66 protein-coding genes, 2 tRNA genes, 1 other RNA gene, 1 pseudogene and 1 other annotated feature (1 of these 71 running past the window's edge) are annotated in these 56237 nt (G+C 52.2%); of the genes and pseudogenes, 13 read left to right on the top strand and 57 right to left on the bottom strand.

What is annotated here, in order from left to right; genetic code table 11:
• Positions 1 to 273 precede the first annotated feature (273 nt).
• The 10 genes from ACE99V_RS11070 to metG all read right to left on the bottom strand — a co-directional run bounded on the left by ACE99V_RS11070 (position 274) and on the right by metG (position 9266).
• Entirely contained in the window at positions 274 to 660 is a 387-nt protein-coding gene (locus ACE99V_RS11070; protein ID WP_400491145.1) for a RidA family protein, read from the bottom strand.
• Positions 661 to 664: 4 nt separating this feature from the next.
• Complete coding sequence (purR, locus tag ACE99V_RS11075) at positions 665 to 1495, bottom strand: pur operon repressor (RefSeq protein ID WP_400491146.1); 831 nt, start codon at positions 1493 to 1495, stop codon at positions 665 to 667.
• Between the two features lie 56 nt (positions 1496 to 1551).
• Positions 1552 to 2430 carry a 4-(cytidine 5'-diphospho)-2-C-methyl-D-erythritol kinase gene (ispE, locus tag ACE99V_RS11080; protein ID WP_400491217.1) on the bottom strand — a complete coding sequence of 293 codons (879 nt, stop codon included), beginning with the start codon at positions 2428 to 2430 and terminating at the stop codon, positions 1552 to 1554.
• A 160-nt stretch (positions 2431 to 2590) separates the two neighbouring features.
• Positions 2591 to 2773 carry a small, acid-soluble spore protein, alpha/beta type gene (locus ACE99V_RS11085; RefSeq protein ID WP_400491147.1) on the bottom strand — a complete coding sequence of 61 codons (183 nt, stop codon included), beginning with the start codon at positions 2771 to 2773 and terminating at the stop codon, positions 2591 to 2593.
• A 111-nt stretch (positions 2774 to 2884) separates the two neighbouring features.
• Positions 2885 to 3157, bottom strand: a complete 273-nt coding sequence (veg, locus tag ACE99V_RS11090; protein WP_400491148.1) for a biofilm formation stimulator Veg — start codon at positions 3155 to 3157, stop codon at positions 2885 to 2887.
• Between the two features lie 214 nt (positions 3158 to 3371).
• Positions 3372 to 4265 carry a 16S rRNA (adenine(1518)-N(6)/adenine(1519)-N(6))-dimethyltransferase RsmA gene (gene rsmA, locus ACE99V_RS11095; protein ID WP_400491149.1) on the bottom strand — a complete coding sequence of 298 codons (894 nt, stop codon included), beginning with the start codon at positions 4263 to 4265 and terminating at the stop codon, positions 3372 to 3374.
• Positions 4262 to 4816, bottom strand: a complete 555-nt coding sequence (gene rnmV / locus ACE99V_RS11100) for a ribonuclease M5 (protein ID WP_400491150.1) — start codon at positions 4814 to 4816, stop codon at positions 4262 to 4264. Before rnmV ends, rsmA begins: the two co-directional genes overlap by 4 nt.
• A 176-nt stretch (positions 4817 to 4992) precedes the next feature.
• Complete coding sequence (locus tag ACE99V_RS11105; RefSeq protein WP_400491151.1) at positions 4993 to 6078, bottom strand: resuscitation-promoting factor; 1086 nt, start codon at positions 6076 to 6078, stop codon at positions 4993 to 4995.
• 342 nt (positions 6079 to 6420) lie between these two features.
• Complete coding sequence (locus tag ACE99V_RS11110; RefSeq protein WP_400491152.1) at positions 6421 to 7200, bottom strand: TatD family hydrolase; 780 nt, start codon at positions 7198 to 7200, stop codon at positions 6421 to 6423.
• 32 nt (positions 7201 to 7232) lie between these two features.
• Positions 7233 to 9266: a methionine--tRNA ligase gene (metG, locus tag ACE99V_RS11115; protein WP_400491153.1), complete on the bottom strand. Its 2034-nt coding sequence runs from the start codon at positions 9264 to 9266 to the stop codon at positions 7233 to 7235.
• Between the two features lie 163 nt (positions 9267 to 9429).
• Positions 9430 to 9678 (bottom strand) — a binding site (T-box leader).
• A 396-nt stretch (positions 9679 to 10074) separates the two neighbouring features.
• Here metG and ACE99V_RS11120 point away from each other — a divergent pair.
• A complete protein-coding gene (locus tag ACE99V_RS11120) occupies positions 10075 to 10326 on the top strand; it encodes an AbrB/MazE/SpoVT family DNA-binding domain-containing protein (protein WP_400491154.1) in 252 nt (83 codons plus the stop codon).
• Between the two features lie 56 nt (positions 10327 to 10382).
• Here the strand turns inward: ACE99V_RS11120 and rsmI are convergent, their stop codons facing one another.
• The 16 genes from rsmI to ACE99V_RS11200 form a co-directional block, all read right to left on the bottom strand.
• Positions 10383 to 11258 carry a 16S rRNA (cytidine(1402)-2'-O)-methyltransferase gene (rsmI, locus tag ACE99V_RS11125; protein ID WP_400491218.1) on the bottom strand — a complete coding sequence of 292 codons (876 nt, stop codon included), beginning with the start codon at positions 11256 to 11258 and terminating at the stop codon, positions 10383 to 10385.
• Between the two features lie 2 nt (positions 11259 to 11260).
• Positions 11261 to 11563: a GIY-YIG nuclease family protein gene (locus ACE99V_RS11130; RefSeq protein WP_400491156.1), complete on the bottom strand. Its 303-nt coding sequence runs from the start codon at positions 11561 to 11563 to the stop codon at positions 11261 to 11263.
• Positions 11514 to 12281, bottom strand: a complete 768-nt coding sequence (locus ACE99V_RS11135) for a tRNA1(Val) (adenine(37)-N6)-methyltransferase (RefSeq protein ID WP_400491157.1) — start codon at positions 12279 to 12281, stop codon at positions 11514 to 11516. Before ACE99V_RS11135 ends, ACE99V_RS11130 begins: the two co-directional genes overlap by 50 nt.
• A gap of 63 nt (positions 12282 to 12344) precedes the next feature.
• Positions 12345 to 12725: a DNA replication initiation control protein YabA gene (gene yabA / locus ACE99V_RS11140; RefSeq protein ID WP_400491158.1), complete on the bottom strand. Its 381-nt coding sequence runs from the start codon at positions 12723 to 12725 to the stop codon at positions 12345 to 12347.
• 29 nt (positions 12726 to 12754) lie between these two features.
• Positions 12755 to 13570 carry a PSP1 domain-containing protein gene (locus tag ACE99V_RS11145; RefSeq protein WP_400491159.1) on the bottom strand — a complete coding sequence of 272 codons (816 nt, stop codon included), beginning with the start codon at positions 13568 to 13570 and terminating at the stop codon, positions 12755 to 12757.
• Between the two features lie 3 nt (positions 13571 to 13573).
• A complete protein-coding gene (gene holB, locus ACE99V_RS11150) occupies positions 13574 to 14554 on the bottom strand; it encodes a DNA polymerase III subunit delta' (protein WP_400491160.1) in 981 nt (326 codons plus the stop codon).
• Positions 14555 to 14565: 11 nt separating this feature from the next.
• Positions 14566 to 15012, bottom strand: coding sequence for a YaaR family protein (locus ACE99V_RS11155; RefSeq protein ID WP_400491161.1), 447 nt, complete (start codon positions 15010 to 15012; stop codon positions 14566 to 14568).
• Positions 15013 to 15087: 75 nt separating this feature from the next.
• On the bottom strand, positions 15088 to 15417 hold the full coding sequence (gene darA / locus ACE99V_RS11160; RefSeq protein WP_400491162.1) for a cyclic di-AMP receptor DarA: 330 nt from the start codon (positions 15415 to 15417) through the stop codon (positions 15088 to 15090).
• Between the two features lie 113 nt (positions 15418 to 15530).
• On the bottom strand, positions 15531 to 16181 hold the full coding sequence (tmk, locus tag ACE99V_RS11165) for a dTMP kinase (protein ID WP_400491163.1): 651 nt from the start codon (positions 16179 to 16181) through the stop codon (positions 15531 to 15533).
• A 27-nt stretch (positions 16182 to 16208) separates the two neighbouring features.
• Positions 16209 to 17681 (bottom strand): aminotransferase class I/II-fold pyridoxal phosphate-dependent enzyme, encoded by a 1473-nt coding sequence (locus ACE99V_RS11170; protein WP_400491164.1) that lies wholly within the window; start codon positions 17679 to 17681, stop codon positions 16209 to 16211.
• Between the two features lie 91 nt (positions 17682 to 17772).
• Positions 17773 to 17955, bottom strand: a complete 183-nt coding sequence (locus ACE99V_RS11175; protein WP_400491219.1) for a sigma factor G inhibitor Gin — start codon at positions 17953 to 17955, stop codon at positions 17773 to 17775.
• A gap of 48 nt (positions 17956 to 18003) precedes the next feature.
• A complete protein-coding gene (locus tag ACE99V_RS11180; RefSeq protein ID WP_400491165.1) occupies positions 18004 to 19002 on the bottom strand; it encodes a UDP binding domain-containing protein in 999 nt (332 codons plus the stop codon).
• A gap of 23 nt (positions 19003 to 19025) precedes the next feature.
• Positions 19026 to 19739 (bottom strand): glycosyltransferase family 2 protein, encoded by a 714-nt coding sequence (locus ACE99V_RS11185; RefSeq protein ID WP_400491166.1) that lies wholly within the window; start codon positions 19737 to 19739, stop codon positions 19026 to 19028.
• Positions 19699 to 21213, bottom strand: a complete 1515-nt coding sequence (locus ACE99V_RS11190) for an alkaline phosphatase family protein (protein WP_400491167.1) — start codon at positions 21211 to 21213, stop codon at positions 19699 to 19701. Before ACE99V_RS11190 ends, ACE99V_RS11185 begins: the two co-directional genes overlap by 41 nt.
• Entirely contained in the window at positions 21210 to 22166 is a 957-nt protein-coding gene (locus ACE99V_RS11195; RefSeq protein ID WP_400491168.1) for a lysylphosphatidylglycerol synthase transmembrane domain-containing protein, read from the bottom strand. The genes ACE99V_RS11190 and ACE99V_RS11195 overlap by 4 nt, the downstream gene beginning before the upstream one ends.
• Positions 22163 to 23107 carry an NAD-dependent epimerase/dehydratase family protein gene (locus ACE99V_RS11200; RefSeq protein WP_400491169.1) on the bottom strand — a complete coding sequence of 315 codons (945 nt, stop codon included), beginning with the start codon at positions 23105 to 23107 and terminating at the stop codon, positions 22163 to 22165. The genes ACE99V_RS11195 and ACE99V_RS11200 overlap by 4 nt, the downstream gene beginning before the upstream one ends.
• A gap of 300 nt (positions 23108 to 23407) precedes the next feature.
• Here ACE99V_RS11200 and ACE99V_RS11205 point away from each other — a divergent pair, with 300 nt between their 5' ends.
• Positions 23408 to 23926, top strand: coding sequence for a hypothetical protein (locus ACE99V_RS11205; RefSeq protein WP_400491170.1), 519 nt, complete (start codon positions 23408 to 23410; stop codon positions 23924 to 23926).
• Between the two features lie 3 nt (positions 23927 to 23929).
• Here ACE99V_RS11205 and ACE99V_RS11210 read toward each other — a convergent pair whose 3' ends face one another.
• The 11 genes from ACE99V_RS11210 to hmpA all read right to left on the bottom strand — a co-directional run bounded on the left by ACE99V_RS11210 (position 23930) and on the right by hmpA (position 33922).
• Positions 23930 to 24196 (bottom strand): pro-sigmaK processing inhibitor BofA family protein, encoded by a 267-nt coding sequence (locus tag ACE99V_RS11210; RefSeq protein WP_400491171.1) that lies wholly within the window; start codon positions 24194 to 24196, stop codon positions 23930 to 23932.
• Positions 24197 to 24207: 11 nt separating this feature from the next.
• A complete protein-coding gene (locus ACE99V_RS11215) occupies positions 24208 to 24441 on the bottom strand; it encodes a DUF2508 family protein (protein ID WP_400491172.1) in 234 nt (77 codons plus the stop codon).
• An 18-nt stretch (positions 24442 to 24459) separates the two neighbouring features.
• Positions 24460 to 25434, bottom strand: coding sequence for a CPBP family intramembrane glutamic endopeptidase (locus tag ACE99V_RS11220; protein WP_400491173.1), 975 nt, complete (start codon positions 25432 to 25434; stop codon positions 24460 to 24462).
• 87 nt (positions 25435 to 25521) lie between these two features.
• The gene (gene recR / locus ACE99V_RS11225; RefSeq protein WP_400491174.1) at positions 25522 to 26118 is read right to left on the bottom strand and encodes a recombination mediator RecR; all 597 of its coding nucleotides are present in this window, start codon (positions 26116 to 26118) and stop codon (positions 25522 to 25524) included.
• A gap of 37 nt (positions 26119 to 26155) precedes the next feature.
• A complete protein-coding gene (locus tag ACE99V_RS11230) occupies positions 26156 to 26467 on the bottom strand; it encodes a YbaB/EbfC family nucleoid-associated protein (protein ID WP_400491175.1) in 312 nt (103 codons plus the stop codon).
• 30 nt (positions 26468 to 26497) lie between these two features.
• The gene (dnaX, locus tag ACE99V_RS11235; protein WP_400491176.1) at positions 26498 to 28195 is read right to left on the bottom strand and encodes a DNA polymerase III subunit gamma/tau; all 1698 of its coding nucleotides are present in this window, start codon (positions 28193 to 28195) and stop codon (positions 26498 to 26500) included.
• A 126-nt stretch (positions 28196 to 28321) separates the two neighbouring features.
• Positions 28322 to 29752: a PAS domain-containing sensor histidine kinase gene (locus ACE99V_RS11240; protein WP_400491177.1), complete on the bottom strand. Its 1431-nt coding sequence runs from the start codon at positions 29750 to 29752 to the stop codon at positions 28322 to 28324.
• A gap of 190 nt (positions 29753 to 29942) precedes the next feature.
• Positions 29943 to 30207, bottom strand: an RNA gene (ffs, locus tag ACE99V_RS11245) — signal recognition particle sRNA large type.
• Between the two features lie 116 nt (positions 30208 to 30323).
• Entirely contained in the window at positions 30324 to 31625 is a 1302-nt protein-coding gene (locus tag ACE99V_RS11250; protein WP_400491178.1) for an NCS2 family permease, read from the bottom strand.
• A gap of 100 nt (positions 31626 to 31725) precedes the next feature.
• Positions 31726 to 32622, bottom strand: a complete 897-nt coding sequence (locus ACE99V_RS11255; protein ID WP_400491179.1) for a DMT family transporter — start codon at positions 32620 to 32622, stop codon at positions 31726 to 31728.
• 82 nt (positions 32623 to 32704) lie between these two features.
• Complete coding sequence (gene hmpA / locus ACE99V_RS11260; RefSeq protein ID WP_400491180.1) at positions 32705 to 33922, bottom strand: NO-inducible flavohemoprotein; 1218 nt, start codon at positions 33920 to 33922, stop codon at positions 32705 to 32707.
• 186 nt (positions 33923 to 34108) lie between these two features.
• Here hmpA and cdaS point away from each other — a divergent pair, with 186 nt between their 5' ends.
• Entirely contained in the window at positions 34109 to 34717 is a 609-nt protein-coding gene (gene cdaS / locus ACE99V_RS11265; protein WP_400491181.1) for a sporulation-specific diadenylate cyclase CdaS, read from the top strand.
• A gap of 6 nt (positions 34718 to 34723) precedes the next feature.
• Here cdaS and ACE99V_RS11270 read toward each other — a convergent pair whose 3' ends face one another.
• The 14 genes from ACE99V_RS11270 to ACE99V_RS11335 all read right to left on the bottom strand — a co-directional run bounded on the left by ACE99V_RS11270 (position 34724) and on the right by ACE99V_RS11335 (position 42014).
• Entirely contained in the window at positions 34724 to 34951 is a 228-nt protein-coding gene (locus ACE99V_RS11270) for a sulfurtransferase TusA family protein (RefSeq protein WP_400491182.1), read from the bottom strand.
• Between the two features lie 43 nt (positions 34952 to 34994).
• Positions 34995 to 36122 (bottom strand): MBL fold metallo-hydrolase, encoded by a 1128-nt coding sequence (locus ACE99V_RS11275; RefSeq protein ID WP_400491183.1) that lies wholly within the window; start codon positions 36120 to 36122, stop codon positions 34995 to 34997.
• 17 nt (positions 36123 to 36139) lie between these two features.
• Entirely contained in the window at positions 36140 to 36715 is a 576-nt protein-coding gene (locus tag ACE99V_RS11280; protein ID WP_400491184.1) for a sulfurtransferase TusA family protein, read from the bottom strand.
• A gap of 16 nt (positions 36716 to 36731) precedes the next feature.
• On the bottom strand, positions 36732 to 37511 hold the full coding sequence (locus tag ACE99V_RS11285; protein ID WP_400491185.1) for a sulfite exporter TauE/SafE family protein: 780 nt from the start codon (positions 37509 to 37511) through the stop codon (positions 36732 to 36734).
• Positions 37512 to 37526: 15 nt separating this feature from the next.
• Positions 37527 to 37877 (bottom strand): rhodanese-like domain-containing protein, encoded by a 351-nt coding sequence (locus ACE99V_RS11290; RefSeq protein WP_400491186.1) that lies wholly within the window; start codon positions 37875 to 37877, stop codon positions 37527 to 37529.
• Positions 37878 to 37968: 91 nt separating this feature from the next.
• Positions 37969 to 38346, bottom strand: a complete 378-nt coding sequence (locus ACE99V_RS11295) for a rhodanese-like domain-containing protein (protein ID WP_400491187.1) — start codon at positions 38344 to 38346, stop codon at positions 37969 to 37971.
• Between the two features lie 324 nt (positions 38347 to 38670).
• A complete protein-coding gene (locus ACE99V_RS11300; RefSeq protein ID WP_400491188.1) occupies positions 38671 to 38967 on the bottom strand; it encodes a hypothetical protein in 297 nt (98 codons plus the stop codon).
• 102 nt (positions 38968 to 39069) lie between these two features.
• Positions 39070 to 39462, bottom strand: a complete 393-nt coding sequence (locus ACE99V_RS11305; protein WP_400491189.1) for a cytochrome c biogenesis CcdA family protein — start codon at positions 39460 to 39462, stop codon at positions 39070 to 39072.
• A gap of 351 nt (positions 39463 to 39813) precedes the next feature.
• On the bottom strand, positions 39814 to 40200 hold the full coding sequence (locus tag ACE99V_RS11310; RefSeq protein WP_400491190.1) for a DUF302 domain-containing protein: 387 nt from the start codon (positions 40198 to 40200) through the stop codon (positions 39814 to 39816).
• A gap of 66 nt (positions 40201 to 40266) precedes the next feature.
• Positions 40267 to 40746, bottom strand: coding sequence for a DsrE/DsrF/DrsH-like family protein (locus ACE99V_RS11315; RefSeq protein WP_400491191.1), 480 nt, complete (start codon positions 40744 to 40746; stop codon positions 40267 to 40269).
• Positions 40747 to 40814: 68 nt separating this feature from the next.
• Complete coding sequence (locus ACE99V_RS11320) at positions 40815 to 41075, bottom strand: metal-sensitive transcriptional regulator (protein ID WP_400491192.1); 261 nt, start codon at positions 41073 to 41075, stop codon at positions 40815 to 40817.
• 43 nt (positions 41076 to 41118) lie between these two features.
• Complete coding sequence (locus ACE99V_RS11325; protein WP_400491193.1) at positions 41119 to 41379, bottom strand: hypothetical protein; 261 nt, start codon at positions 41377 to 41379, stop codon at positions 41119 to 41121.
• Between the two features lie 125 nt (positions 41380 to 41504).
• Complete coding sequence (locus tag ACE99V_RS11330; RefSeq protein ID WP_400491194.1) at positions 41505 to 41765, bottom strand: metal-sensitive transcriptional regulator; 261 nt, start codon at positions 41763 to 41765, stop codon at positions 41505 to 41507.
• 157 nt (positions 41766 to 41922) lie between these two features.
• Positions 41923 to 42014: transfer RNA gene (locus ACE99V_RS11335), tRNA-Ser, on the bottom strand.
• A gap of 139 nt (positions 42015 to 42153) precedes the next feature.
• On the opposite strand from ACE99V_RS11335, the gene ACE99V_RS11340 reads away from it, so the two are divergent.
• The gene (locus ACE99V_RS11340) at positions 42154 to 42873 is read left to right on the top strand and encodes a pseudouridine synthase (protein ID WP_400491195.1); all 720 of its coding nucleotides are present in this window, start codon (positions 42154 to 42156) and stop codon (positions 42871 to 42873) included.
• A 22-nt stretch (positions 42874 to 42895) separates the two neighbouring features.
• Here the strand turns inward: ACE99V_RS11340 and tadA are convergent, their stop codons facing one another.
• The gene (tadA, locus tag ACE99V_RS11345; RefSeq protein WP_400491196.1) at positions 42896 to 43354 is read right to left on the bottom strand and encodes a tRNA adenosine(34) deaminase TadA; all 459 of its coding nucleotides are present in this window, start codon (positions 43352 to 43354) and stop codon (positions 42896 to 42898) included.
• A 116-nt stretch (positions 43355 to 43470) separates the two neighbouring features.
• On the opposite strand from tadA, the gene ACE99V_RS11350 reads away from it, so the two are divergent.
• From ACE99V_RS11350 to ACE99V_RS11380, 7 genes are all read left to right on the top strand, one after another.
• Positions 43471 to 43974 (top strand): DinB family protein, encoded by a 504-nt coding sequence (locus tag ACE99V_RS11350; protein WP_400491197.1) that lies wholly within the window; start codon positions 43471 to 43473, stop codon positions 43972 to 43974.
• 127 nt (positions 43975 to 44101) lie between these two features.
• Positions 44102 to 44608 (top strand): ribonuclease H-like YkuK family protein, encoded by a 507-nt coding sequence (locus ACE99V_RS11355; RefSeq protein WP_400491198.1) that lies wholly within the window; start codon positions 44102 to 44104, stop codon positions 44606 to 44608.
• A 135-nt stretch (positions 44609 to 44743) separates the two neighbouring features.
• Positions 44744 to 45742, top strand: coding sequence for a GDSL-type esterase/lipase family protein (locus tag ACE99V_RS11360; protein WP_400491199.1), 999 nt, complete (start codon positions 44744 to 44746; stop codon positions 45740 to 45742).
• A gap of 187 nt (positions 45743 to 45929) precedes the next feature.
• A complete protein-coding gene (gene glcT / locus ACE99V_RS11365; protein WP_400491200.1) occupies positions 45930 to 46790 on the top strand; it encodes a glucose PTS transporter transcription antiterminator GlcT in 861 nt (286 codons plus the stop codon).
• A gap of 120 nt (positions 46791 to 46910) precedes the next feature.
• The gene (locus tag ACE99V_RS11370) at positions 46911 to 47420 is read left to right on the top strand and encodes a PTS sugar transporter subunit IIA (protein WP_400491201.1); all 510 of its coding nucleotides are present in this window, start codon (positions 46911 to 46913) and stop codon (positions 47418 to 47420) included.
• A gap of 105 nt (positions 47421 to 47525) precedes the next feature.
• Positions 47526 to 48965: an N-acetylglucosamine-specific PTS transporter subunit IIBC gene (gene nagE, locus ACE99V_RS11375; RefSeq protein WP_400491202.1), complete on the top strand. Its 1440-nt coding sequence runs from the start codon at positions 47526 to 47528 to the stop codon at positions 48963 to 48965.
• The gene (locus tag ACE99V_RS11380; RefSeq protein WP_400491203.1) at positions 48962 to 49879 is read left to right on the top strand and encodes a DUF7916 family protein; all 918 of its coding nucleotides are present in this window, start codon (positions 48962 to 48964) and stop codon (positions 49877 to 49879) included. The genes nagE and ACE99V_RS11380 overlap by 4 nt, the downstream gene beginning before the upstream one ends.
• A gap of 261 nt (positions 49880 to 50140) precedes the next feature.
• Here the strand turns inward: ACE99V_RS11380 and ACE99V_RS11385 are convergent.
• Positions 50141 to 50338, bottom strand: a pseudogene (locus ACE99V_RS11385) (helix-turn-helix domain-containing protein); the annotation flags it as partial.
• A gap of 165 nt (positions 50339 to 50503) precedes the next feature.
• Here ACE99V_RS11385 and ACE99V_RS11390 point away from each other — a divergent pair.
• Both ACE99V_RS11390 and ACE99V_RS11395 read left to right on the top strand, forming a co-directional pair.
• Positions 50504 to 50869 (top strand): helix-turn-helix domain-containing protein, encoded by a 366-nt coding sequence (locus ACE99V_RS11390; RefSeq protein WP_400491204.1) that lies wholly within the window; start codon positions 50504 to 50506, stop codon positions 50867 to 50869.
• Between the two features lie 105 nt (positions 50870 to 50974).
• Entirely contained in the window at positions 50975 to 51484 is a 510-nt protein-coding gene (locus ACE99V_RS11395) for an ImmA/IrrE family metallo-endopeptidase (protein WP_400491206.1), read from the top strand.
• 72 nt (positions 51485 to 51556) lie between these two features.
• Here the strand turns inward: ACE99V_RS11395 and ACE99V_RS11400 are convergent.
• The 4 genes from ACE99V_RS11400 to serS all read right to left on the bottom strand — a co-directional run.
• Positions 51557 to 51633, bottom strand: a tRNA-Arg gene (locus tag ACE99V_RS11400).
• 80 nt (positions 51634 to 51713) lie between these two features.
• Positions 51714 to 53003, bottom strand: a complete 1290-nt coding sequence (gene aceA / locus ACE99V_RS11405; protein WP_400491207.1) for an isocitrate lyase — start codon at positions 53001 to 53003, stop codon at positions 51714 to 51716.
• 18 nt (positions 53004 to 53021) lie between these two features.
• Positions 53022 to 54632 (bottom strand): malate synthase A, encoded by a 1611-nt coding sequence (gene aceB / locus ACE99V_RS11410; RefSeq protein ID WP_400491208.1) that lies wholly within the window; start codon positions 54630 to 54632, stop codon positions 53022 to 53024.
• A 407-nt stretch (positions 54633 to 55039) separates the two neighbouring features.
• Positions 55040 to 56237, bottom strand: partial view of a serine--tRNA ligase gene (serS, locus tag ACE99V_RS11415; protein ID WP_400491209.1) — the 3' portion only. The gene runs 86 nt beyond the window's last position; the window shows 1198 of its 1284 coding nt (coding positions 87-1284); its start codon lies beyond the right edge, outside the window; its stop codon occupies positions 55040 to 55042.

Genomic DNA, 56237 nt, shown 5'->3' on the forward strand with positions numbered 1-56237 from the left:
TTCGGAATCTGGGCTCATAACCTCAGAAGAGCAGCCCAAATGGCCAAATAAGCAACGATTAACGGATACAGTTACACGGTAGCCCCCTGAGATTCACCACAATGAGATGCTTCTGCCAAAAAACGATTTTTTCAGGAGTAACTAGCTAACGCTTCGCCGGGCGGGGCCCCGAACACTTTTCTAGCGGCTGTATGGGATGTCCAAATTTATAAATTCTTATACACTATAAAAGAAGGCACAACGCCTCATGACGTCGTGCCTGCCTTGCGTGTTTTATTCACCGATGTATGCAACCACTTCAATCTCCACCTTGACATCCCGCGGCAGTCGCGCCACTTCCACAGTGGAACGAGCCGGGCGGTGATTGCCAAAATAGTGGGCGTAGACTTCGTTCAAGCGGGCAAAATCGTTCATGTCCTTGATGAAGACAGTCGCCTTTGCCACGTCGGAAAGGGTTCCCCCCGCTTCGGCCAGGATTGCCTGAATGTTGGCAAACACCTGATGCGCTTGCTCCACGATGTCGCCTTCCACCAGCGTACCGTCCGGGCGCAGCGGAATCTGTCCGGAAGCGAACAGGAACGGCCCCGCTTTAACAGCCTGGCTGTACGGACCAATCGCAGCAGGCGCTTTTTCCGTAGATACAAAAGAGATGGCGCTCATACTCTTACTCCCCCTCTGAGGCAAAATAACTGCCCAACTCGATTTCGATCTGCTTTCCTTTCAAATCCACATCCTGCAGCTTGGCCAAGGAGATGTACTCCTCCACCAGCCGCTCGCTGACATCTGCCGTCTCCACCAGTACTCCGCAGCCAACCACGGTAGCGCGAAACTCTTGAAGCAGGTCGATCATGCCCTGGATCGTCCCCCCTGCTTTCATAAAGTCGTCGACGATGAGAACACGGGACTGTTCAGCCAATGCCCGGCGAGCCAACGACATGGTCTGAATGCGCTTGCTGGAGCCGGACACGTAGTTGATGCTGACCACGGAGCCTTCCGTTACCTTGTTGTCTCGTCTTACAATGACGACAGGAACGTTCAGATAAGCAGCGGTAGCGTAGGCAAGCGGTATCCCTTTTGTCTCCACAGTCATGACTACCTCGACGTCCTTGTCGGCGAAAGCCGTCGCAAACAGTTTGCCGATGTTGGCCAGCGTACCCGGGTTGCCAAGGATGTCGGACATGTAGAGATACCCGCCGGGAAGGAGGCGTTCAGGCTTTTCCAGATGACCGATCAATTCGCGCATGAAGTGAGTTGCCTGTTCCATATTCACCCGTGGAATGAACTTCACTCCGCCAGCCGCTCCCGCCACAGTCTTCAATACGCCCACGCCCTGGGTTTCAAACGCTTCCTTGATGATGGAAAGATCTTCACTGATGGAAGATTTCGCCGCACCGTACTCCTCCGAAAAAAGGGTAAGCGGAATCAACGTGTGGGGATGGGCAAGCAAGTGCTGCGTCATGTCAACCAGACGCGCACTTCTGCGCAGTTTTTTCATGATTCTTCCTCCAAAAACCGAATATTATTCTGTTAATGTAACATTTATGTACGGAATTATGCAAGCACATCCGTTTCCGATCCGCCCAACATTCTGGCCACGTACACATCTTTCACAAACCCGCGCAGAGCGTTGTAGATCCGATGTACCTTGCCTTCCTTTTGAACGAGGGCAAAGACGGTCGGCCCGCTGCCTGACATCAGCACACCGTCAGCTCCTGATGCCGCCATCAACTCCTTGATTTGACGTACCTGCGGATATAGTGAGAGTGTCACTTCCTCCAGGACATTGCCAAGCGAGTCGCACATCAGCGCAAAATCCTGATTACGGATGGCTCGCAGCATTTGTTCAGTCGGGGGATGGTTGGCAATCTGCTGTACCCGCAGATTCCCGTATACATCTGCCGTGGAAACTCCGATAGGCGGTTTGGCCAAAATGACCCAGCAGGCGGCGGGAGAGGTCAGATGGGTGATTTTTTCCCCTCTTCCTCTGGCCAGTGCAGTTCCGCCGTAGACACAGAACGGCACGTCTGAGCCGATCTCTGCTCCCAGCTCCGCCAGTTCGTCGAGCGACAGCCCTAAATTCCACAACTTGTTCAGTCCGCGCAGGGTGGCCGCCGCATCGCTGCTGCCCCCCGCCAATCCGGCCGCAACCGGAATCTGTTTGTCGATGTAGATTCGTACGCCTTGCCGTACCTGATACCGTTCCTTGAGCAGCGTCGCCGCCTTGTACGCGTGGTTTCGCATATCATCCGGAACGAAGCTGGCAGAGCAATCCAGCGCAATCTCTCCGCTGTCCAGCAAAGTCAAGTCCACTCGATCGGCCAAATCAACGGTCGTCATCACCATCTCCACTTCATGATAGCCGTCTGGTCGTTTGGAGAGCACATCGAGAGTAAGGTTAATTTTGGCCGGTGCTTTGACCGAGATCCGCAAATTGTTCACCTCTGCCTACATTCACAGTTTTCCTAGTCTCTTATTGTAGCATAGGCATTCTCTTCCATGCCACTCTTTACCCAGCCGACTTAAGCTAACGCTGGTGTCGGCTGGGACCCACAATAAAAAGCCGGGTTTCCCCGGCTTTTTGTCAACGAGTTTATCTGGTGTTTTGCTTGGCTAACGCTTCCTCGGCCATCTGGATGGCGCGCTTGACCATGTTTCCGGCGTCACGGGTGGTGATGCCGCCCCAGCCTTCGGTCTTAACCGTATCGTAAAACCCCAGCTCCTTGGCCAACTCCATCTTGAACTGATCTGACATGATGCCTCGTCTGCGACCCATTGCACGAACAACCTCCCTTCTCGTTGACAAACTTAGTATGTACACTTTCCGAACCGACTATAGGGCAAGCTCTCTTATCTATAGAAAACAAAACAGTAGAACCCCAAGGCTCTACTGTTGTACAAAGGTAATGCGAATGTGCTCGTCATCACGGCACACAGTCAATTCTACAGTTTCCGTCAAGATGTCAGCATAGCTGTAAGAAACTCTTTCAAACAACTGGTCGTCATCAAGCTTTACCACGAATACGGATGGGTATGTCTCTTCGAGGATGCCCGTCCGTTCGACGGTTTTGCGGCGACCGCCATTGGCTTTCAGTAGGATGCGCTCTCCAATGTGCCCGTCCAAACTGCGTTTAATGTCCAGTAACGCGTTTCTTGCCATTGTTCCATCCACCTCGCTTGATTCCATTATAACAGCTTAGATATATTTTGTCAAAGAAATTTAAAATTATAGCAACCAGATTAAGTTTTTGTCAACGGTCATTTTTTCAGATAAAACGATGACTTTTGTCGCAAGAATGTAAATTTACAATGTAAGGAAAAAACGACCATTCCTTCTGCCCGAATAGGCAAAAGTCAGGGTCGTTTTTTTGATTTTATCGGATGATTTTTGTTCGAAAAACCTCGTTGGCCAAGCGGGCAAACTCCTCGATGCGGAGGGTTTCGCCACGGCGCGTGGGATCAATTTCAACTCTCCCAAGAAGCTGTATTACTTCTTCTTTCTGATCTTTTGCAAACAGGCCGCTCATCAAGTTGTTCAACAGCGTCTTCCGCCGTTGGGCAAAGCAGGCTCGTACGACGCGGAAGAACAAGTCTTCGTCTTCCACTTGGACCACCGGTTTCTCCCGAATGGTCAGCTTGATTACGGCAGAATCGACATGGGGTTTTGGGATAAATACGCTGGCCGGCACGACCATCGCCACTTCCGCCTCTGCATAAAACTGGGCCGCCACACTGAGCGAGCCGTAATCCTTGGTGCCCGGCTTGGCAGCGATGCGGTCAGCCACTTCCTTTTGAATCATGACGACGATATGCTCCAGCGGGAGCCGCTCTTCCAACAGCTTCATGAGAATAGGCGTGGTGACATAGTATGGCAAATTGGCCACCACGCTCACCTTTTGGTAGCCTGCCAGTTTGTCGGCGATCAGTTGCTTGAGATTGAGCTTCAGTACGTCACCGTGCACGATTTCTACATTATCGTAAGGAGCGAGCGTCTCTTCCAAAATCGGCAGCAATCTCTGATCAATCTCGATCGCCATGACGTTTCCGGCTGCTCGGCCCAGCTGTTCGGTCAGCGCCCCGATCCCCGGGCCAATCTCGATGGCCGCTTTCTCCTTGGTAAGCTCCGCCGCATCTATAATGTTGTGCAGGATATTGGTATCGATGAGAAAGTTTTGCCCCAGGCTTTTCTTGAAGGAAAAGCCGTATTTCTCCAGAATTTCCTTCGTTCGCGTTGGCGTCGCGATATCCTTGCCGACTGTTCTCGTCATGACTTCTCCGCTCCCTTGTCGATCGCTTCCATAGCCGCCACGAACTCATCTCTCGTGATCTGGAACGCATTGAGCCGCTGCAACATCTGCTTGGCGTTGGCGTATCCAATCCCCAACTGCTCTCCCAGCTTCAATCGCCGCTCCTTGGAGTCCGAGCCGGAGGTAAGCCGGTACGCCACCATGTCTTGAAAGGTGATTTGTCCTGCCGTCTCTGCCATTTCCGTACGCACTTCCGACAGCGCGCGAATGATTACCTCTGGCGAGGCGTTTTCCACGCCGATATCTCCTTTTTTGGTGCCGTCCTCCTGGGTGATGAACGCATGCTTGCATCCGGGGACCTCGCGGCTGATAATCTTGCGAATCCGCTCTCCCTGATAATCGGGGTCGGTAAAAATGATGACGCCGCGCTTTTGCTGGGCCAGACGAATTTTTTCAATCGTGCGCTTGTTAATGGCCGAACCGCCTGTTTCAATCGTGTCTGCATTTACTGCCCGCTTGATGGCAGCGGTATCGTCGCGACCTTCGACGACAATCAATTCCTTGATTTTCATGTTCACTTACTCCTACACTCCCAGAAATGAGTGGTTGCTAATAGTGTTCACCAAAAAAATGTTTGTTTGCGGAGGATTTCCCCGAAACGTACGGTACCGTTCTCCCGTCATATTAATACAACAGCTTATCACAATCTCCTAGGAAAAAGAAAGACAGGAGCATGCGCCCCTGTCCTCTACGGTTTTTGCGGTCCAATGATATAGACCGTTTTATTCCGTTTTCGGCCAAACTGTACGGCCTCCGCGTGATTGTTGAAGAATACATCGATTTTGTTGCCGCGCACGGCACCACCCGTATCCTCCGCTCGACGATATCCAATCCCGTCAATGAAGACCCACCAACCCATCGGAATGACACTCGGATCGACAGCAATGGTACGACCTTCCGTTGCCATCACTCCGATCGCTGTACGACCGTACCCCGGAGAGCTCTTGGGTTTGCCTCCCCCGGCAGGGGTGTAGGCTGTCAAAGTAACCCCGCTCAACACCTTATGGGGACGGAACACTCTTCCGCCGCGGGAAACCGTCGACGCTGCGGCTACCGCTCGTTTCCGCTTTTCAGCGGTGACGGCTGATGCTGTACCGACTGCCACAATGCGGTCTATCTTTGGTGTGATTACGTCTGTCTTCACCAGCTCACGGGATACTTCCTTGCCATTCGCCGTGACCAGCTTGTAGTGAAGAACGGCCTTGCCCTCCTGCCCCTTTTGCAGGACCCTGGTCTGTCCTTTGGTCAGAGACGCATCATTTTTTCGAATCTCCTGAAAAGGCACTCGTTGATCGACTTGCACCACTTTTTCGGCGATTCGCGTAACACGAATTTTTGTTTCTTTTGTCAGCGCTGCGGTTAAAGCGGGTTGAACCTGATCCCGATCACCCAGCGCGATCCCTGCGTCTTTTATGACGCCAGCTACATCCCGATGTAAGGTATGAACCATTTTTGTTTGTCCGTCAACTTCTACGGGAATAACCCAGCTCGTATGTACTTCAATCGTTGCTCCGTCAATAAGTTCAGTAGTTGCTGCAGGACTTAGTTGATCGTTGTCCGTTACAGGTATCTTTTGTTCTGCCAGGAATTGCTCAATCGTTTCTGCCTGAGTTTCGTAAGTTTGTGTAGAGCCGTCTAGCGTTAACGTGACCTGTTTTGGCTGGGTAGCTAGGATTGAGAAGTAGCCAAGGATGGATAACAGCACCAAGGCCAGTCCGCCCGCAATTGGAAGGACTAGTGTCTTGCGCGCCGCCCACAACTTGCTTAACTCCATTTCCCACACTCCTTTTCGTAGAAAAGCTCTCAACTTTTCCGTTCTAGCCAGGTTAGGGTCGATGAAATTTGCGTCGTTTATCGCATATGGCGGGCCTTGAACAAGGTTGGTCTTGATTTTATGCTACTTTTTCTGGTTTGTCAAATTTGCCCCTCCCTGACCGAATGAAAAACTTGGTACTACCTTAGCAGACAAGCAGCGCGAAACCTAGGTTCTTTCTGTCGAGAGAACATGTCGATGTAAGAATTTTCGTTCGACATATTGTACATGATATGCAGCCACTAGCGAAGAAAGAATGGTACAAAAGATAGAAAAAGGCGCCCTTTTCCAGGCGCCTTTTTGCTATTTCGTTTGCGTCGGGAGTCCAAACAGCCGCCGCGCATTATCAGACGTGATGGCCGCCATCTCCTCGTAAGAAAGCCCGCGGATGTTGGCCATCTCCTCGCAGACGTAGCGGACATAGCCGGTTTCATTGCGCTTGCCGCGGAACGGATGGGGTGTCAAATACGGACAGTCTGTCTCGATCAGCAGGCGGTCGAGCGGAACTTTGGCTGCCACTTCTTTCGGCTGCTTCGCGTTTTTAAACGTAAGCGGCCCCCCGAACGAAATGTGGAAGTTCATGTCGAGCGCCAGTTTTGCCGTCTCCCAGCTGCCGGAGAAGCAGTGCATGATGCCGCCTACTTCAGCCGCCTTCTCCTCTTTCAGGATGGTGATGATATCTTGATGAGCATCCCGGTTGTGGATGACAATCGGCATTTGCAGCTTGCGGGCCAGGCGAATCTGCTTGCGGAACACCTCCGCCTGCACGTCTTTCGGCGAAGTGTCCCAGTAGTAGTCCAGTCCCATCTCTCCCAGGCCGACCACCTTGGGATGGCGGCTCAGCTCCTCCAGCCATTCCAGATGTTCGTCCGTCATGTCCTTGGCATCCTGCGGGTGCCAGCCCACCACTGCATAAATGAATTCATAGCGCTCCGCCAACTCCAGACAGGTCGGGATGGTTTCCGCGTTGAATCCGATGTTGACAATCGTGCTGACGCCGTTTTCCCGGGCTCGGGCAATCACTTCCTCGCGATCCTCGTCAAACTCCTTGGCGTTTAGATGCGCGTGCGTATCAATGAACACGTAATGTCCTTCCTTTCTTTTTCGTGCGGGAACTACTTCACAATCGCGCCGTTCGGCATGCTCGGATCTACAGTAGCCAGTGTCAGCTGATCACCCGCGGACGCCGCCAGGATCATGCCCTGGGAAAGTTCCCCGCGCAGTTTTACCGGCTTCAGGTTGGCCACCAGAATGACTTTTTTGCCGACCATCTCTTCTGGCGTATAGTACTTGGCGATACCGGAGACTACTTGCCGTTTCTCGTAGCCCAGGTCAAGCTGCAGCACCAGTAGCTTGTCGGCGTTCGGATGCTTTTCGCATGCGATCACCTGTGCAACGCGCAGCTCCACTTTGCCGAAGTCGTCAATGGTGATTTCGTCCTTGGCGTCAGCCGGTTTTTCCTCTGCTTGCGCCTGGATTTGATTGCTGGCAGTTTCGTTCACGGATGTTTCTCCTTTCAATGCCTCTTGCTTTTTCTTGTTTTCTTCAGCCTGTCTGCGGGCTTCCGCCGTCGACTCGTCGATGAAAGCAAGCTCTGCCTGAACGTCGAGGCGCGGGAAGAGCAGTTCGCTGCGGGTAACACGGCTTCCTGCCGGTAGCACTCCCCACGTGCCCGCGGACTCCCATGCTTGCGTTTCCGGACGATCTGCAATGCCAAGCTGGCTCCAGATTTTTATCGGGGTTTTGGTCATAAACGGCTGAATCAGAATGGAGATGATGCGAATGCTCTCCATCAGGTTGTACATCACGGTCGCTAGGCGGCCTTTGGTCTCCTCTGACTTGGCCAAGTTCCACGGCATGGTTTCGTCAATGTACTTGTTGGCACGGCCAACCAGTTCCCAGATGTGGGACAGGGCATTGCTGAAGCGCATTTCATCCATGTGCTCTTCCACGAGTCCCTTGGTCTTGGTGGCAAGCTCGATCAGGCTGTCGTCAAATTCGCCTGTTTCCTGCGGCTCGGGCACCTTGCCTTCGAAGTACTTCTCGATCATCACGGTGGTACGGCTCAGCAGGTTGCCGATGTCGTTGGCCAAATCAAAGTTCAATCGCTGGATAAAGCTTTCCGGTGTAAATACCCCGTCAGCCCCAAAGGCGATCTCACGCAGCAGGAAGTAACGAACGCTGTCCGAGCTGTAACGGTCGATCAACAGCTTCGGATCGATCACGTTGCCTTTGGATTTGGACATTTTGCCGTCCGGCATCAGCAGCCAGCCGTGGCCGAACACTTTTTTCGGCAGCGGTACATCCAGCGCCATCAGCAGGATCGGCCAGTAAATCGTGTGGAAGCGAAGAATGTCCTTGCCCACCAGATGCACGTCGGCCGGCCAGTATCGGCGGTACTTGCTGTCATCCTCGGAAAGATAGCCGAGAGCAGAAATGTAGTTGGTCAGCGCGTCAATCCAAACGTAGATGACGTGCTCCGGATCGCTCGGCACCTTGATTCCCCAGTCAAATGTGCTGCGGGATACGCTCAGATCCTGCAGACCCGGCTTCAGGAAGTTGTTGATCATCTCGTTGCGTCGGGATTCCGGTTGGATGAAGTCCGGGTTCTCCTCAATGTATTGAAGCAGTCTGTCCTGATACTTGGACAGGCGGAAGAAGTAGTTTTTCTCCTTCACCTTTTTCACTTCGCGGCCGCAGTCCGGACAGAAGTAACCCTTGTCCGTCTTGCACTGCGTTTCCGTCCAGAACGACTCGTCCGGCACGCAGTAATAACCTTCATACTCACCCAGGTAGATGTCTCCCTGGTCCAACAGCCGCTGGAAGACTTTTTGCACCACTTCCTTGTGGCGCGGCTGCGTCGTACGAATGAAGTCGTCGTAGGAGATGTCCAGACGGTCCCACAGGTCTTTGATCCAGTCGATGATGGGGTCGATAAATTCCAGCGGCTGCTTCCCTTCCTCGGCAGCCCGCTCCTGCAGCTTCTGGCCGTGCTCGTCCGTACCCGTCAGGTAGTAGACGTCATAGCCGCGCAGGCGCTTGTACCGGGCCATCGCGTCACAAGCGATGGTGGTGTAGGCATTGCCGATATGCAGCTTGTTGCTGGGATAGTAAATCGGACTTGTAATGTAATACGTTTGCTTGCTCATTGCAACAAAAACCTCCCGTAGAACGTTTGTAAAAATAGCCTCTATTGTAGCCCTTCCGAAGAAGCTGGTTCTTCTATAGGGGAAGCTATTTGTGCGTTTCGGAAAGCTTAATGCGATAACATTTTAAGCTTTCCTACACGTAAAATAGAAAAAGCCCATCCCGGATTGGGACGAGCTGTTATCTCGTGGTACCACCCAAATGCTCTGCGCTCTCGCGAGACACAGACTTGGCGAGTCAGACTGGGACTCCGCCTGTAACGCAGGCTTGCGCCGCCAACTAGCGATTGGTGTGATCGGTTCATCGGCGAAACTCAGGGGCCATGTTCAGCTTGGTCACTTATACCGGTTCGCAGCTACCCCGGCTCTCTGCAGATAAGGATGTCAAGCCTACTCTTCCCGTCATGGTCGGTAAGCATATGGTGAATTTCCTTACCTCTATTTTACACGTCCGATTGGCTTTGTAAACCTCCTCATGCGAATGGCCGATTGGTGCAGGAAAGAAAATTTTTTGTCGAAAAAAACGTTGTATTTTCGACAATAAACGACTAAATCGTTAGTCGAAATCTTCCAGTTTTCTTTTCCAAAAATTACCTGCCAAACAACCTGTACGCAGTACGCAAACGCGAAGAAATACTAGGTTTTTATTGTCATTACATACCTTCCCTTTCAAAGATTAGGGAAAACTCGTATTGACACCTTTGGGAATCGCTGGTATGATAAAAACAACGGAAATTGTCGAATATTGACGATAATTGATTGGAATGTACGAATAAATCGACAATGGCACCACTGAGAGGAGAGTACAAACATGATGAAATCCACCGGTATTGTAAGAAAAGTAGACGAGTTGGGACGTGTAGTGATTCCGATTGAGCTCCGCCGTACGTTGGGAATTGCGGAGAAAGACGCGCTGGAAATCTATGTTGACGGCGAGCGAATCATTCTGAAAAAATACGAGCCTGCTTGCATCTTCTGCGGCAATGCCGACAAGGTTTCCCACTTTAAAGGAAAAATCGTTTGCCAGGAATGCTTAGCTGAAATGCATGTTGTGAAACGATAATAGATATATAGAAAGGGGCTAGCTTGAGCTAGTCCCTTTTTCTATGTATACACGGTTTACTCTCGATGGTATTCGTTGTATACCTCTCGCCTGGCCAGGCCTCGATCGTCTGCCGTTCGCTTGACCGCTTCCTTGGTAGCAAGACCCTGTGCGCAGTAGTGGTCGACGTGTTCCGCCAGACTCAACTCTGCCCACCATGCCTCCGACTGCCCGGCTTCTTCTGGATCTCCGTGAAATCCCTCTACAATCAGACAAAACTCACCGCGAGTTTCTCCTTCTGCCAACCACTCGATCAGCTCGGAAAGCGTCCCTCGGGCAAACTCTTCGTATCGTTTGGTCAATTCGCGTGCCAGTACGGCCCGACGGTCACCCCATGCGTCCCGGATCGCCTCCAGCGTTTTCCCGATCCGGTGGGGCGCTTCGTAAAAGATGACCGTCTCGACGTAGCCTCTCAGCCGTTCCAGTTCTTTTTGCCGGTCTTTTTTCTCGCGGGGCAAAAAGCCGGCAAACACAAATCGCTCCGTCGGCAGCCCTGAAGCAATCAGTGCGGTTAACGCGGCATTGGCACCCGGAACGGGAACGACGGGAAAACCGGCAGCGACCGCATCTCGGACCAAATCGGCACCCGGGTCCGAAATGGCAGGCAAACCGGCGTCACTCACCAGCGCAATTCGTTTGCCTTCCGCCAGCCATTGAAGCAGACCGCTGCCGCTCGCCTCCTTGTTATGCTCGTGGTAGCTGACCGTCCGTTTGTCAATCTGAAAGTGGTTCAGCAGCTTACGCGTTTGTCTCGTGTCTTCACAGGCGATCACGTCCGCTTCTTTTAATGTCTGCAGCGCCCGGACCGTGATATCATCCAGATTGCCGATCGGGGTGGCGACCAGATACAGTACTCCCTGGTGCTCGTGAGCAAAGCTGCGTTGGGTGTTCATCATCAGTCCAAGCCTCCCTCATCCATTAGCTGTTCTTTCTGAGCGCGCGACAGCCGCTTGATCGCTTCCTCACGGGTTTGGCCCCAGGAGCGGTCTAAACCCTCCTCCAGATACATAAGCTCAACCGGGCCTCGTCCCCGGGTGTACTTGGCCCCTTTTCCTTCGTTGTGCTCCTGAATCCGGCGTACCAGCTCGGTCGTGTAGCCGGTGTAGTAGGTGCCGTCCGCACAGCGGAGAATGTAGACAAAATGGCTTTTATGCGAGGGAATCGCGTTTTCCGAAATAGATTTCCTGCAGTTCTTCACAGTATTCCTCTCCGTTTTCGTAAACAATCAACGGCGGCTGGATCCTTAGCTCCGGCTTTCCGTTGCGGATGCCTTCAATTAGCACCATGTTCGGTTCTGCATCGCGGCGCGGATAGACCAATCTCATTCGCTTGGGCTCGATGCTGTACTGACGCATCAGCGTGATGATGTCGACCAGGCGTGTAGAGCGGTGAACCAGCGCCACTTTCCCGCCGTTTTTCAACAACTGGCTGCTGACGCGAATCACATCGTCCAGGGAGAGCAGGATTTCGTGGCGGGCGATGGCAAAATGCTCGCTGATGTTCTTCTCCCCGCTCATTGCCGGCATGTAGGGCGGGTTGCAGGTAATCAGATCAAATTTTCCGTATCCAAACAGCTGCACCGCTTCCTTCACATCGCCATGATGCATGGTGATGCGCCCTTCCAGGCCGTTGAGCGCAACATTTCGGCTGGCCATGTCAAACAGACGCTCCTGGATTTCAATCCCCTCAAACACCGCTTCGGGAGAGCGCGTACTCATAATGAGGGGAATCGCTCCGTTGCCGGTACACATATCGAGGACACGCCCCCGTTTTGGCACCGAGGCAAACCGGGCCAGCAGCACAGCGTCCATCGAAAAGCAAAACACTTCGCGGCTCTGGATGATTTTCATTTCATGTGTCAGCAAATCGTCAATCCGCTCAGATTCGTAGAGCGGTACCTTGTTTTCCGCTTGCATCCTGTAACATGCTCCTTTGTCATAAAAAGCGACCTGATGAAAGTTCAGGTCGCTGCCACATCATTATTTATGAACTGCTCCGCTGAGAAAGGAGAGGCAAAACAGGCAATCTCCTTCTTTTCGCAGGCTTCCGTAGTGAACATTGCAGATATGGAAGCCTTCTGCGTAAAGACGAGCCAGGTTGTCGTAACCTTCCCCCACGACTTTTTTCTTGTCCCTGGTCTTCTCTTCCCGGACAGGACTTGACCCCTTTTGCCTTTGAGGGCTGATGCTCGCTTTCTTTCCATCGAGTCGGTTACGAAGGTGCTGGTTTTCAACGAGTAGTTGGGCGTTCTCCTCCATCAAAACGACAATGACGTCCTTCAACTCGCCAATTTCTCGATATAAATCGCCGATTCGTTCTTCGATGCTCGCCATCTTGACGAAGATTTCCCGTTTATCCACTTGTACACCTCATCCCCGCTACCAAAGCCTTATTCAAACGCAGGCAGTCCCACTACGATTTCATCAAGCGCAAATTCCATCACGCGCCTGTTCTCCAGGAGTTCCACCTGCACGGACAGATCCAGGACATTGACCGAGACCACTCGCCCCTCTCCCATTGGGGTGGTAACCGGCGTTCCCACGTCCGGCATCTCATCCTTGGTGCTCTCGTAATTGTCGTTCTCAAATTTGAGACAGCACATCAAGCGGCCGCACAACCCGGAGATTTTTGCCGGGTTCAGCGACAGATTTTGATCCTTTGCCATTTTGATGGAGACAGGCTCAAAGTCCCCGAGGAAGGTGGAACAGCAGAGCAGTCGTCCGCACGGCCCGATTCCACCCAGCATTTTCGCTTCGTCGCGAACGCCGATTTGACGCAATTCGATGCGGGTTCGAAATACGGCTGCCAGATCCTTGACCAGCTCACGGAAATCCACCCGTCCGTCCGCCGTAAAGTAGAAAATAATCTTGTTGCGGTCAAACGTGTATTCCACGTCCACCAGTTTCATATCCAGCTTGTGTTCCTTGATCTTCGTCTGGCAGACGGCAAAAGCGTTTTTCGCCGCCTGTTTGTTCTCCTCTACCTGCTTGGCGTCGCGCTGGTCGGCAATTCGAATCACTTTTTTCAACGGGAGGACGACATCTGTTTCCCCTACTGTCTTTTTACCGACGACGACCTTGCCGTACTCGACCCCTCTCGCCGTCTCGACAATGACATAACTGTCCTTCTCGACCGGCAGCTTGTCAGGATCAAAGTAGTATATTTTACCCGCCTTTTTAAAGCGGACACCTACAACCTCATACAAGGTTTATCCCTCCTGGATTTGGAGAACCAACCGCTCAAGGGCCAACTGTGCGTTGGCGTTTCGCTCTATCCGATTTTTCGTTTCCATGACCAAATCAATCCCATGCAAGAGCTCAGCTTTCGTCCAAACCAAGGCTTGTCCTTGCAGCACATCCTGTTGGTCGCTGTTGATCAGTTGGGCATGCCTACCTACTTGCACATAAAGGATATCGCGCAGCCAAAGGATGAGCAAATCCAAAAAGAGGGGCAGATCCTCCTTCAATCTATCATTTTTCTGAAACAACTCTTGTATCGTGAAGAGCGCAGCCGAATTGCGCTGCTTGCATTCCTTCATCAATTGTATCACTACATTTCGAAGCTGTGCAAACCAATCTGATTGGCTGATTATCCTTGCCTCCTCCAAATTTGTCGTAATATGGGAGGCAACCCTGGCCATGCCGGCCGGGATTCCCGACGTTTGCAATTCTTTCGCAAGCTGTTCAGAAGACAAAGGAGAGAATGTGATGATTTGGCACCTTGATAGAATGGTCGGAAGGATGGCATGACTGTTTTCAGTGAGCAGCAGCGCCACGACTCCCGCTGGCGGCTCCTCTAAAAATTTCAGCAGGCTGTTGGCTGCCTGCGTTGTCATTTTATCGATGTGTTCGATGATATACACTTTGTGGAACGATTCTACGGCACGCATGGCCATCTCTTTTTGCAGCGCGCGAATCTGGTCGATTTTTATCGCGGTTCCCTCCGGCGTAATGAAGTGAACATCCGGATGGTTGCCCGCTTCAATCCGGCGGCAGGAAAGACAGAGCCCGCACGCATCCGCCACCCTTTCCTTGCAAAAAAGAGCTTTCGCCAGATGCAGGGCGATCTGCTTTTTGCCCGCGCCTCTTGGCCCTGTGAACAGATAGGCGTGTGCCAACCGCTGATTGCGCAGGCTGTTAAACAACAGCTCCGACACCCGAGGCTGCTGTGAAAATAACGTCCAGGTCATGTTACCTCCACCTAAAAGTACAAGTTGATCAGCATCCCGCGGATCTCGCCGATTCGAGCCAGCAGGTCGATCATCGGCGCCTGGTCGCTTATCAGTTCATCTGCCAGCTGCAGAAGCTGGGCGTCCACCTCTTTGACGATTTTATACAGGCGGCTTCTCCCGCGTCGATTGATGCCTCGCCGGTCGTCGAGCGTAATACCGTACTTCACGGCTTCTTCCATAAACTGTTTGACCAGGTTTTTATAGTAATAGAAGTCGCGGATGGAACGGGAACGGGCCAGCATTTGCCCGTGCTTGTCGATGTCGTTTAAAAGCTGCGTCAGCCTCTCTTGCGACATCCGCTGGTCTTCTCCTTTGATGAATTCACCGAAATGCAGTTTTTCCAAAGGTCCGCTTCTGCGTGATTCCGCCGCTTTCAGCGGATCGATTTTCGGTCGGAGCCCATCGCCGATTTTCATCCCGTCACCCCCGTTGGCAATCCATCAGCTTTAAGTATATACGAAAGCCTAAAAGAAAAGGAGAGAGAAACTCTATTAGAAAGAATGAAACTGTTCGACGTCCAAGACGAACACAGCCGCGCCGCCCACCTGAACTTCCAGCGGATATGGCATAAAGGAGTCGACGGCATTGCCAAGGGGGGATACAGGGGTAACCATCTGCTTGCGAGACTTGCAGCTTTGTTGAATGATTTCAATCACATCGGGGACGCTTTCATCGCTGGTTCCGATCAAAAACGTCGTATTCCCTGCGCGTAAAAAGCCTCCGGTACTCGCCAGCTTGGTCGCTCTATACCCCTTTTTCACCAGAAGCTGCGACAAGCGCCCGCTGTCCTTGTCTTGAACTACAGCAACCACCATTTTCATCGTTTCTCACCCTTTCCGTCTAGGCTTTACCGTAACGTTTGATTCATTGTATGTATCAGGTTTGGACGGTGCAACGATATTGTTGACCATATTATACAGTATGTACACATGGTTCAGATACGGAATTCTTGCAATCGTTCCTCCAAAATCGTACGCGCTACTTCAAACACCTGCTCCAGTGACTGTTCCGCATCAATGGTCACGAACCGTTCCGGGAACCGCTCCCTCACCAGTCTGTATCCTTCCTGCACCTGTTGATGAAAGCGGATGTCCTCCAGATCCAGCCGGTTGATTTCCCGCCCTTTGTTGGCGTTGATGCGGGCCAATCCAACTTCCGGCCGCACGTCAAAAAAAAGGGTCAGGTCAGGCATGTAATCTCCCACTGCAAACCGGTTGATCGCGTACACCTCGTCGATTCCCAGCCCGCGGGCGTACCCCTGGTAGGCCAGACTGCTGTCGATAAAGCGGTCGCACAGCACCACTTTTCCTGCTTGAAGGGCCGGGAGCACTCTTTCGGCAAAATGCTGGCTGCGGGCCGCCGCATACAACAGCGCTTCCGTGCGCTTGTCCATCTGGGTGTGCTCCGGGTTTAAGATAATGGTGCGGATTTTTTCCGCAATCTCAATTCCTCCCGGCTCGCGGGTCAACAGCACGTTCCACCCCCGGTCGTGCAAATAATCGTAAAGAAGCGAGATTACGGTGGACTTGCCTGACCCGTCCGCTCCTTCTACGGTAATAAAACAGCCTGCTTTTTTTGCTGCCACAAATGCTGCTCCTTTCTGAAACGTGATTTATGCGTGAACCTCAATCGTTTCCAGCCGGGCGTTCTTTACACCGTGGAAACGGGCCTGACTCGCCCGCAGTTCCTTGAGAAGCTCCAATACCTCCCTGTCGATCCGCTCTCCGGGAACCAAAAGCGGTATGCCCGGCGGGTATGGGATGACCATTTCGGCCGCTATTCTGCCTGCCGCGGCTTCCAGCGGTACCGTCTCCCTGCCGGCATCTGCCGCTTCGTGCATCGGCATGACCTGTTCCCGCAAAAAGCTGGAAGCAAGCACTCCCGCTTGAAAGATACGCACCGTCTCCGCCGCCGGTTCCGGAGCAAGTTCTTGCAAAAGACGCCATAATGCGTCCACATCCTCCTGGCTGGTTCCCGCTGAGGCAGCCAGCAGCACATGACCCAGGTCAGCCAGTTCCGGAAACACTCCATTCTCCTCCAACAGCTTCTGCAACGTAAAACCGGTCAAGCTCCGGGTGTACAGATTCAACATCAGCTTAAACGGATCAAGCGTCGTGTATACACTGTTGGAAGAAAGGGACGCCAACCGCACCCAGTCGAGGCCGCCAATCCGCTTGCGCAGCTCGTCCAGAACGGGAATCAACCGATTCCATTCTCCCGCCGCTTCCATAACCAGGTGGCGTCTGGCCAGATCGAGCGAGGCCAGCAGCAGATACGATGGGCTGGAGGATTGGATCATCGCCAGCGCTCTCGCCAGCCGTCCGCGGTCAATGAGATTGCCCTGGATGTGCAGCATGGATGACATGGTCAATGCCGATGCCATTTTGTGGGTCGATTGCACAGCAGCGTCGGCGCCACACTGCATCGCAGAATGGGGCAGCGACGGGTGAAATCCGTAATGGGCTCCGTGCGCCTCGTCCACCAGCAGCGGAATTCCAAACCGGTGCACGGTCGCCGCCATTTTGACCAAATCAATCCCCATGCCGTAATAGGTGGGGTTGGTGAGAAACACTGCCTTTGCATCAGGATGGGCCTGAAGGGTACGTTCCACGTCTTCCCTGCGTAGTCCTGCCGCCACACCTGTTCCCAGATCAACGGCAGGAACCACGTACACAGGAGTGGCCCGGGCTATCATGATGCCGTTAAACACGGATTTATGGCAATTTCGCTGGACGATAATCTTGTCTCCCGGCCGGCATACGGCCATAATCAACGCAATATTGCCTACCGTGCTGCCGCCGATGAGAAAGCGGGTTTCTTCCGCGCCGAATGCTTCTGCCGCAAGCGCTTGCGCTTCCGCTATCACTCCCTCCGGCTGATGAAGGTCGTCCATGCCGGAAATCTCTGTCATGTCGAGCGGAAAAACGGACTCAAACCGCTCTTTCCCCGCCCTGTCAAAGCTTGAGCCCATCTTGTGTCCCGGTACATGAAAGGGGTGGGGTCGTCGTCTGGCGTGTCGCTCCAGTGTCTCGTACAGCGGCGCTTTTCGCTGCCTCTCCCAAAAGTCAGCCGTTTTATCCAGCACGCAAGCTCACGTCCTTCCGTCATTCTACGAACATTGTAACAAAGGTTGAGGGGCACCGGCTACAAGCGCCGATGCCCCTTCCCGCTTTCCTTTATGCATCTTTCTTCAACAAAATTTGTCTCATTTGGTGAATAAAAAACGGATACTTTTCATCCCGAACGTCGGTGTTCACCATTTCCTGCTCACAGCGCTGACAGATAAACTGCTCGAATATGGCAATTCCTTCTGTCTTTTCCTGTTCACACACGATACAACGCTGAGCAATCCTTTCCATCATGAAAACGCCTGCCCTTTTCCTTATTCTACCACCCATTATACCCTATCATAATCCGTTCCATTCCCAAACGTTCGTGTTTTGGCCAAGCGTTCGGTAACTCAAGGAAAAGGCTTCCGCTTCCTGTAGCGGAAAACAGGCGCAGGCGTCGATGACGAACGGCTGGTGCATGCGATTCACGATCTCTGGCAAAGCTATTTCCTTCAGGCGCTCATCCGTTTCGCCGATGACCAGCAAATCGGCTCCTTCCAACGTTTCCTCCCAGCTGCCGAAAACCTGCCATCGGGAATGAGGCTTGTTCGGTTTTCCCTTACCGGCAGGATCGTACAGCCGCACTTCCTTTCCGCTTGTCCAATCCTGGGTGACTTGCCGCCAGAAGTGTTCAGAGCCCCACAAGGCGATGCGACACACATTCGCCTTTTCGACAAGGGTGGAACATTCCTCCGCCAGCCATTCAGCTATCGGAGACTCTTCTCCCCGCTCTGCTGTTAACCAGCCCTGCCCAATCCGCTTGTCCATCCCGAGAGCACAGGACACGACCTCAAGTCGGACGCCTGTATCGTCACAGCGCCGTCCAAGCTGAAGGTAAAAACGCTCCTTCCATGCGAGATAGAGTGGCAGTTGTCTCACTGTCTCATCTACTTCCCCCATCCGGCAGATCAAGGAGATCACCTCCCGTTCCGCCAACTGGCGCCGCAAGCGCGGAATCCACGTACTGTCAGGATCTCCGCCGATCAGGGCCCGTTCTCCTCCTGCCAGCAAAAAGAGGCGAACCACTTCCCACTGCGGAGCCTGCCAAACGGCTTTCATTTTCTCTGCCAGTCCGTACGGCACATGTTGCCCGTAGACAAGCATCAGCCCGGGTTCGGCAGAGGGCTTCGGCTGCAGGGCAACCAGCCGCTTCACGTCTTCCGGGGCGGTTACCACTGCTCCTGGCACATCCTGTGGAGAAGGATGACCCGCCAATGAAAATCCGAGACCAACCAGCTCATCCTGGCATCGAGCGGGGGGACAAAGGGAGAGCAGTGTCAAATTGCGGGTGGACACGAGCCACTCGGCCTCCTTTTTCCTTACGCCATCGATTTTGGAGAAACGGGCCGCCGCATTTCACGCCAAATGGCCGGGATCACTTTGGTTACGTATGGAGCAAAGCGTATAAAGGAGTCACCGGTCGTGCGCACCTGATAGCGGATGGGTATCTCCATCATACGGTACCCTTTTCGCACCAGATTCAGTGTCATGACCTGCGCGTAATTGTAGTCGTGGATAATCTCCAGATCAGCGAGAGCAGCCCGGTTAAACGCCCGCATTCCCGACTGGCCGTCATAGATAAATCGGCGCAGCAGCATGCACTGCACGGCGGTGAACAGATAATTGCCCATACGGCGATGCCATTTCATCCCTTTTATCGTTCCCAAAAATCGGGAACCTATCACGTAATCGGCTTTTCCGGCGAGCAGCGGTTCCACTAATTCCGGGATTTGTTCAGCCGGATATTCGTTGTCAGCGTCAATCATCACCGCGTAATGGGCACCGCGCCGATAGGCTTCCCGCAGACCCGCGCGAACAGCAGCCCCCAGACCGGTACTGACCGGCATGGTGTAGATTTCATCAGCCCCCGCCTGAAGGGACACTTCGACGGTTCGGTCGGTGGAACCGTCATTGACCACTAGCACCTTTACCTCCACATCGTCACGGAAGCGGCGCGGAACCTTGCGGATTACCTCCGCAATCGCGCCTTCTTCATTTCGTGCCGGTATTACGATATAGAGCGTTTGAATCATGGGTACTCTCTCCTGTTTCCTTTCCTTTTGTTTTCAGCGCGTCTACCAGTACAGGTCCGCGCGATTTATCTGGATACGGCGCTCCCATCAGATAAGCGATGGTGGGAGCAACGGAAACGAGGCTGCTCCACTCTTCCCTTACACAGCCCTGCTTCACCATGGGGCCATGCATGATAAACGGAACGAAGCGCTCTCCCTCATCCAGGTGTCCGTGTCCGCCGATGCCGTCCGACTGGCCGTGGTCAGCGCAGACGATAAAAGCAGCCTCCTCCAGCTTGCCGCGTTCTTTCAGCCACTGGTAGAACGAAGCGATCAGTTCGTCCGCCTCGCTGATTTTTTGCAAGTACTCATCGTAAAAGACCCCCCGGCTGTGACCGGTTTGATCCGTCCCGATCAGCTGTACGATCAGGACATCCGGGTCACTTTCCTCGACAATTTGCCGGGCTCGCCGCATGATCGTCTGATCGGCGATGTCGTTTTTCATCACGGCGGTAAACGTCTCCACATCTTTGCCGAACGCATCGACCAGATGAGCGCAAGCGAGCATGACGCCTTTTTTCCCTACTTTTCGCAGGCTGTCAAAGAGGCTCTCCGTTTTTACCCCCAGCTTGTACACCATGTTGCTGGTAATGCCGTGCTCACGTGGATACGTACCCGTAAACATCGAAGAGAAGCAGACGACGGTGCGCGCCGGGTAGACGGTCTCCATGTTGGAAAACTCCGTACCGGTCGCCTTGAGCCAGTCGAGAAACGGCGTATGAGCAAGCGCCAGCCGCTCTTTGTTGCATCCGTCAATTACTATCATATACACTTTCTTCGCCAACGGCTTGCCTGTTTTGACGTTGTGCGTATAGGTGCCAATCTCAACCGGCTTCCAGTTGAACAGCCAGCGGTGCAGCAGATAGCTGAAAACCGCCACACTGGCAGCGAACAGCAGAGCCTCCCCGTTGGGAACGACATGTCCCGCTGCCGCCTGTAAACGGTAGGCCGACTCCATCACCAACAATAGCGTCATCACTTTGGGGATTTGCTCCTGCGCGTTGCCGCTGGTCGAGTCGCTGTTTTTCAGGACCAGCTTCCAAAAGCGGGTGAAGTTCCACAGAGTGGTGCCGATCCGCAGATGATAGTATATTGTCCCCCAAAAAATCACCGTGAAGAAAAAGTAGACACCCACTGCCAGCAACAGCAGCGACAGTACCCCCTGGGAAGAAAACAGCCAGTAGGCGGCGAGAAACGGTATCCACAAGAAGGTGCGCAGGTGCAATGGAAAATCGTAGAGGAAATAGACGGCCAGAAGGGGGAGCGTCCAGGCCAGAGCGATCAACGCATCTGCCCAGAACCCTGCCTCTGCCCACTGCCCGAGGTGATAAAGCAGGAAGATCCCTGTCACGAAGACAGGTGTAAACGGCTTCCCTTCATTTAAAACATTCCAGCAACGTGCCGCGACCTTTTCCAATTTGGATGCTTTTTTCAAGATGATCCCTCCGCATTCTTGCTCTCCTCGACCGCCCGGCGGAAAAAGGCGAGCGGGGAAAGCGACAAGCGCCAGGCAGCGAAACCGCCGACGACAAATGAGTAGAAAAATTTATAGCCGTGGCTGACAATGGCCACTTGCAGGGCAAACGACATCGGATGACCCGCTGCCTCGTGAAGGAGTGCGGACATGACTGCTTCATAGGTACCGATCCCACCCGGTGTGACGTGAAAGGTTTGCCCGATGATGGTCAGGACGTGCACCAACAGCGCCTGCGGTACGCTCAACTCTCCCTTAAGAGCGATCACCGCGGACCAGACGACGACCGCTTCCAGCGACCAACCGGCCACCGTCAGGCAAAAGGCGGCAAACCATTTGGGCCGTTCAACAAACACGCCAAGATACCGATCCAGAAGCGAAGAACGGCGAACCGTGATCCACCGATACCCTGCCAGCACCGCGACACCCAATCCAAACACAAGCGCGGATGCTGTACCGAGACTCTCACCATACCAATCTTGAACCTGCCCCGGTGCAACGAACAGCAAGGCCGCCGCAGAGATCGCCAGCAAGCCTGCGATATCGAGCAGCCTGCTGGCGCCGACCGACAGCAGCGCAGCTCCCCAGGAAAATGGATGATTCGTCCGGAGCAGAGCAGCTCGCGCCAGTTCTCCCCCTTTTACCGGAAGCAAATGGTTGAGCAAAAGCCCGATATGATGGTAATACCACAATTGCGATACCGATACTCGGCTGCCCATCTGGAAGGACCAGGCCATGCTGCGAAGCCAAAAAGCGGCTCCGTATCCTGCCGTCATCAACAGAATCAGGTGAGGACTGCCCACAAACTGCCTGATCGAAATCAACAGGTCCCGCATCTGCAGCTGTGTCAGTACGAGATAAAGGGATCCCAGCAGCAAAAGCCATCCGACAGCGGTGACGATCTTCCTTTTCACCGTGATTGCCACCATTGATAATATCGATGCAGTCCTTCTTCCAGCGTCACTTGCGGTGTCCAACCCAGCTCCTCCCGCGCCGCTGTAATATCTGCCCACGTCCCGCTCACATCGCCCGGCTGTGCTCCTTCCACGATCAGGTTCGCTTTTATTCCCGTGACCGATTCCAATGTGTGAACCAGTTCCATCAGACCCACAGGCTTGCCGCTCCCGAGGTTGTACACCTGGTAGCCGCCCATCCTTCGCAAGGCGGCTTCGATTCCGTTGACGATGTCGTCCACGTAGGTATAGTCTCGCACCGAGCTGGTGTTGTAGAGCGGTAACGGCTGATTATCGAGCAGCCGCTTGAGAAAACGGGAAATCGCCATGTCAGGACGCTGGTGCGGCCCGTACACGGTAAAAAAACGAAGGGATGTGATGGAGATGTCGTACAGCTGGGTATAGGTGCGACAGAACACCTCAGCAGCCAGCTTGCTGGCTGCGTAGGGAGAGGCCACGCTCAGATTGACCGAGTCCTCCTGCAGCGGCTGGTTGATGCTCCTCTCTCCGTATACGGAGGAAGAAGACGCAAACAAAAAGCGCTTCACACCGTACTGCTTTGACAGCTCCAACATGTGCACCGTGCCTTTGACGTCGATGTCCACGTAGGTGATCGGTTCGTGAAGAGACCCGCGGACACCGGGAACCGCCGCAAGATGGATGACCGCTTCCGGCTGCTCCCGCTCAAACAGGGCATGCATGTTCTCTTCGTCGAGGATATCCTGCCGGAAAAAGGAGAAGGTCCCGCTCTGCTGCAGCGCTTCCACCCTTGCTTGCTTCAGAGCCGGCTCGTAATAGGGATGGAAGCTGTCAACCACCGTGAGTGCATGTCCTTTTTTCAAAAGGGATGAGCAAAGATGATAACCGATGAAGCCTGCTCCCCCTGTAACCAAAATGTTCATTGCGTTTTCGCTCCTCTGCCATACCCACCCGGCAAAAGCCAGCGCTGTGCCGAGCAGGTCCCCACAACCTAAAAGTCGATGGCTGCTGGCCACCGACCTGTCTGACGTCCTAATTGCCTTCTCAAAATCGCTTGGCCTGTGCGATAATAGAAGAAATAGGAAGGGTATTAAATTTGATAATCATTCTCAATAATTCATTATAAAGGGAGCCTGTCCCACTGTCAATTGACAGCGATCCCGAATGGTGCCTCGCCCCGCTTCAGGTACATCATACCTAGCTTCACGCAGAAGGAGTCGTTTATGAAAGAACAGACCATTTACAGTTACAAGCTGCTGCTCCGCTTTCGCTGGCGCTTCCCGGGGCTCCTTTTTCAACTGCTGCTCCTCGGCGCGTCACTGTTGGGCGTCTCCCTGTGGTTGCCTGTCGCCCTTGAGCAACTGCTCGTTTCCTCCTACATCCTGGCGGGAGTTCCGGTTGCGCATTTCCTCTTGTTTCGCTTGTACACCCATATCCGATCCATTTCTCCCGGCACCACGCCGGACATGCTGTTCTCCGCATGGTGGGGGGCAGGCTTCAGACTGCCGCAGCCGCTAGCCCTTTACCGCGGTGCCGAATGGACGGTCATTCTTGGCAGTTTGCTTCTAAGCGCTGCCCTGTTTGTCTGGCTGCCGCTCTCTTTCGGAGTGACACTCGTGTGCGGAGCGATCGTGTTCGCTTTTCCCCGTCTGCTCATACTGCTGCTCTCCATTCGGCAGCCCAAACAGTGCCGAGTCAAGTACGAATCGGCGAGCGTCGCTTTCCTGCTTACGGACGGGTAACCGTTACATCACCCCTAGCTTGATGACCAGCAACGCTGCAACTCCAGGCAGCCGCAGCAGACCTGCCAGAAGGGCCGTAACCGGATTGATCGGGATGTGAAAGTGTGCCAGTTCCCCCACCAGGTTGACGAAAAACAGCATGACACCGCCAATGACAAGCTGCAGAGCCAGAAATCCGATCCAGCGAATCGGCTTTGTCACTGATTTGCTGGCCGCTACCACCGCCAAAAAGCCGATGACAACCAACGCAATCATCCATTCCGTTGCCATCTCAATCCCCCCTACGCCTGTTTTCTCACTTGTTCCTGTTTCGCTTGGTTCAACAGATACATGTAGCGCTTTTCCGTCAGCTGCAAATAGTAGATGGCATCCTCCACTTCCGAGTCCTTCTCGCTCATGTCTGCGAGGTGCCGGGCATTCTGCCAGTCCATTTTCGCCTGATCCACCGCCTCTTCCAGGGAATGGCGATTCCACCAGGCGATCTGCTGCCGTTTTTGTCTTCTCAACCACTTCACTTCTCCATCCTCCTTCCTTTAGTAAAAGTAATACAGGACCCCTGCGATATTGTTCATCGCATGAAGCAATACGGCTCCCCACAGGGATTGATAACGATGACGGAGATAGCCAAGCCCCAATCCAATGACAAAGAGTGGTGCAAACAATGCGAGATCGATGTGCATCAACGCAAACCACAAGCTGCTGACGAGTATTCCCCAAAATGCTCCCCAACGCCGCTCAAGAAACGTCTGCACCACGCCGCGGAAGAGTAATTCTTCGGCAATGGGAACGAGAATCCCGATCACCAGAATCGATACGAGAATACTTGAAGAATCGGCTTCTTTTGCCTCTACGATTTCGTCCTGGATTTGCTGCTCTCTTTCCGACTCCAGCGACAGGTTCAGCCAATCGGCGATCGGGCCGGTTACAATGGCGTCCAGGGCAAACACAATGGCCAAAAAGAACAGAAGCAGTGCAAGCAACATCCGCTTCATCTGAACCGGCGCACGCCAACCAATGGCTTCCAGGCGTCCGCGAAACCAGACCGGTATGACAACAAGCATGAACATCTGCAGATAGGCCGACTCCAGGAAGCTGCCTGCCGAACCTTTTGTAAAGATGGAGTGCGGCAAATACAGCCCGTACAAGAGCAGCATGCATGTGTTCAAGGCCTGCAGCCAGGCAAACACGTAAACGAGATCCGTCCCGGTCACTCCCCGTACCCATGGCACTTGAAGCCCGCTCCGCCAATCACGGAAGAGGGTGACGGCAAAACCAACGGCACAGACGAAACAGACCAGCGTCACAGTCAATACAATGAGCGACCACCACTGCCCCGGATCATCTGCAGTTGATGCCACCCAGCGCCCGTCACTTCCCTGGAAAAAACGGATCATCGACAATTCTGACAACATCATGGCGAAATAGCTGACGAACAACACAACTGCCCACGGCCTTGACTTGCGCCTCTCCGTTCTTCCCCACAGCTGAAGCCCCGGTCCAGTTTGCATTTCCTCACGCTCCTACTTCCACTCTATGTCTCGTCCAACCAAAAAAGTCGCAAAAAAAGACAGGACACACCTGTCTTTTCACACCTTTTACAATTCTCTGCGGCCTTCCAGGGCCTTGGTCAACGTTACCTCGTCCGCATACTCCAGGTCACCGCCGACCGGCAAGCCGTGGGCAATTCGCGTCACCTTTATGCCAAACGGCTTGATCAAACGGGAGATGTACATGGCCGTCGCTTCCCCCTCGATGTTCGGGTTGGTGGCCAGGATCACCTCTTTCACTTGCTCGTCGCTCAACCGTTTGAGCAGATCAGGTATGCGGATGTCTTCCGGCCCGATGCCGTCCATGGGAGAAATGGCGCCGTGGAGCACGTGATAGTACCCTTCGTACTCTCGTGTCTTTTCCATCGCCACCACGTCCTTCGGCTCCTGTACCACACAGATGACGGAGCCGTCCCGCCGTTTGTCGCTGCAGATGTGGCACGGATCGACGTCCGTGATGTTGTTGCATACAGAGCAGTAGTGCAGCTGGCGTTTGGCGTTGACCAGCGCCTTGGCCAAATCGAGGACGTCGTCTTCCTTCATGCTTAGCACGAAAAACGCCAGGCGTCCTGCCGTTTTCGGACCGATGCCTGGCAACTTCATAAACCCTTCAATCAGTTTCGATATCGGTTCGGGATAGAACATGTCTCTTATACTCCTTCAGGTGCTGCCTGTTCAGGCTCTAAAACAATCCCGGGATGTTCATTCCTCCGGTGAAGCGGCCCATCTCTTTTCCGATCATGTCATCCGCATTTCGCAGCGCGTCGTTTACGGCCGTCAGCACAAGATCCTGCAGCATCTCCACATCGTCCGGATCGACTACTTCCGCCTTGATGGCGATGTCCACGATCTGTTTGTGACCGTTTGCCTTTACCACCACGGCGCCGCCGCCCGCAGAACCCTCGACGATCTTCTCTTTCAGGCCTTCCTGGGCTTTCTGCATTTCTTCCTGCATCTTTTTCACCTGGCGCATCATTTGTTGCATGTTTTTCATGTGGATTTCCTCCTTGTCGTTTTCCTGTGTCTATTCCTTTACTTCCACCAGTGCTTCGCCGACTAGCTTGATCGCCTCAGCGACGAACGGGTCCTGCTCTTCCGCCTGATCCGACCCATCCGCCGTGCCGGCCTGCTGCTGGACACTCTGCCACTCTTCCTCCATGACGGAAAGAAGCTGCATGGGTCTTCCCAGCACGCCCTGCATCACCCGCTCGACAATTCCTTTAAGCTCAGGCTCCATGGTTTTTTCACAGTGAATGGGGCTGGAAAAAGTGACAATGACCGCATCGCGGCTGGCCGCTGCCGGCTGACCGTTAACCAGCCATGCCTGATACTGAATCTTTACCTTTTTTACTTCCGTCAATATCTGGCTCCACTGACCCCGAAGCTGACGAGTCAAGTTCTCGTCGATCGACCTGGCCGCTTCCCGTACTTTGTTCATTGGCGTGCGGGAGCTACCTCCTGATGCGGCAGAGGCGATCCGTCTCGGTTCCCGGCTCCGCGGCTCTTCGCTTTTCGCTGCGGTCGGCAGCGTGGTCTGACCCTGCAGGATCTGGTTCAGCTTTTCCTCCAGCTGCCGGATGCGGTTCGTCAGGGCTGCCAGCTCTTCTCCTGACGGCTCAACCGTTGGTGAGGTTTGCCGGGTCGGCTGGCACAGTTTTACCAGTGTCAGCTCCACCAAAACCCGGGAATACGTGGACCACTTTAATTGCGTCAGGGCCTGGCTTATGGTCTCGATCACGCTGTACAGGGCGGGAATGGTATACAACTCTGCCACCTGCGCAAATTGATCGTCCAGCATCTTTCGCTCCACGATCTCTTCCAGCTGCGGAGCCGTTTTTAACAACAGCATATCCCGATAGTAGTAAAGAAAATCCTGCAAAAACTGCTCCGGGTCTTTCCCCTGCACCATCACCTGATCAAACTGCTCCATCACCTTGGCGACGTCCTGTTCCGCAATCTGTCGGGCCAGAACGGAGAAGTACGCCTGGGAAACAGTGCCGGTAATTTGAATGATGTCACTCGCTTTCACAACGTCTGCGCTGTAGCTGATCGCCTGGTCAAGCAAGCTGAGCGCGTCGCGCATCCCGCCTTCCGCCATCTTCGCAACAAGCTGCAGCGCCTGCTCCTCTGCCTGCACTCCCTGCGTCTGGCAGATGTACTGAAGGCGGCTGACCATCTCCTTCAGCGCAATCCGGTGAAAATCAAAGCGCTGGCAGCGTGAGATAATCGTCGCCGGCAATTTGTGCGGCTCCGTCGTTGCGAGAATAAAAATGACATGGGAAGGCGGCTCTTCAAGCGTTTTCAGGAGAGCATTAAACGCCTCCGTCGTCAGCATATGCACTTCGTCGATAATGTACACCTTGTACTTGACATCGCTTGGAGCAAACTTCACCTTGTCTCGGATGTCGCGTATCTCTTCCACCCCGCGGTTGGAAGCGGCGTCAATTTCCAGGACGTCGGTCACGGAACCGTCCGTAATCGCCCGGCAGGTGGCGCACTGGTTGCACGGCTCGCCGTCGTGCGGCTGTTCGCAGTTGACCGCCTTGGCCATAATTTTGGCCGCACTGGTTTTTCCCGTTCCCCTCGGACCGTTAAACAAATAGGCATGAGAAAGCCGACCTTCACGCAGCGCATTGCGCAGTGTGGTCGTCACATGCGCTTGTCCGACAACGTCGTGAAAGGTTTGCGGTCTATATACGCGATACAGCGCGGTATAAGCCATGGCCATCGACACTCCCAATCTGGTACAGTCCTGTTTCATATCTTATTTATTATACACTATCCGCTTTTGTACGTACAAAGAAAACGTCCCCGCGTGCATGCCGGGGACGCTTGTCTCAAACTGTTGTTACAGATAGGGCAGCAGGATGTGGAACGTGGTTCCATATCCTTTTGACGAAACGCGTATCTGTCCGCCGATGTCGTGAATGATTTTTTGGCAAACGGAGAGGCCGAGTCCGGTCCCCTCTTCCTTGGTTGTAAAAAACGGGTCAAAGATCTTGTCGATGATGTAAACGGGTATGCCCGGTCCGGTGTCGCGGATATCGATGCTCACCTTGTCGCCTTCCGGGGCGATGTGGTGGGAGATGTGCAGAGTGCCCGCACCTCCCATTGCTTCAATGCCGTTTTTGCAAATATTGATAAAAACCTGCTTCAACAACTCATTGTCTCCGACGACCATCGGCAGTTTGCTGCGCGAGGCGAACTTCACCTCGATCCCGTGCAGCAGAGCCTGCGACTCGACAATCGGCATAATCTCTTCAAAGATGATGTTCAGATCGACCAACGAGTACTGCACATCCCTCGGCTTGCTCAAGAGCAAAAATTCGCTGACCAGCGAGTTGATCCGGTTGATCTCCGTCAGCATGATTTCCGTGTAGCTTCTTTCCCGCATCATCCCGTTATCGGAAAACGATTGCAGAAACATCTGCAGGAATCCTTTGATCGAGGTGAGCGGATTGCGGATCTCATGGGCGGTTCCGGCAGCAATCTGGCCGATCATGGCCAGCCGCTCATTGCGTTCAATCTTTTGCTCAAACGAGCGGAGATTGGTGATGTCCTTAAACAAAACATAGGCGCCAACAATCTTGCCGGCTTCATCCTGAAGCGTATTGGCATCGACGATCAGCTCGTAACGCTGTTTGTTGTTGGTCCACGTGGTAGCGACATTATGTAGCTTTACGCCCTCCAACAGTTCACGCTTGATCAAGCGGTGTTCCTCGGGGATTCCGGCAAACACCTGATCAATGTGCCGGTTCATCACCTGCGGCCGCTCAATTCCCAAGAGCTTGCAGGCCATGTGGCTGATTTCGACGATCTTAGCCTGTTCGTTGAGAATGACGACGCCCAGGCTGGTTTCGTTGGTCAGTTTTTGCAAAAAACGCTGGGACAGTGTGTAATCGATCTCTTTTGTCAGTTGGAACAAGTGAACCATGTAAAGCGGTTGATCGGCCTGCTGTACCATAATCATGGCCGGCGTTTTTCCGCTTTTGCCCTGCTTGTCCCGCCATTCGACTTCCACAGGCTGCTCCGTTTCCGCTTCTTTTTTCAACAGCTCCCTGTACAACTGCTCCATCGAACCGCGGTACGGCAGAACGACGGAAAAGGGCTTGCTGACCAGTTCCTCGTGCTGGTAGCCGGTGACATGCAGCAAACGATCGTTTGCTTCCACAATACGCCCTTCCTGATTCACTAAGAAAACGGCATTAGGTAGTTGTTGCATAAACTGTTGCATTCTCCTGGACGAACCCAGGAGATGTAAGGAAAAAGATGCGCCCACAGTTGCCCCCCCTTACCCTCGACGTTTTTTCCCGTGCTCACCGTTCCCTTAAAAATTCTGCAAAAAATAAGGAAAAACCTGCTTTCTTACGCTGTTTTTGGGAGAAAATGTTTCGCTAGATTCCGCCATAAAGCAACAAAAAACGGCACGCCGTTTCATCGGCGTGCCGCATCGTTTGTTCATATAAGCACCGTGCACCTATCTTCGATACATTTCATCCAAGCGTTACTCATGGCCGCGACTCAGACCAGGCTGCCCTGCGGCACACGCGAGAATCCACTTATGGCTGCTTCCTTCCGGACCTGACCAGGTTCGCGGGTTCGCGTTGCACAGGACCCAATCCTCAACACCGCCGCCATAAGGCAGCCTTACATGAAAAGACCTCTGATAGGAATTCAACCCTGCTATTGCGGATTGCAGGTTACAGGGCACCGCAACCTCCCCGTCTAGCACGGCACCATTAAGAATACCAGAGAACCCATCCAATCGCAAGGGAAATGCCACCCAAAACAGGCAGGATCAACCTGGGTGCCGAAATGGACACGCAACAGGGAGTCTTTTTCAGCCTTACTCAATGCGGCAAAAAGGCAAGCTGATAGGCAAACAGCAGGGCAAACACGTAAACCAGCCAGTGTACCTCTCTCCACTTCCCCTTTAGCACCTTCATGAGCGGGTAAGAAATAAAACCAAGGGCAATACCGGTGGCGATACTGGATGTCAGCGGCATGCTGACAATGACCAGAAAAGCGGGGAAGGATTCGTCCATCTCATCCCAATCAATATGGCGGACACTACCAAGCATAAGGGAACCGACAACGATCAGGGCAGGAGCCGTAATGGCGGAAATGCCGGAAATAGCGCTTACCAGCGGGCTGAAAAACGCAGAAATCCCGAACATCACGGCTACCACCACAGCGGTCAAGCCTGTCCGTCCACCCGCGGCCACCCCGGAGGCGGACTCAATGTACGCCGATGTAGGACTGGTTCCGAACATGGAGCCAACCAGGGTAGCAAGCGAATCAGCGAACAGCGCCCGCTCCGCCCGCGGCAGCTTGTTGTCCACCAATAGTCCGGCCTGTTTGCTCACCCCCAAAACCGTTCCCGTCGTGTCAAACAAGGTGACCAGAAGGAAAGAGAACACGACGGCATACAATCCGTATTGAACGACGTCGGAAAATGCGCCGACAGGGTTGGCGACAAGCAATCCTTCCGGCAGCGAGGGTGTAGACACAAACCCTTTCTCAAACGAAAGCTGACCGGCTGCGTACGCAATCACACCGGTCACCACCATTCCCAAAAACAAGGCGCCGTTGATGTTTAGCGACCAAAAAATCAGCGTCGCCGCCAACCCGATCAAAGCAAGCACAACGACGGGAGAGTGCAAATCGCCCAGTGTAACCAGGTTCGTCGGATGGTCGGTTACCAGGCCGGTCAGACGCAGGCCGATAAAGGCGATAAACAGACCGATCCCCGCCGTAATGGCATGCTTCAGGTTGTCCGGAATCACTTCAATCAGCCTGGAACGAAGCGGTGTCAACGACAGCAGGACGAACAGGAGACCCGCCACAAATACAGCTGAGAAGGCGGTTGTATACGTCAGCCCTCCCCCTACCTTTACAACCGAATAGGCGAAATACGCGTTTAATCCCATTGCCGGAGCAATGGCAATCGGGTAGTTTGCCCACAATCCCATCATCAGGGTACCGACGATTGTGGCAATGATGGTCGCGGTAAACCCCTGTTCGAAGGGCACACCTGCATCAGCGAGAATCAGCGGATTGACGACCATGATGTAAGCCATCGTAAAAAAGGTCGTCAACCCCGCCAGCATCTCTTTTTTTATGAAGTTTCTCTGCTGTCCTTTTGAAAACATATGCTTTCTCCTCTTGCATCATTTGTCCAACTTTTCTATTTCACCACAAAATCTCAGATAGGAAAAGTATGCACGTCCCGCTTTGAAACTATGAGCCACCCTATTTGCCGCCTGCCGTCTGGCGCACCAGGGCCGACCATTCCGTGACAAAGATGCCGAGGAGCATCAAACCGATTCCCATCGCGATCACTGCCGTTATCGGTTCCCCCCAGAGCAGCCAGGAAAACAAAAAGGCAAAGACCGCTTCGAAGGAAAGCAGCAGGCTGACGCGAGCGGGAGGCAGATATTGCTGGGCCTTGATCTGCACAATGTATGCGAGCATGGTTCCGATCAGGCAGTCAAACAGGAAAGCAAACCATCCGTATCCGGAGAGAAGGCCGGGTACAGGTTCGACCCAAACCGCAATGAACAAATCGATGATCCCTACCGCCAGTAATTGAATCATCACAAAGGAAAGCGAGTCCACTTCGGGCTGACGGGTGTAGACAAAATCAACCAGCAGGATATGCAAAGCAAAAAAGACTGCGCAAAGAAACACCAGTCCGTCTCCTATGGAGAGGCTGGCCCACTCTCCGTCTCCGGACAGGCAGACGAGTCCGATAAACGCCAGCACGCTGCCGAGGATTGCCCCTTTTTGCACCGATACCCTTCGCCAAAGATAGTAAAAAATCGGTACCAAAATGACATTGGTTCCCGTAATGACGCCCGCTTTTCCGGGTGTCGTCAGCTTAATGCCAATAATCTGAAGGGTAAATGCAGCACATAACACCACCCCGCATACCCAACCCCATACCCATCCTTCACGCGACGTCGTTCTGACCTGTTTCCACGCAATCAGACAAAGAATCAAGGCAGCCAGGAGAAATCGCGTTCCGGTAAAGTAAAACGGCGTTGTCTCCTCAAGCAGGTCTTTCGTGAGCACAAACGTATATCCCCAGGCCACCGCAATCAAAAACAGGGAGATGTCGGCCCACATCCGTTGTTTTGACGTTGTCACGTTATCACTCCTCAGCCTATCCATTTGCGAAAAACAGAAAAAATCCTCCCATTCAGAGGAGGATTTAATGACCTGCATGATGTTACTCTTCAAGACTGGCCAAGGGGCCAAAGAATTCGTAGTGAATCCGCTCTTGGGGTACTCCCCACTCTTTCAAAGCCCGATGAACCGACTTCATGAAAGGAACCGGCCCGCAAAAGTAAAAGTCCGCCTGTTTGTCGGCTACGGATTGCAGCCAGGTCAGGTCGATATACCCTTCCTTGTCATACTGTCGGTTGGCCTTGTCTTCATCTGTCGGCTCGGAATACAGCACGTACGACTTCACCTGATCGTATGTTGCGGCGAGCGATTTCACATGCTCTTTCATCGCATGGGTCTTGCTGTTCAACGCGGCATGTATGAACGTCACCGGACGGCCAGGCTGCTTTTCCACCATCGCATTCAACATGCTGATCATCGGGGTCAAACCGACACCGCCGCTGAGCAGTACCACCGGAGTCTCCTTTGTCATATCCAGAACAAAATCGCCGGCAGGAGCACTTACTGGCAGGACATCCCCTTCGTTTACGTGGTCGTGGAGGTAATGGGAGACCACTCCAGCCGGTTTGTTATCCCGTGCGTCCTCTCGCTTCACGCTGATCCGGTAGTAGTCTTTTCCCGGGCTGTCCGACAAACTGTACTGGCGGATATGCGTATACGTTTCGCCGGGGATCTGCAGCTTCACGCTAATGTACTGGCCGGGCTGAAATGGAGAAAGGGCCTGACCATCCTGCGGTTTCAAATAAAACGAGGTGATAACATCGCTTTCCTTTACTTTTTGTACCACAACAAAATTGCGGAAGTCTCTCCAGCCTCCCGGCAATTCCTCCGCGTCACGATACATCTGCTCCTCGACGCTGATGAACACATCGGCAATTACCTGGTAGGCTTCGGCCCACGCGTTGATGATGTCATCGGTGGCAGCTTCCCCGAGGACGTCTTTGATCGCCGCCAGCAGATTTTGGCCCACGATCGGATAGTGCTCCGGCTTGATCCCGAGGCTGCGGTGCTTGTGTCCGATCAGCTTTACAGCGGGTAAGATCGCTTCGAGATTGTCGATATGGGCCGCTGCCGCGTACACCGCATTGGCGAGCGCCGTTTGCTGCCGACCCTGCTTCTGATTGGCGTGATTAAAAATGTGCAGAAGCTCAGGATGGTTGGCGAACATCCTTTCATAAAAACGGGTCGTAATGGCTTTGCCGTGGGATTGCAGGACGGGAACCGTCGATTTTATGACAGCAATGGTTTGTTGACTCAGCATGAGAAACCCTCCATCTTGGCATATCAATCGTTTCTTACACCGCCAAGTATAAAGCGTCCGTTTCCCTTTCTCTGTGATTGCGGTCACATCGATCATGGAGGGTTTGTGACAGCTGTGGGCCGGTATAGCTCGGTCCATTTCTGCAAATAGATAAGGTGGTAACCATTCCCTTCTTGAGGTGCTCTTATGCCGTATACCAACTGTGATTTTTCTCCGATGAAGGAACGAGTGCGGGTGGAATTGAAGCATATTTCCGCTGCCATCGAGCAATGCCTGAATGTGCTCAACAACGAAAATGACTGTTTGCTGGACAAGCTTGAGCAGATCAAGGATCATTTTTTGGGCATGCAGGCTGCGGCGGCATCGTATTACCTGCACTGTTACCTCGCTCCGTACACCAGCAAATACGCGGAAATAGCCATTAGCATTCAGCATTTGTCCGAACGCCGTCACGGAGGTCTGATGATTATCGAGCGCAACGACCCGGTTGAACCGCTCGTCCAGCCTGGCATACCCATCGGAGCTGCCTTGACCCATTCTCTTCTGGAATCCATCTTTCATCCGGGCAGCCCGCTGCATGACGGTGCTGTTTTAATAAGAGCAAACACCATTATCTCTGCCGGCAACATTCTGCCCCTTTCCCGTAACATCTTCGGAGAGAAAAAACTGGGGACCCGGCATCGTTCTGCGATCGGCCTGTCTGAACAGTGTGATGCACTCGTGTTGGTAGTCTCCGAGGAAACGGGCAGGGTGTCATTTGCGCTGAACGGAGAATTGTATCCAGTCTCCACTTGATAGACGTTACCCTTTCTTTACCAGGAAACGGAACACTCCATTATTTTCTTCCACACTCATCAATTCATGGTTATTTTGTCGTGCCCATGCTTGGAAGTCATTTAATGCGCCTTTATCCGTCGTTTCCAATTCCATGATTTGTCCGGATTGCAGCCCATCCATCGCTTTTTTTGCCCGAACGATCGGCATCGGGCAGGCCAAACCTTTTGCATCTACTGTAATATCCGCTTTCATCTTGATATTCCTCCCATTCGTTACGAAATTGTATGGTTTGTGATTATGCGTGGTGGATCGCGCAGCGATTTGGACCGATTTCCAGCTCCGTTGCTTTTTCCGCAGACACTTCTACTGTCCCACGGTTGATTTCCACGATCTCTTCATAGTTTGGTGGTGTAAGAGCACCTGCTGTGCCGGCCACCATCTCCGTAAATTGCTCGCGATCCTCCGTCCGCATGATATCATTGCTCTTACGAATATCTCCCAGACGGGCGCCTACGTAGCCTCCTTCATTGATCTCCTTGATATCCGCAAAGTGGGTTGGCAACACCAGTACATCGTCAGACAGGTTTGCAATCGTTTTAAATACCGTGTCGTACAGGGATTGCGCCCATTCTCTTGCCTTTCCGCCCAGGTCAGGTCTGCCAAGTCCGCCAACAAAGATGGTATCGCCGGAGAGAAGGTATTTATCATTAACCAGAATCGACACGCTGCCGGGCGTATGACCGGGTGTCGGAACGGCAATCACTTTTACCTGAACCGCACCAAACTCAAGATTCTTATGTTTTTCCAGTGGTTCGTAACGCAGATTCGAGCCGTGCATTTCACTGGAGGAAATGTAGTAGGTCGCACCTGTTTTTTCTGCCAGCTCATGGCCCCCGGAGATATGGTCGGCGTGCAGGTGAGTATCAATCACATGAGCAATCGTTGCGTTTTCCTTTTCCGCCAGTTGCAAATATTCTTCAATGTGACGGTTAGGGTCAACCACAAGTGCTTGCCCTTCGGAGATCACCATGTAAGAGAGGCATCCCTTTGCCAAGCGATTGACTTGAATCAGTTTGAACGGTTCCTCGGTTACGACTGTCACTGGATGGTAGAACTGGCTCCATTCCTGCATCCCTTTCTCAAGGTAACTTACACGGTACCCTTTCCCATCCAGAATCTCGGCTACCATCTGTGCGCTTCCCCCTTTTGCACAGATCACCACAATCTCTTCGTCTTTGGGAAGATGTTGAAACACTTCTTCGTTCTCATCAAGAAAATCAAAGTAAGGGATATTGAAAGATGTCAGTTTCTTTCCTTCGATTTTCCATTCCTGATAATCTTCAGGGTTGCGCACATCGAGGATGACAACTCCCTGTTCGATCTTGTCATGAAGTTCTTTTGCATGGATTGCTTTTACTGCCATGATGATTCACTCCTTGTTTATGATTGTGTTTGAACGGGTCCCCTCCATCCGGACATGCCGGGAACCACGTTTTTCACTTTGGTAAAGCCTTTTTGCTGCAGGATCTGGCAAGCCGCGTCGCTGCGGTTTCCAGTACGACACACAACGTAAATCTCCTGATTTTGATAAGGCGCTAATTCTGCAATGGTTTCCTCCAGCTTTCCAAACGGTACCAACTTCGCACCTGGTATATGTCCAAAGGAGTATTCCATCGGCTCACGCACATCCAGAATGACCGGATTTTCGTTTAGCTTTTGCTCCAATTCCTCGTTTGAAACCACATGCGGGTATTTTTGTTCCGGCTTCATTTCTGACGGGTCGGCTTTGCGGATGTAGTGTTTAAACACCCCGTTTTCATCAATCGTTCCCAGAAATTGGTTTCCGGTGCGTTCTGCCCAGCTACGGACATCGGCAACAGAACCCGGATCCGTAGCCACAACTTCCAACACCTCTCCGCTTTTCATCTCATCCATTGCCTTTTTGGTGCGGACAATCGGCATGGGGCAGGCCAGCCCTTTGCAGTCAATGGATTTGTCTACCAAAACGTTATTCATATGAAGAGATCCTCCTTTAGGTTAAGATGTCGAGCCAAATTTTCACGGCGGTACTTAGAATCAGCACGGCCAGAATGGCTTGCAGGATTTTCGTATTGATTCGCTTGCTGAAACGGGCTCCCAGAGGGGCAGCCAACACACTCGCAATGACCATGATCACCGACGGCCAGAACAGCACATCTCCCGCCATCACTTTCCCTACTGTTGATCCAATGGAGGATATAAACGTAATGGCCAGGGAAGAAGCAATCGTCATGCGCGTCGGGATTTTCAAAACAATTAGCATGATGGGTACCAGGATAAAGGCTCCGGCTGCGCCGACGATACCCGAAGCAACCCCAACAACCAGAGCCGCGATGACAGCGATGATTCGATGAAACCGAACTTGGTCCAACGGTATATCATCGATTCCTTTATTTGGAACAAACATCATCATCGCTGCAATGGTTGCCAGAACACCATAAACCAGGTTGATCGTCTCTGCGGCAAGAAACTTCCCGCCGTATCCTCCGGCGAAACTCCCGATGATGATGGCGACGCCCATGTAGGCAACCAGCTTGTAGTTGATTACGTTGTCTTTTCGCAGAGCCAGTACCCCGGAGATCGTTGCGAAGAAGACCTGCACAGCACTGATGCCTGATACCTCATGAGCTGAATAAGCGGCAAGTCCCAACGCTGGCGGGATATACAGCAGCATCGGATACTTAATAATGGAACCCCCGATTCCCACCAATCCGGAGATAAATGAGCCGATAAACCCAATGAGAAACAATGTGATAACCAATGAAAGCGTCATACTCCCTCTCCTTCCTCATGGTTGAGGCAGGTGGGAGCCGGTATCCACTATCGACTTCTCCACGTCGCCCTCCCAAGCGATCATTCCACCCATCATGTTCTTGACGTTTCTATACCCCATGGCGTATAGAAAATCGCAGGCGATACCGCTGCGATTGCCGCTGCGGCAAACCATGATGGTTTCTTCGTCCGGATTAATCTCCTTATAGCGATGAGATAACTCATTGAGACGAATATGCTTCGCTCCCGGAATTTTCCCGGTCGCTACCTCCTCATCTTCACGGACATCTATAATCGTGAGTTTCTCCCCTCTTTTTAACCGTTCTTTCACATCGACAGGATGAATGTTTACAATTGGATTTGCCATGTTCCAACCCTCCAAATACCCTGTAGGGTATATTTATATTATTATAAAAAAGGAGCTGATCGTATTCGGTCAAATCTCCTTTTTCTCATTCTCATTTGGTGACACTGCCATTCCATCCGGACATTCCGGTCTGAAGATGGCTAATGTTTGTAAATCCTTGTTTTGCCAACAACTTGGCAGCTTGGCGACTTCTCATCCCGCTCTGGCAAGTCAAAACGAGCGGTGTTTGGGGATCCAGTTCATTGATTCGTACTTTCAACTGGCTCAAAGGGATATTTTGAAACCCTTTAATATGACCCCGTTTGTATTCAAACGGCTCTCGAACATCAATAAACAAGTGTCCCTGCGGTCTCTTCAACAGCTCCTTCAAATCATCCGGCTTTAAGTTTCGCAATCCTTTGACCGGAAGCAGCCTGCTCGCCATGAAAACCGCAAAACCAGCAAGCAATAAATAAGGAATCCATTCCAATATTACCACCCCCTTATACCGTATGGGGTATATACCCTTATGGGTATTATTATAGACCGTTCCTTTTCTTTGTCAACCCCTCTTCTTCTCCATTTTTCTTATTGGAGGCAAATACAGCACGACGCCAACGAGTGTACTGATGATTCCGACCTGTTTTCGCAGAGGGAGTTTCTCCATCAGAGCACCGGGAGATCCCAATAGACTCTGCACCAGAAGAATCAGCCCTAACCCGATGAGACTGATGCCCACTCTTCTAGATTCCACCCCCACGTTTTCGTCGGGAAACCATATTCTCTCGAATCCCTTTATAGAGCATCCAGGAAATCATCCCCACGATGGCTGCTTCAAGCCCGTACGCCCCCCGCTATACATGAGCAGGGCAAAAGGGTTTTCAAGAAAAAACGTATATTGTTCTACTACCGGCCAGAATTTATAGATGACAATTCCAACCAGAAAGGAGGAATTGACTGCATTTAGATAGGACTGAACCGGCGATTGATTCCTCCCCCTTTCGAACTCTTGCAGCAAGAACGTACCGATGAGAAAGCCGAGCACCCACCCAAGCAGTTCTAACGGTATAGAAACCGGCCCCAATGGCAGAGACGTGGTTGGTTCAAACATGTCATTTTCCTCCCTGTAACGGTTCGATTACCCGTTGATTCACCTTTTTAACAGCTCCAATGGTGTAGGTAACAAGCATCGAAATGACCAAAAAAGGTATCGCTATCCCATAGAGTATATCAGGAGGTAAAACATTCCATCTGCAGCCGTTTCTGCCGTACCCGCCATAAACAAAATCGAAGAAAGGGCTAACCCGACACAGGGCGTCCACCCTGCACCAAAAGCCAATCCAAGCACAAAGGAAGTAACAAGTCCTTTTTGACCGGACTTTGGCAACCAGCGAACTTCTTTCATAAAGATGTCCAGCTGCAGCATACCTGCCATCTGCAGACCGAATAAAACCACGAATATACCACCTACCTTCTCCAGCCAATCACGGTACTCCGAAAGTACTTGACCGAGATAACTAGCTGATGCACCAAGCAGGACGAAGATCAAACTGAACCCTAGAATAAAGCTGACCGATCGACTAATTAAAACACCTTTTCTTACCACGATCTTTCCTTCCGCAACCGTTCCTCCTGTTAATAATATGATATTTGCAGTTCCATTTGGTGTGTGCTAGACTGCTCTTGTCCATCCTTTGTCCTCCTGTGATAAGTGTGAGCGGTTGGCAGACCGGCTCTTATCTTATCACCGGGCTCAAAGGATGGCTACTCATAGCTATAAGCTTTCCTGAACCCCCAGTCGAACTGGGGGTTTTCGTATACAAGAAAACCCAGCCGACTTTAGCTAACGCTGGTGTCGGCTGGGGCCCCAAACCCTTTCCTTGTGGCTGTATTCGATGTCCCAATGTTATAACTTATATACTAAAAAAAGATCCCAAGCACCCTTGGGATCTTCCTCTTATTTGCTAGACTCCAACACCTGGATCAGCGTCTTCTCGATCTCCTCGGCAATCGCCTGCAGTTCCTCGTCATAGAGCAGCCCAATCAACACCGTTGGCTTCGGCAAGCCGATATGCGTCTTGCCGTTCTGCTCAAATACGACAATTTTGCAGGGTAAGAAGTATCCGACAAGATCATTCTTTTCAAGTACACGTGCCGCCTCGAATGGATTGCATACCTCCAGAACGCGGTACTGCCTGTCAAACGGGATTCCCTTGCTTTGTAACTTTTGAGCCAGATCCAGCTGCCAAAGCACACCAAAGTTATGTTTCTGCAATTGCAACTCGATTGCTTGGATAACGTCCTCCATGTTTTTATCGGTTGACACGGTGTAATGAAATTCCACGATATCCCTCCTTCAGACTTCATGTTTTTACGAGTATATCGTTACCCATTGGAGACCATTCCAAGCTTAAATAAACAGGTTAATATTTGCCTGATCGGCCTCCGCCAGATAGGTGGCTACACCTGCAAACTTAAGCCCATCAATCAGCTCTTCTTCCTTGATACCCAAAACATCCATCGACATGGTGCACGCGATCATTTCTACGTCAAGATCTTTGGCCATTTGCATCAATTCGGCCAAAGTGGCTACATTCTTTTTCTTCATGATATATTTCATCATCTTGGCGCCAAGACCGCCAAAATTCATCTTCGAGATACCCAGTTTTTCCGGCCCGCGCGGCATCATCCAGGCGAACATCTTTTCCAGAAATCCTTTTTTAACCGGGATATGCTGGTCTTTTCGCAGGATATTGAGTCCCCAGAAGGTAAAAAACATCGTTACTTTTTTGCCCATGGCAGCCGCACCGGTCGCAATAATAAAGCTCGCAATTGCTTTATCGAGATCTCCGTCAAATACAATCATGGTGGTTTTATCTTGCTTGTTCATTACAGATTCTCCTCTCTTTTTACATATACCTATATGGGTATTTATTCGGATAAAAAAATACTTTTTCCTTATCTGCTTTTGATGAGAAGGTCAATGGCTTCCTCCAATAGTTGGTCGGTATCCTTTCCTGAAGCCATCTCCTCACGAATGCAGCTGGACAGGTTTTCTGCAACAATCACAGCAATCGTTTTGTCAACTGCGGATCGAACTGCGGACAACTGGCTAACTACTTCCTTACAGTCTTTGTCCTCATCCATCATGTTCAGAATCCCTCTGATTTGTCCTTCCACACGCTTCAGCCTATGCATGATACTCCTGCCGTATTTCATCTCTTCGTCCCTCCCACTTGGAAAAAGCCGACTTGACACTCCTTTATGCACAAGCGACAGTCTTCGTTAACGCACTTCTCTCCTCAGGACAGAAGCAGCCAGACACCAGGAAACCGTTTTTCTTTAGAATGTGAATCCCTTTTTGCAAGATCAGCTTGTTAGGGGCAATCACAATTACTTTTTTCCTTGGTATCTGTGAGAGATTTCGCTGCAAGTATGCATACGGAATATTGAAAGCTCCATCGACAGGAGTGTGAAAAGTAACGTTGACCATCATTTTTTCACCACCTCCCAATTCGATCATTACATACATATACCCCTATACGTATATTAGTTGCTGTGACTCTTTCTGTCAATTGCATATTTTGGATTTTGGGAAATAAAAAAGCTCCATTGCTGCTGTTTGGAGCTTGGTTCATTCCATCGTTTTTATCTGCTTTTCACAAGTAAGTTAATCGCTTCTTGAACAATTTGATCCGCGTCTTTCCCCTGTTCGAGTTCTTCACGAATGCAAGTCGCCAGGTTTTCCGCAACAATAACCGCAATGGCCTTATCAACCGCCGATCGGATTGCCGTCAACTGCCCAACCACGTCTTTGCATTCCTTATTTGTTTCGATCATGCTAAGGACCCCTCTAACCTGTCCCTCGACTCGCTTCAAACGATTTTTTATATGATCGCCGTAATTCACGAAGAGCTCTCCTTTCTTATATGGCGAAGCTTTTGAGTATACTTTACCACAAAAAAGAGGACAGGTTGATTTTGCCCAAATGAAAAGCATATTCTTGCCGCTGCGGCAAAAATATGCTTCAATTTACAAGCTTGTTGGAACATGTATGGATTATGTATGGCGGAGAGAGTGGGATTCGAACCCACGCACGCCTCACGACGCCTAACGCATTTCGAGTGCGTCCCCTTATGACCACTTGGGTATCTCTCCACGACCGAAGCAAAAATAAATATAGCAAAAGTACGTCTATCTTGCAAGAGCAAATCCTTTCCACTCCTTGATTTGCCCGTTGAAATCCGTCAATATAAGTAAAGCTAGGGAAAAAATGAAGGGAAACGAGGAACCGTGTATGAAACGAGAGCGTCTCGATAAAGTGCTGGCCAATATGGGCTTTGGCACACGCAAGGAAGTGAAACAGCTGGTGAAGCAGGGGCGGATCACCGTGGACGGCACGACGGCAACAGACCCCGGCATGCACGTCATCCCGGAAGAACAAGAGATTTCCGTTGACGATGAACCGCTTACCTATAAACGCTGGATTTACGTTATGCTGAACAAACCGCCCGGTGTGATTTCCGCAACGGAAGACGCCCGTCACGAGACTGTGGTGGATTTGCTCCCCTATGAATGGGCGACGAAAGTGCACCCGGTTGGCCGACTGGACATCGATACCGAGGGACTGCTCCTGTTAACCAACGACGGACAGCTGTCCCACAATCTGCTATCTCCCAAAAAGAAGGTGGACAAGGAGTACTTCGCCCGCATCGAGGGCCGGGTGACGGAGCAACACGTACAAGCCTTTGCCAAAGGGGTCGAACTGGAGGACTTCACTACGCTTCCTGCCAGGCTGGAAATCCTGTCATCGGGAGACGTCTCCGAGATCAAGGTGACGATTATGGAAGGAAAGTTTCATCAAGTGAAACGAATGTTTGCCGCGTTTGGTTTGCAGGTGATCTACCTGAAACGCATCCGGATGGGCTCCCTGCATCTCGACGAATCGCTGGAGCCTGGCGAATATCGCGAGCTGACCGAAGAAGAGCTGGACGCTCTGCGCGGTCGCGAGAGATGAAAGGCCTGGTCTTAGACCAGGGCTATTTTTTTTGGCGCAGTCTGCGAAAAAAATCCTTCAAAAGCTGACTGCACTCCTCGGCAAGAACACCCTCCACCACTGGAACCTGATGGTTGAACCTGGGATCGTCCAGCAGGTTCATCAGCGTTCCGACACACCCCGCCTTTGGGTCTCTCGCACCGTAGACGACCTGTTCGATGCGGCTTTGCACAATCGCTCCGGCACACATGGGACACGGCTCCAGCGTGACGTACAGCGTGCAGCCGATCAGCCGCCAACCGCCCAGCCTGGCGCTCGCTTCCCGAATGGCGATCATCTCCGCATGGAGCGTCGGGTCTTTTTTTGTCTCGCGCAGATTGTATCCGCGCCCGACAATCTCTCCCTCCCGAACGATGACCGCGCCTATGGGAACCTCGCCGATCGACGCTGCTTTTTCTGCTTCTTCTATTGCTGCTTGCATAAAGAACTCGTGTGCGTTCATTGTCTGTTTTTGTCGAACCTCCCGCGAAATTTTACCAAAAAAATATCTGGAAATATTATCCTTCATGCAGTACAATATAGAACAAATGTTCCTATACGAACCTGGAGGGATTTACGATGTTTCTTACCATTCACTCTTTCATTCAAACTTGGGAAAACGAATCGCGCTCCACTCAGCGCATCCTTGACGCCTGTACCGACGAATCGCTGAAGCAGGAGGTAACCCCTCAAGACCGTACGTTGGGACGGCTGGCCTGGCACATCGTGACCAGCGTACACGAAATGATGTCCCGCACCGGTCTTGAATTCGAAGCAGCAGAACACGATTCCCCTGTCCCCGCTACCGCGAAGGAAATCGCACAACAGTGGGCACAGGCCAGCGAGGCGCTCGTTCAAGCGATCCGCACGCAGTGGAATGACAGCACGCTGCTGGAAGAGCGCGAGATGTACGGCATGCAGTGGGCGAACGGCCTCACTCTGTCCATTCTGATCTCGCACATGATTCACCATCGCGGTCAAATGACGGTACTGATGCGTCAGGCAGGCCTGAAGGTTCCCGGTGTTTACGGTCCTGCCCGTGAAGAGTGGAGCGAGTTCGGCATGGAGCCGCCGGCTGTCTGATTCCGTCACTTTGCCTCCTTGGCACAGGCATCGAACGATGCTGCTGTTTCGCTGATGTTTTTGTCTCCTCCTGTTCACATACTCTCCTGCAGATTACATACATTAACAATAAAAAGGAGGGATGTGAGTGGGATTAACCTCTGTGAACCAGCAGCCCATCCAGTTCGACAGCTTCCACAGTCCGACAAGAGGACTCCTGAACAAAGAAGCTGTATTTTCCAACATTGAACATGCGGTTTCGTCGTCGACCGGCCCTTTTGAGATTATCGTGGGAGCTGATTCGCAGCTAAGGAGCCGCGGCACTTTTTTTGCCATTGTGATCTCACTGATTCGCCTCGGTCACGGCGGTTCATTTTTTTATCATAAATTTCAGGAGCGCCGGTACTCCTCTCTCCAACAGCGTATCTTCCAGGAAGCATTTTACTCGGTCGGGCTGGCTTCTGAATTGCGTGAGTACTTAAAGAGTCAACATATCGACATTCCCATTCAGCTTCACTTTGATATCGGCAGAAACGGTCCTACCCATAAGTTTATCCAGGCTCTGTTAAACATAGCAGAAACCAACCACTTTCGGGCCGAAATCAAGCCTCATTCCTTCTGCGCTTCCACCATAGCAGACAAGTTTACCAAGTAAACAACAAGGCACCGTCAAGCATTCGGCCTAGCGGTGCCTGCTTTTATTTGAAGCGCTTTTCATTTTTGGAAGGATATTCCTACCCGATCTCCGAATATGTTTCTTTACATTGAACATATCGAGGAGGTTTTACATGTGAAAAAAGGACTTTCCCTTTCCCTCGCTTCCCTGTTGGTTGTCCTTGCGCTGGTTCCGCTCACGGCCGTAGCCAAAGTGGATGAGAAGGTGGACTATCTTGCGCTTGGTGACTCCCTGGCGGCCGGTCAAACTCCTTACAGGGAGATCGGCAAGGGATACACGGATTTTCTGGCCGAGTACATGGATGACATCGAGTATCTGGACGACTATTCCAATGCGTTTGCCGTCCCCGGTTATACGACGGGCGATGTTCTGAGGGACATCGAACAAGACGTGGCAAAAGGTGGCCAACACATACAAGCGAGCATCGAGGACGCAGAGATCATTACCCTGGATGCGGGAGCAAACGACATTCTGCGAGAGATCAAAATTACTCCCAATGGCGTTAGCGTTGACCGTGAGAAGGTAGAAGAGCTGATCGAACAGGCAGGCGATAATCTCAGCGACATTTTTTCCGCGATCAACGATTTGAATCCGGACGCGGAAGTATTCGTGATGGGGTACTACAACTCCTTCCCCTACCTTCCGGAGCCGGTCCAAAAACAACTGATGCCTCTCCTCGACTCGCTGAATCACACGATTAAAACGAAAACACTCAGAGCCAGAGCGACATTCGTTCCAACCGCTGAAGCGATTGCTGCCGACTTCCGCACCTATCTGCCCAATCCAGCGGACATTCACCCCAGTGAAGAGGGCTACGAGGTCTTGGCTCATACGATGTGGAAAGAAGTCAACAGCGTCTTCCCGCTCGCTTCCCTTCAAGCAGACAAGCGCAGGGTGACCCTGGAAAAAGGGAAGAACATTCAGCTGACCCTCACCGCCACCTACAAGAACGGCGAAGATCAGGACGTCACTTCTTTCGCACAATGGAGCACCACCAACAAGCGAATCGTGGAAGTGAAAGACGGCAAGCTGACGGCGAAAGCGAAGGGAACAGCGGCCATAAAAGCCAGATATGGCGGCAAGACGTATACCATTACCGTTAAAGTAAAATAAGCTCGTCTTGCAAATACATCAAATAATCAGAATATTGACAACAGAAAGTCATTCTTATATGATACCAGTACATATGTTTTGAAGCATGTTACTGGTACGCAGGCATGAGCTGAGAAAATCTTTTTGCAAAAAGGTTTTTTTCGGCTCTTTCTTATTCAGTCTTACCCATGAAGCGTGGTGATGTTTGGTGACGCGGGCACAAGAAAACCCTTATGTGATCACACGAGTGTTAAATCACAATGTCGTCCTCGTCGAAGAGCCCGGCTCTCGGCAGGAGTACGTGTTGTTTGGCAAAGGCATCGGCTTTGGCAACAAGCAAGGGACATCCCTCCCCCCAACCGATATCCGCATTGAAAAACGTTTTCGCCTCGAAGACGAGACTCACAAAAAGCAGTATGAATCGATGCTGAAACAGGTGGATCATGTGGTGATCGGCATTTCCGAAGAGATCATCGACTTGATTGCCAAAGACATAACTCCCGAGATCAACGGGCACGTCCACGTCGCTCTTCCCGATCACATACAGTTTGCCATATATCGTCTGCAGCACGGCATGGAAATCATCAATCCGTTTCTGTTTGAGATACAGACGTTGTACCCGCAGGAGTACGCGTTAGCCAAAAAGGCAGCAGAACTCATCAAAAAGGAGTTTGCCATCGACATACCAGAGAGCGAGATCGGGTTTTTGTCTCTGCATATTCACTCTGCCGTCAGCCATCTGCCGGTGATCAAAGCCGTACAATTTACCGACATGATTCGTCAACTGGTCGCCGTTATTGAAGAACAAACAGGCACAACCATCGAGCGCAGCACCATCGACTACATGCGTCTCATTACCCATCTGCGATTCGCATGCGAACGGATTCATCAGCATACATCTATACAAAACCCGTTGCTGGACCGCGTAAAAACCACCATGCCGGATGCCTACAAACTGGCAGAAGCATTGACCTCCTGCATCTCTGCCCGACTTGAGGTCGCCGTGCCCGAGGATGAGACGGGATACATGGCGATGCATCTGTATCGTCTGCTTCACGAAACCAAATAACCACCAGCAGCGTGTTACTAGTTCGACTAGGCATGAGCGAAGCGTCGTAGGGAAAGCAGCCGTTTCTCTATGCCTCTTGGCTCATGCCTTTTTCTTACACAGGCTTTGAAGGAGGATGTTATGTTAGGAAATTTGTTTTCCAGGAAAAAGGAGCAAAAGGACATCACCCTATACGCCCCCGTAACAGGAACCACAGTTGCCCTGAGAAACGTCCCCGATCCGGTGTTCTCCCAAAAAATTGTCGGAGATGGCGTCGCGATCCAACCGAGCGAGGGCCTGGTTGTAGCCCCCATTGACAGTACGGTGACCCACTTGTTTCCTACCTGCCATGCCATCGGACTGACCAGTGAGACCGGTCTGGAAATCCTGATCCATATCGGGATCGACACGGTCAAGCTAAACGGCAGAGGCTTTACTCCCCATGTCGCTGTCGGGGACGTTGTGAGAACGGGCGACAAACTGATTGAATTCGATCTGTCTATTCTTCAGAAGGCGGGTTATCCTGCTGTCACTCCCGTCGTGATTACCAACGGGGAACGGGTTTCCTCGCTGATTGCCTCGCTGGACTCTCACGTCATCGCAGGCCGGGAGCCGATCATTACCATTGCCTTAAGGGAAGGACATTTATGATTTTTGTTGAAAGCGTTTCCGCCAACGCCGGTCAGGCAAGTCTGCCCCGCTCCCGGGAAGGACTTTCTGAATAAACAAATCAAACTCAAAAAAGGAGGTTTTTGTATGTTAGCGTTCCTCCAAAAGATTGGGAAAGCACTCATGCTCCCAGTCGCCACGCTTCCGGCAGCAGCGTTGTTGCTTCGCTTCGGTGCCATCAACTACGAAACGGAATTCAAACTGGGGGAATCCCTGGGCGGGTTCCTCAACCAGTACGTTGCACCGTTTCTGTTGGCCGGCGGTTCTGCTATTTTTGATAACTTATCCCTCATCTTCGCAGTTGGTGTAGCCATTGGTTTGGCAGGAGACGCGGTTGCCGCTCTCGCTGCCGTCATCGCCTATCAGGTGCTGATAAGCGTATTGGCCAAAGTACCCGCAGCCATGCCGTTTATTCCGGACGATGCCAAATTGAACATGGGCGTCCTCGGCGGGATCCTCGCCGGCGGAATCGCCGCTTATTTCTACAACAAGTACCACGACATCAAACTGCCCGACTGGCTGGGCTTCTTCGGCGGCAAGCGTTTTGTGCCGATCGCGACCTCTATCGCCATGGTGATCATTGCGCTGGTGATCGGCATCGTCTGGGGACCGATTCAAGAAGTGCTTCACACATTCGGCAACTGGGTCGTTGGCCTCGGAGCCACCGGTGCCGCCCTGTACAGTACCTTTAACCGGCTGTTGATTCCGTTCGGATTGCATCACGTGATCAACGCGATCGCCTGGTTCCAGATCGGTGACTTTACGGACGCGGCAGGCAAAGTCGTGCATGGAGACCTGCACCGCTTCTTTGCAGGCGACAAGTCTGCAGGGATGTTCATGACCGGCTTCTTCCCGATTATGATGTTTGCTCTGCCGGGTGCGGCTTTGGCGATCATTCACACCGCCAGGCCGGAAAAGCGAGCGGCGATCGCTTCTATCTTCATGGGAACGGCGCTCACTTCATTCCTCACCGGCATCACTGAACCGATTGAGTTTGCGTTCATGTTTGTAGCGCCTTTCCTCTATGTAGTTCACGCCATCCTGACCGGTGTGTCCGCGTTTATCGTGACCATGCTGGGCATCAAGCACGGCTTCGGATTTTCCGCCGGGTTGATCGACTATGTCGTCAACTACCCGCTGGCGACCAAACCGGTGCTGCTGATTCCAATCGGACTTGCGTTCATGGTCGTCTACTACTTCCTGTTCCGCTTCCTGATCGTCGCCTACAATATCAAGACACCGGGACGCGATGACGATGACGCGGAGGTATCCGCAGATGGCGGTCGTTCCTCCATGCAGGATAAGGCACAGCGCGTCCTCGCCCTGATTGGAGGCAAAGACAACATCGTCGACGTAGACGCTTGCATCACCCGCCTGCGCCTCGTCCTGAAGAACGAAAAAGCGGTTGACGAAAAAGGTCTGCGCGATCTGGGAGCGGCCGGCGTGATGAAGCTTGGCCAAGGCAGCGTTCAGATCGTGTTCGGCACGCAGTCGGAAATGCTCAAAGACGAGATCAAAAAACTATGAAACGATTGTTGGATTGCACGGCATCCGATTTCCGCGGCATGACCGGGAAACAGCTGAAACAGTCGATCAAAGCGTCGGAAGGCCGGGTGTTCGTGGCCGAAGTGATCTGTGCCGTCACACCTCTCTATCCCAGCGTGACCAACGCGGAGATCGCAGCCGCTTTTGGCGCCGATCTGATTCTGTTGAATTTCTTTGACGTGTTCCACCCTGCGGTACAAGGTCTGCAGGCAGACGATCCGCAAACCGTGATCGGCACGCTGAAAGCTTACACAGGCAGGCCTATCGGGTTAAATCTCGAGCCGGTCGATCCCCATGCCAGGCAAGCAGAGAAACTGGTGGAACTGCCCAAAGGACGCATCGCTTCCGAAGAGACATTTGCCGAAGCGAAAAAACTAGGCTTTGACTTTGTTTGCATCACGGGCAATCCCAAAACCGGGGTAACCAATGCAGAAATCCGCCACGCCATTCAACAGGCCCGGGCCGTTATGGGTGAGGAAGTGCTCATCATCGCCGGTAAAATGCACGGGGCAGGCGTTGCCGACGAAGCCGGATCAGGCATTGTCGGGGAACAGGCCCTATTGGGCTTTGTCGAGGCTGGTGCAGATGTGATCCTGCTTCCCTCTCCGGGAACCGTACCCGGCATTACGCTCGACAGCGCCAAGCAAATGGTCGACCTGGTGCGAAAGCAGGGGGCTCTCTCCATCCTGGCCACCGGCACTTCCCAAGAGGGTTCCGACGAAGACACCATCCGTCAAATCGCCCTGTACAGCAAAATGGCAGGAGCCGATCTCTACCACATTGGCGACGCCGGCTATTCGGGCATTGCCATCCCTGAAAACATTATGCACTATTCCATCGTGATTCGCGGCAAACGACACACCTACGTGCGAATGGCTGCATCTGTGTTACGATAACAATGCAAGAGCCTCCTCCCGTCGGGACGAGGCTCACTTTTTATTAAGTCGCTCCCTATCTTCTATTTGCTTTTCAAAATGGTCCAATCGGTTAACAAATCCCTCACACGCCATTGCACTTCTCGGTTCCATCATCTCTATTTCGTAGTTGAGAGTTTTCCTCCAAATCTCCAACTGCCGTTTATTTGCTTCCTGAGATTTCATCCGACTCCTTCCCGCTGATTCCTCTCCGCTCATTTTCTGTTTTAGCAAATAATTGTTCAAAAAGAGGAGATCCAACGTACACCTCAATTTTCGGGCTAAAACAGGGATATGGTTCGCCTTGAAAGAATAGTCCCCTTTTTCGTATTTCAAGTAAGTGGAAGCATTCTTAAACCCAAGACCTTCCGCCATCTCCTGCAAGGTAAGGCCAAGTTCCATTCGTCTTTTACAAATAAATTCGAGGTTCAGCTTGTCCAACGCTTTCCCCTCCCTTCTTTGCCAAAACTGCAAAGCGTTATAGTTCCATATTACTTTTCTAAAACAGCAAGGTCAATACATTATTTGACATTTTAACAAACATGTTTTTTCCGTTATGGAAAACTGCTAGAATAAGAATTGCAAAAATGGAAAGTTGGTGAGGGAATGTCGATCGTCGGACAACGGATTCGGGTACTTCGGGAAAAAAGGGAGTGGACCCAAATCCAATTGGCCGAAAAACTTGGCATACATAATACCGTCCTCTCCCGCGTAGAATCAGGAGAAAAAAAAAGCGTGGACGATTCCTTGATCTCAAAAGCAGCCGATATCTTCGAAGTCTCAACCGATTTCCTGCTGGGTAAGACCGATGATCCCGCTCCGTCAAAAAAAAAGTCAGAGCGTGACCCGCACGACGAGCATATCTCCTTTTTCGATCTCGAAGGACTTTCCGAAGAGGAAATCGAGGAAGTAAAAAAGCACATAGAGTTCCTTCGTTGGCGAGCTAAGCAAGTAAATGCCCGGAAGAAGTAGGGGGCCTCAACTCCTTATCATCCGGGCATTCTCTAGACGTTCAAGCCGAACGTATATTCCCTTCTTGTGAGGTGTGCCATGCTCCCATACTACAAGTCCACTGAATTGGAAAAATGGCTGACAAGGTTTTATATCGGATTAGGCTTTTCACACCCTCATGAATTGAATGAAGATATTATTGCAGACTCACTTGGTATTGAACTCTTTTACCTTCCGAGCCCTTCCATGAGATATGAAGCGGGACTTTACCGAAGCATCACGCTAAACTCAACGTTATCCAAGAAGAAACAGAGAGAACACTTTTATCACGAGTTGGGCCATATTTTGCGCGGGCACGCAGGCAAGCAAACGATGATGGAAAAACCCTTCCGCGAATTGCAGGAGGCTCAGGCGTCTCATTTTTTGATGTATGCAGCCATTCCATTTTATATGGTCAGCACGCTGAAGATGCCCTGTCAGGAAGGAGACTTCATCTGCCTCCTGGCTGACGAATTCAAAGTGACCCATGAACTTGCCGCTCGTCGACTCGACCAGATCAAGCGGCGCATCTACCAAGGCAAGATGGACGAACTGCGTTACGCAAGCCGAACAAATGCCAGACGAGCACACGGGTAAGTACTTCCGGCGTCAACAAAAAGGCGCGGGCAGTCATGCGACTGAAAACCCGCGCCATTACTGATTGATATATGGCGTCCCCGAGAGGACTCGAACCTCCGACACGCAGTTTAGGAAACTGCTGCTCTATCCTGCTGAGCTACGAGGACATTTGTTCATCAACATTATATGGAGGAATCGCGATTTTTGCAAATCCAAAAGGACGGGAAATCCCGTCCCTTTTCGTCTATTAGACTACCTTCTCGTGGGTAAACTGCTCTTCTTCCGTGGAGCCGGTCAATGCAGTGGTGGAAGAGGTGCCGCCCGCGATGACCTGGGCCAGTTCGTCAAAGTAGCCGGTACCTACTTCGCGTTGATGGCGGGTTGCCGTATAACCGTATCGCTCGACTCCAAACTCCGCCTGCTGCAGATCGGAATAGGCCGCCATTCCGCGGTCGCGGTAGCCGCGAGCCAATTCGAACATGCTGTAGTTCAACGCGTGGAAGCCGGCCAGGGTCACAAACTGAAACTTGTAGCCCATTTCACCCAACTCATCCTGGAAGCGTGCGATCGTCTTTTCATCCAGTTTCTTCTTCCAGTTGAACGACGGCGAGCAGTTGTAGGCCAGCAGCTTGCCTGGGAACTTGGCGTGGATGGCTTCCGCAAATTTTCTGGCTTCTTCGATATTGGGTTCGGACGTCTCGCACCAGATCAGATCGGCGTATGGGGCATAGCTGAGACCGCGGGCAATGGCAGCGTCCAGACCGCCTCGCATCCGGAAAAAGCCTTCCGGCGTGCGCTCACCGGTGAGGAAGTCCCGGTCGCGCTCGTCTACGTCGCTGGTAATGAGGAAGGCGCCATTGGCGTCCGTTCTTGCCACAATGATCGTGGGAACGCCCATTACGTCAGCAGCCAGGCGGGCGGCAATCAGATTCTTGACAGCGGCTTGGGTAGGAATCAACACCTTGCCTCCCATGTGGCCGCACTTCTTCTCGGAAGCCAGCTGGTCTTCGAAGTGAACGCCGGCCGCACCTGCTTCAATCATCGCTTTCATGAGCTCGTGGACGTTAAGAGGACCGCCGAATCCCGCTTCCGCATCAGCGACGATCGGGGCAAACCAGTACGTATCACCTGTTCCCTCTGCCTGCTGAATCTGATCGGCCCGCTGCAATGCCTGGTTGATGCGCTTCACTACGTGGGGCACGCTGTTGGCCGGATACAAGCTTTGGTCCGGGTACATTTGACCCGCCAGGTTGGCATCGGCAGCCACCTGCCAGCCGCTCAGGTAGATTGCTTTCAATCCGGCTTTCACCTGCTGAACGGCTTGATTGCCCGTGAGTGCACCCAGCGCCTTGATATGGTGCTCCGTATGCAGCAGATTCCACAGCCGCTCTGCCCCCAAACGGGCCAGCGTATGTTCAATCTGTACAGAGCCGCGCAGTCGAACGACGTCCTCCGCCGTGTATGTCCGCTCGATGCCTTTCCAGCGCTCCGATTTCCAGCTTTCCTCCAATGTTGCGATTGCCTCTTGTCTGTTCATGTTCTTCCACTCCTTTTTTTATTGTAAGTAGGTGTAACCGGGAATCGTTAAAAACTCTTCGAAAGTATCGGCAGTCACCAGCCGCAAAAAGAGCTCGCAGGCTTGTTGGTATTTTCCTTGCTCATACTTTTCCGGACCGATGGCGGATTTCAGCTTTTCCATCTCCTCCTCGACCCATTGCCGCACCAGTTCAACGGTCACTTTTCGGCCGTCCGGGAGTACCCCTCGACGGTGACGAATCCACTGCCAAATCTGTGCCCGTGAGATCTCCGCTGTCGCGGCATCTTCCATGAGGTTGTGAATGGGAACGGCTCCAAAGCCCCGCATCCACGCTTCAATGTACTGAATGCCCACGTTGATGTTGGTTCGTACTCCGCCTTCCGTAATCGGCCCTTCCGGAACCGCCAGCAAGTCTTGAGCCATGACGTGAACATCCTCCCGCTTATACCAGATCTGGTTCGGTTCCGGCATCAGTCGGTTAAACACTTCCATCGCCACCGGTACGAGTCCCGGGTGAGCCACCCACGTGCCGTCGTGTCCGTCATACGCTTCCCGCTCTTTGTCAGCGCGTACTTTCCCCAAAGCTTCTTCGTTTTTCTCCGGATCGTTCTTCACCGGAATATGTGCAGCCATTCCGCCGATGCAGGGAGCCTTGCGCTTGTGGCAGGTTTTTACTGCCAAGGTCGTGTACGCCCGCATAAACGGGACGGTCATGGTTACCAGCGCCCGATCCGGCAGGATGACGTCGGGATGGTTGCGCAGCTTCTTGATGTAGCTGAAGATGTAGTCCCAGCGGCCGCAGTTCAACCCGGCGCTATGTTCGCGAAGTTCGTACAGGATTTCATCCATTTCAAAGGCGGCGAGAATCGTCTCGATGAGTACCGTAGCCTTGATGGTTCCCTGCGGAATTCCCAGTTCGTCCTGGGCAAAAATGAATACGTCATTCCACAGTCGCGCTTCCAGATGGCTCTCCAGCTTCGGAAGATAGAAATAGGGACCGGTACCGTTTGTTTGTAACGTCTCGGCATTGTGGTAGAGATAAAGTCCAAAGTCAAACAAGCTTCCCGAGACAGGTTTTCCATCCAGTAAAACGTGCTTCTCTTCCAGGTGCCATCCGCGGGGTCTCACCAGCAGGACGGCTGGTTTCTCATGCAAGGCATAGCGCTTGCCTTCCGGGCTGGTATAGGAGATCGTCCGCCGGTTGGCATCCCGCAGGTTGATTTGTCCCTGAACGGTATTTTCCCAAGTAGGTGAGTTGGCGTCTTCAAAATCAGCCATAAATATTTTTGCGCCAGAGTTTAGTGCGTTGATGACCATTTTGCGATCACCTGCAGGTCCGGTAATTTCCACCCGGCGGTCCTGCAAATCATCGGGGAGAGGTTCTATGGCCCAGCTGCCTGTGCGGATGTGGGCTGTCTCCGGCAAAAAATCAGGCATGTTTCCGGCGTCGATTTCAGCCTGCCGTTCTTTCCGTTTTTCAAGCAGGGCCCGACGCTTATTGCCAAACGTACGCTCCAGCTTGGTTATAAATTGAATGGCCTGTGGCGTAAGAATTTCCGCAAATTCCGGCGAAATCTCGCCGGTTACGTCTACTCCGGTTGGATAATGATTCATAGGAGTTGTTGCCATAGGGAAGCTCCTCCTTTCAAATCACAACGAATTATTATGGTACAGAAATGTTTTTAAGATTCTATTATAGTACAGTACCTACAAAAAAAATGACTCACTCCATATAGCCTGATCCACTGCAAGTGCTGCAGCTTACACATCCGTCTCCGTGACAGTGATGGCATTGCGTACCGTTCAGATCATGTCCATGTCCTCCGCACTGCGGGCAATTCTGTTCTCCGTTTCCTTCACACCGATAGCAATTCATCTCCAACGCCCCTCCTGTTTGATTTCTGTATTAAAACAATTGTTTTTGTTGTTGGTGTTATTATATAACAGCAACTTCTGTATTGCAACACATTTTAGAAAATTCCCGCTTTTATGCAAAAAAGGCCTTCTGTACTAATACAGAAGGCCTCTTTTTCTACTTATTTCTTCGGCGCGATTTTCTCCAAACCGCCCATGTAAGGACGCAGTACTTCCGGAATGAGAACCGTGCCATCCGCTTGTTGATAATTCTCCAGCAGTGCGGCCACAGTACGCCCGATTGCCAGACCGGAACCGTTGAGGGTATGCACAAATTCAGGCTTTGCCTTGGTGTCGCGGCGGAAGCGGATATTCGCACGACGGGCCTGGAAGTCTTCGAAGTTGGAGCAGGACGAGATCTCCCGGTAGGTTTCGTAGCTTGGAATCCACACTTCGATATCGTACTTTTTCGCTGCCGTAAAACCGAGATCACCCGTGCACATGCTCATCACGCGATATGGCAAGCCTAACAGCTGGAGCACTTTCTCCGCGTTTTTCACCAGCTTTTCCAATTCATCGTAGGAGTCTTCCGGTTTGACGAACTTCACCAACTCCACTTTGTTGAACTGATGCTGACGGATCAAGCCGCGCGTATCGCGTCCTGCCGAACCCGCTTCAGAACGGAAGCAGGCGCTGTACGCCGCATAGTATTTCGGCAGGTCGGCTGCGTCGAGAATCTCGTCACGATGCATGTTGGTCACCGGCACCTCTGCGGTTGGAATCAGGAAGTAGTCCGGTCCTTCCACTTTAAACGCATCCTCTTCGAATTTCGGAAGCTGGCCGGTGCCGGTCATGCTCAAGCGGTTCACCATATACGGCGGCAGGATCTCTTCATATCCATGCTCTTCGGAATGCAGGTCCAGCATAAAGTTCATCAGGGCACGCTCCAGGCGGGCACCCAGCCCCTTATAGAAAACAAAGCGGCTCCCGGTCACTTTCCCCGCTGTCTCGAAGTCGAGAATCCCCAGTTCCTGAGCCAGCTCCCAGTGAGGTTTGGCCGTAAAATCAAATTTGCGCGGTTCACCCCAGGTCCATGCCAGCACATTGTCCTCTTCGGATGTTCCCACCGGTACGCTTTCATGCGGCAGGTTTGGCAGGCTGAGCAATATTTGCTCCAGCTGTTCATCCAACTGGCGCAGTTCCTCGTCCAACACTTTAATCCGGTCGCTTACTTCCTTCATTTCTGCAATCAAATGATCGGCATTTTCCTTGTTGCGCTTCAATACAGCGACTTGCTCGGAGACGGTATTGCGTTTGTTTTTCAACGCCTCCGCCTCTTGAATCACCTGACGCCGCTTCTCGTCCACTTCCGCAAATTGA

Source organism: Brevibacillus soli (assembly GCF_044759095.2).
Classification (GTDB): Bacteria; Bacillota; Bacilli; order Brevibacillales; family Brevibacillaceae; genus JBIYSM02.

Coding starts and splice junctions, on each gene's coding strand:
- ACE99V_RS11070 (WP_400491145.1), bottom strand. CDS start 660: ATGAGCGCCATCTCTTTTGTATCTACGGAAAAAGCGCCTGCTGCGATT.
- purR (WP_400491146.1), bottom strand. CDS start 1,495: ATGAAAAAACTGCGCAGAAGTGCGCGTCTGGTTGACATGACGCAGCAC.
- ACE99V_RS11085 (WP_400491147.1), bottom strand. CDS start 2,773: ATGGGTCGCAGACGAGGCATCATGTCAGATCAGTTCAAGATGGAGTTG.
- veg (WP_400491148.1), bottom strand. CDS start 3,157: ATGGCAAGAAACGCGTTACTGGACATTAAACGCAGTTTGGACGGGCAC.
- rsmA (WP_400491149.1), bottom strand. CDS start 4,265: ATGACGAGAACAGTCGGCAAGGATATCGCGACGCCAACGCGAACGAAG.
- rnmV (WP_400491150.1), bottom strand. CDS start 4,816: ATGAAAATCAAGGAATTGATTGTCGTCGAAGGTCGCGACGATACCGCT.
- ACE99V_RS11105 (WP_400491151.1), bottom strand. CDS start 6,078: ATGGAGTTAAGCAAGTTGTGGGCGGCGCGCAAGACACTAGTCCTTCCA.
- metG (WP_400491153.1), bottom strand. CDS start 9,266: ATGAGCAAGCAAACGTATTACATTACAAGTCCGATTTACTATCCCAGC.
- ACE99V_RS11120 (WP_400491154.1), top strand. CDS start 10,075: ATGATGAAATCCACCGGTATTGTAAGAAAAGTAGACGAGTTGGGACGT.
- rsmI (WP_400491218.1), bottom strand. CDS start 11,258: ATGAACACCCAACGCAGCTTTGCTCACGAGCACCAGGGAGTACTGTAT.
- ACE99V_RS11135 (WP_400491157.1), bottom strand. CDS start 12,281: ATGCAAGCGGAAAACAAGGTACCGCTCTACGAATCTGAGCGGATTGAC.
- holB (WP_400491160.1), bottom strand. CDS start 14,554: ATGACCTGGACGTTATTTTCACAGCAGCCTCGGGTGTCGGAGCTGTTG.
- ACE99V_RS11155 (WP_400491161.1), bottom strand. CDS start 15,012: ATGAAAATCGGCGATGGGCTCCGACCGAAAATCGATCCGCTGAAAGCG.
- darA (WP_400491162.1), bottom strand. CDS start 15,417: ATGAAAATGGTGGTTGCTGTAGTTCAAGACAAGGACAGCGGGCGCTTG.
- ACE99V_RS11175 (WP_400491219.1), bottom strand. CDS start 17,955: ATGGAAAGGATTGCTCAGCGTTGTATCGTGTGTGAACAGGAAAAGACA.
- ACE99V_RS11185 (WP_400491166.1), bottom strand. CDS start 19,739: ATGATTCAAACGCTCTATATCGTAATACCGGCACGAAATGAAGAAGGC.
- ACE99V_RS11200 (WP_400491169.1), bottom strand. CDS start 23,107: ATGAACATTTTGGTTACAGGGGGAGCAGGCTTCATCGGTTATCATCTT.
- ACE99V_RS11205 (WP_400491170.1), top strand. CDS start 23,408: ATGAAAGAACAGACCATTTACAGTTACAAGCTGCTGCTCCGCTTTCGC.
- ACE99V_RS11210 (WP_400491171.1), bottom strand. CDS start 24,196: ATGGCAACGGAATGGATGATTGCGTTGGTTGTCATCGGCTTTTTGGCG.
- ACE99V_RS11220 (WP_400491173.1), bottom strand. CDS start 25,434: ATGCAAACTGGACCGGGGCTTCAGCTGTGGGGAAGAACGGAGAGGCGC.
- recR (WP_400491174.1), bottom strand. CDS start 26,118: ATGTTCTATCCCGAACCGATATCGAAACTGATTGAAGGGTTTATGAAG.
- ACE99V_RS11230 (WP_400491175.1), bottom strand. CDS start 26,467: ATGAAAAACATGCAACAAATGATGCGCCAGGTGAAAAAGATGCAGGAA.
- dnaX (WP_400491176.1), bottom strand. CDS start 28,195: ATGGCTTATACCGCGCTGTATCGCGTATATAGACCGCAAACCTTTCAC.
- ACE99V_RS11250 (WP_400491178.1), bottom strand. CDS start 31,625: ATGTTTTCAAAAGGACAGCAGAGAAACTTCATAAAAAAAGAGATGCTG.
- hmpA (WP_400491180.1), bottom strand. CDS start 33,922: ATGCTGAGTCAACAAACCATTGCTGTCATAAAATCGACGGTTCCCGTC.
- cdaS (WP_400491181.1), top strand. CDS start 34,109: ATGCCGTATACCAACTGTGATTTTTCTCCGATGAAGGAACGAGTGCGG.
- ACE99V_RS11270 (WP_400491182.1), bottom strand. CDS start 34,951: ATGAAAGCGGATATTACAGTAGATGCAAAAGGTTTGGCCTGCCCGATG.
- ACE99V_RS11275 (WP_400491183.1), bottom strand. CDS start 36,122: ATGGCAGTAAAAGCAATCCATGCAAAAGAACTTCATGACAAGATCGAA.
- ACE99V_RS11280 (WP_400491184.1), bottom strand. CDS start 36,715: ATGAATAACGTTTTGGTAGACAAATCCATTGACTGCAAAGGGCTGGCC.
- ACE99V_RS11285 (WP_400491185.1), bottom strand. CDS start 37,511: ATGACGCTTTCATTGGTTATCACATTGTTTCTCATTGGGTTTATCGGC.
- ACE99V_RS11290 (WP_400491186.1), bottom strand. CDS start 37,877: ATGGCAAATCCAATTGTAAACATTCATCCTGTCGATGTGAAAGAACGG.
- ACE99V_RS11300 (WP_400491188.1), bottom strand. CDS start 38,967: ATGTTTGAACCAACCACGTCTCTGCCATTGGGGCCGGTTTCTATACCG.
- ACE99V_RS11315 (WP_400491191.1), bottom strand. CDS start 40,746: ATGAACAAGCAAGATAAAACCACCATGATTGTATTTGACGGAGATCTC.
- ACE99V_RS11320 (WP_400491192.1), bottom strand. CDS start 41,075: ATGAAATACGGCAGGAGTATCATGCATAGGCTGAAGCGTGTGGAAGGA.
- ACE99V_RS11325 (WP_400491193.1), bottom strand. CDS start 41,379: ATGATCGAATTGGGAGGTGGTGAAAAAATGATGGTCAACGTTACTTTT.
- ACE99V_RS11340 (WP_400491195.1), top strand. CDS start 42,154: ATGAAACGAGAGCGTCTCGATAAAGTGCTGGCCAATATGGGCTTTGGC.
- tadA (WP_400491196.1), bottom strand. CDS start 43,354: ATGAACGCACACGAGTTCTTTATGCAAGCAGCAATAGAAGAAGCAGAA.
- ACE99V_RS11350 (WP_400491197.1), top strand. CDS start 43,471: ATGTTTCTTACCATTCACTCTTTCATTCAAACTTGGGAAAACGAATCG.
- ACE99V_RS11370 (WP_400491201.1), top strand. CDS start 46,911: ATGTTAGGAAATTTGTTTTCCAGGAAAAAGGAGCAAAAGGACATCACC.
- nagE (WP_400491202.1), top strand. CDS start 47,526: ATGTTAGCGTTCCTCCAAAAGATTGGGAAAGCACTCATGCTCCCAGTC.
- ACE99V_RS11380 (WP_400491203.1), top strand. CDS start 48,962: ATGAAACGATTGTTGGATTGCACGGCATCCGATTTCCGCGGCATGACC.
- ACE99V_RS11390 (WP_400491204.1), top strand. CDS start 50,504: ATGTCGATCGTCGGACAACGGATTCGGGTACTTCGGGAAAAAAGGGAG.
- aceA (WP_400491207.1), bottom strand. CDS start 53,003: ATGAACAGACAAGAGGCAATCGCAACATTGGAGGAAAGCTGGAAATCG.
- aceB (WP_400491208.1), bottom strand. CDS start 54,632: ATGGCAACAACTCCTATGAATCATTATCCAACCGGAGTAGACGTAACC.